Here is a 46722-nt window from a genome sequence, read left to right on the forward strand (position 1 = left end):
TTCAAGCTCCGGATCGGACAGTCCATACCATTGCTGCAGCAGCAGCGCCTTGAACATCACCAGCCGCGGGTAGGGCGGCGCGCCACGCTCCGGTTCCGGAAGGCCGCGCAGCACAAGCTCCACAGCCGCCCAATCGACCAGCTCGCCGATCCGCTTCAACGCTGGATTGCCTTTTCCCCGCCGCGATACCAGCGCATCTGCGAAGCTCGGTTGTCCAACCCGCCGATATGTCACTCCAGCCCCCTCTCCGATCCTCTCTTAGAGAATCGCAGATTCGCCCATTATGCAAAGCTCTCGTTTGCGGGAGAGGGCTGGGGTGAGGGTGCCTCCACGATGGGACTCTACCCGTGAGGCGCTTGCGGGTCGGAGTGGTGAACCTGATCGGGCGCGCTCCACCGCTAACCCGCCCTACGAAATAGCACCCCCCGCTCAAGCCATCCGATGCACGGCGCAGATCTTGTTGCCGTCGCGGTCGCGCAGGTAGGCGATATAAAGCTTCACCTCGCCCATCTCGCGGACACCAGGCGGATCCTCACAGGTCTTGCCCCCATTCGCGACGCCGCTCGCATGGAAGGCATCAACCTCCTCCTTCGACGCCGCATTGAAGCCGATCGTCCCGCCGTTGGCGCAGGTCGCCGACTCGCCGTTGATCGGCTTCGACACCGAGAAGGTGCCCGTCTTCGTCCGCCAGAACACGCGATGGCGATCGACAAACCCTGGCTTCACGCCGAGCGTGCCGAGCAGGTCATCATAGAACGCCTTGGCCTTGTCGAGGTCGTTGGTTCCAATCATCACATGCGAAAACATTCCACCAGTTCCTCTCGTTGTGCGACGTTCATTCCGTCGCGACGCCGCTTCGCAGAAGATGTTACTAGCAGAAGGTTGGGCGGGGATGGAAGTCTTATGGGACCGCGGCTGAGGCACTGGAACTGAGCGGGAAAAGAGTCTGCTTTGCCGCGAATGTCGTCCATGAATTTCGTAGAGCCCAGGTGACGCGATGAGCCGCGAAATCGTCAATGCCATCTGCCGGACTTTCCCTGGCGCCGAGGTGTCCGACCCCTGGGGTGGAGGCCACGACGCCTGGAAGGTCGGCGGCAAGATGTTCGCTTGCATCGGCGCCATCATGCCGGGCGTCTCCGTCAAGACCGACGGCGTCGAGACAGCACAAATGCTCATCGACGCCGGAGTTGGTGTGAAGGCGCCGCCCTATTTCCACCGCTCATGGGTGAATCTACCTTGGAGCACGTCCGAGGATGAGCTTCGGTACAGACTTGCAGCATCCTACAGGCTGGTCCGTTCCAGCCTGACGAAGAAGGCGCAGGCCAAGCTCGATTCATTTGAATGAAGCGCGAAGGGCGGATCAGCGCAGCGCAATCCGCTGTTCACGCACCACAAGGCGACGGATCACGCCTTCGGCCAATCCGCCCTGCGTGCTGCGGCACTTCGCCGCCGTTTCAAGGGGCACATCGCTCCGCTGCGATGTCCGCGCACTTCTATCGAACGACAGCCGCCTCGCCGATCCACCGTCCCTCCCAGAGATAAAACCGATCCGTCGATCCGAGCGCTCGCGCAGCCTCTTGGCGACACAAGAACACGAAACCCAGACGCCTCGTTTCGCCCGGCATCATGGCGCGTTCGAGCAGCGGATAACCATCCCAGCCCTCATCAACACTTCTGTCCTTGCTGCATGGGCAGCCCCAGCCAAGACGAACCGGCCCAGTCCTGCCACCTGCCTCGGCAGGATAAAGATAGAGGTCAGCGATCAAGTCAGGCTTCACGGAGTGCAAGGCTTCGCGGAACGTGGTCTCGCCTGTCACAGGGACACCTCAACGCGTAGGGCGGATTAGCGCAGCGTAATCCGCCGTTCACGTACCGCAAGGCGGCGGATTGCGCCTACGGCTAATCCGCCCTACGCGTTGCGTAACCGCTCTTCTTGTTGGCGCGTTTCGACACTATCGATGACTTCCACGACTAACCTCCGGCTCGTGCCGCTATCGACCCACTCGTTGTTGAGACGCCTGCGCAGGAACGTCCTTCTTTTTGTCCGCTCGTAGCAAATCAACCTCCTTTTGAATGACGCGGCGACACATTGAGCGTAAGCGGCTCAAAAGCGTGCGCTCGTGGGCGTTCAAACGATGCTTACCCCGATGGACTATCTGGGATCGAACATCATAAATGTCGCTGAACGTTTTATAGAGATCCTCACGTTCCTCTTGGCTTGATCCGATTAAGTATGCGCATCTGTTTCGAAGTAGCTCATTTAGCCCAATTTCTTTCGACGCAGCTTTGTCTCCTAGCAATATTTCCAGAACCACCATGGCTTGTATGAAGGGCAGGAGTGGATCGGAGCCTGTTGCGCTATCAAAATACCATTGCGACGCAAGCATGATTGGCTCTGCGCGCTTGCCCGCCGCGATGACGTGAGCCATTTCCTCAAGGATACGTGGACACCAATGAGCGTGTTTCTCTGGCGTGTTGACCAAGTCGCCCATTTCGAGTTTTTCAAGGCCCCAACTTATTCTGTCGTCGAGTTCCAGCTTGCGCTCCGCTCGCCAATTCTCTTCGTTGTTCTTTCGATGGACGAAGTAGCCATACTTCGGAGGATAAAGCGGATAGTTTGAGTTGATTTGAAAAAGCCGCAGCGCAAGGCCGAGACCGCAGACGGAACGTATAAATCGACGAGCCTCCAGGTCAGGGACTGAGCCTCCGTAAGGACCAATAAACCCTTCAATATCCATCTGGATATGGACGGCATTTTCTTCCCAGGTCAGCGGCCCAGTAAGAAGCGAAGACAGTAACCCGCCCCCAAAGAGCTGCGCTTTCTCCTTATCGTCCTGCACCTTCAGCGGAAGCAAATCAGACAACTCCTTCGAGGTCCGCACCAAGCGCGAAGAAGTCGTCTCGAACGTCCATTGGTTCTTGTCATCGGGCAGGCATCCCCACAACGCCTTCGGCAATGGGCACGTTATCCTGTATTGGTTTGGTAGCGCTTCGAATTGGCTGATAAGCCGCGCTGCGACCTCGGCCGAATTTTCATAGCCCGGCAGTTCGGCCAGCTTCTTTCGAGCGGGCTCCTTTTGGTATTCGGCGCTTTGCAGCTCAATCGCGAGCGTGTCCAAGATGAACTCGACCAGCGGATAGTCATCCACGTACGCCAATAGGGCGTCATGGATCGGCCCACGTTGAGGCAGCGCGCGGTCCGCCATAACAATCAACAGGACGCCTTCTGATGCTCGGCTGATGTATTTGCCGTGATCTACATCAATCAGCGGGAGTGCTCCCGCGACAATCTCTGTAATTCGGGCTTTGGCGTTTGGATGTAGGTCGAGGGCCACAGCTCTTTCCCCGCCGTGATTTCGGGAATCGGTACACGCGGGAGTTTATTCAGAGCTGGAGAGACGCGCAGGCAGCGCAGTGAGTTATGCAAAGCGAAATCTTCGGAAGTCAAAAGTACAAGGACGGACTAGCGTACCGCGACCCGCCGCTCCATCGGATCATAGCGGTGGGTCACACTTCGCTAACCCACCACATTCCCTCAATCCGCAAACTGCCCCGCCGCCTCGATAATCGGCTTCCAGCGGTCCACCTCGCTCACCAGCTTCACCTTCAGCGCCTCGGGTGTGGCTTCGTCCTGGGCCACCGGCTCGGTGTTGATCTCGTTGAATTGCTTTACGAGGTCCGGGTCGCGCAGGGCGTCCTGCAGCGTCTTGGATAGCTTGCGCACGACATCGTCGGGGGTGCCCTTCGGCGCGTAGAGGCCGTGCCAGGCGCCGACTTCAAAGCCCTTCAGGCCGGCTTCGTCGGCGGTGGGCAGGTCGGGCATGGAGGCGAGGCGGGATTGGTGGTGATGGCGTAGCTCTTGATGAGCTTGCCGGCGATCGGGCCCGTGGTGTTGGTGGTCTGGTCGCAGGAGAGGTCGATCTGTTTTGCGATCAGGTCGTTCATCACGGGCCCGTTGCCCTTGTAGGGCACGGTGAGCACCTGCTTGTCGATCGCGGTCATGAACAGCATGCCGCAGAGATGCGAGGCGGCGCCCAGGCCCGCATTGCCGAAGGTCATCTTGTCGCCGTTCGCCTTGATGTAGGTGATCAGCTCGGCGAGATTGTTCGGTGGCAGGTCGGGCCGGGCGATGATGGTCATCGGCGCGTTGGTGACGAGGCCGATCGGCGCGAACGCCGTTTTCGTGTCGTAGGGCAGCTTGCGGTATAGCGTTGCCGCCGTTGAGATGCCGATGTGGTGGATCAGCAGCGTATAACCACCAGGCTCGGCGCGGGCGGTCGCGATGGTGCCGCCGGCGCCGGTGGCGTTCTCGACGATGATGGTCTGGCCCAGGAGTTTCGACATCGATTGCGCCGTCATCCGCGCCACCGTGTCGGTCGGCCCGCCCGCCGCGAACGGCACCAGCAGGGTGATAGGCCGGGCCGCGTAGGTCTGCGCGGAGGCCGCGGAGCTTGCGATCGCAAGAACGGCGGCAATCATGGCCAGTCTTTTCAAGTCGTGCCTCCCTGAGCTTGTTCTTCTTTGGTCGCGCATTTCTACACGCTTTGCGCCGAGGCCAACAAGCAGCGCGTAGGATAGGTAGAGCGAAGCGAAACCCATCGCGAAGGGATGGAGTGATGGGTTTCGCTTCGCTCTACCCATCCTACGCCGCCGCCCATCCTACGCGACTATTTGTGCTCCAGGTGCCAGGCGCCCTGCCAATCCGCCGCCGGCGGAATTTGCCGGAAGCTGTCGATGCGCGCCATCAACGCCAGCGACGGTCCGTCGCCGGGCGCCGCGGCCAGCGCCGCCGCGAACGCGCGCGCTGCGTCGTCCCAACGCTGCTCGCGGTATGCGGCCAGCCCTTCCGCGTAGTGCTGCCGCAGCAGCGCCTGCTGCGAGGTGAGCTCGCCCTTCGTGCCCATGATCTCGAACACGGTCTGCGGCTGCGTTTGTCCCAGCACCACCAGGCGGTCGATCTCGCGCAGCTCGATCGTGTCGGCGCAAGCCGCGGCGGCGGCTTCCGAGACGAGGCTGCGGCAACCGTAAACCTTGTTGACGCCCTCCAGGCGGGAGGCGAGGTTCACCGTGTCGCCCATCACGGTGTAGCTCATCATGAACTCCGAGCCGATGCTGCCGACCAGCGCCTCGCCGGTCGCGATGCCGATACGAATGTCGCAATCGGTCGGGATCGTGCGCACACCGAGCAGCTCGGGTAATTCCTTGCGCAAGCCACCGACGCGGCCGATCATGTCGAGCGCGGCAAGCGCGGCGAGGTGGGCCTGCTCGGTCTCCTCGACGAACGGAGCGCCCCAATAGGCCATGATGGCATCGCCGATATATTTGTCGATGATGCCGCGCTGGCTGTGGATCGGCTCGGACATAGTCGAGAGATAGAGGTTCATAATCTTGACGAGGCCGCGCGGCGTCACGCCCTCGCTCAGGCTGGTGAAGCCCTTCATGTCGCAGAACATCACCGTCATGACGCGGCGCTGGCCCTCGGTTGCGGCGATCGCGGGCTGTTCGAGCAGGCCTTCGGCGATCCGCGGGTTGATGTAGCGGCCGAAGGTCTCGCGGATCTTCTGGTTGTGGCGCAGCGTCTCGATCATGCGGTTGAACGCGGCGGAGAGCTGGCCGATCTCGTCCTGCGTCGTGATGGTGATGGTGCCGTCGAGCCGGCCGGCCTCGACCTCGCGCGTGCCTTCCAGCAGCCGCATCACCGGCCGCGTGATGCCGCTGCCGACCAGCATCGCGAACACGAAGCCGAGCACGGCTGCGATCGCGGTGACGATGGCCGAGATGATGATGGTGCGGCTCTGCGCGGTCGTCACGGCCTCCGCGGCGGCTGCGACCTGCGCCAGCATGTCGGAGCGGATGGCTTCGATCCTGGCGTTGAACTCGTCGCGGAGCGCCTCGCCCTGGGCCATGGTCTGTCTGGCGCCGGCCATGTCGCGCGCGTCGATCTGGCGCAGCAGCGTCGCATTCGTATCCGTCAGGCGCTTGTGCAGATCGTTGATGGCGTTGTCGATGCGGTCGTCGATGCGGACGAGCTCGGCGTAGTCTGAGGGCGTGTTGGGATCCTGGATGATGGCGTTGATCAATTGCCGCGCCGCCGCCGCTTCGCTGCTCACGGCGGGGGCGACCTCCTCGTAGCTCTTGCGAGCGGCAGCAAAGGCGCCATCGTCGGGCGGCGTCTGCATCTTCGCCATCGCCATGCGCCGCAGCGCGAGCGTGCGCTCCAGCGAGCGGATATCGATCCGCGCGAGATGTGCGTAGGCGGGAATGTAGCGGTTGGTGAGTTCATCGAGGAGATGGCCGACCCGGCCGGCCAGCACCATCGACAGCAGCGAGGTGACCACGGCAAGGACGATCAGTCCCGCGGCGATGCCGACGATCTTCTGCCTGATGGATTTCCGGAACATGCCTCGCGCCAGGACCCGCCGCTGCCATCGAAGGCGATGGCATTCCTCGTCACGGCAAAACAGCAATAGAGTTCGTGGGCAAAGGACGCAAGCCGGCGTTGCGCGAGGGCGCGAATTTCTTCAATGCTTTCAAAGTGATTTGCACTGTCCAGTCGCGCGCGCAAAAAGAAATTGGTTTTCGCCTGCCGCAAATCACCTTAAAAGCCGCCGCCATCCCGGCCCGCTTCAAGAGGGGCGTATCGCGATCGTCACGGACGTAGGGCTCGGGGAAGCGGTGGACGCGAGAGCAGCGCACGACGAACGCAGCTTCCCGCGGACGGCGAAGTCGTGTGGTTCTGGCGCCCCGACGCTGGCGCTAAGTTTCTTGCGCGAAGAAATTCGCGCGAGAGATGACGGTGGCAAGAAAGCCCGGTCACCGGGAAGAGCACGAAGTAAGCCGTAAAACCATCGCGCAGGGAAAGCCGGTGTGAATCGGTTGAACCTGTGGCCCTACCCCCGTGCTTTTTGCTGCACGGGGCCCACGGGTGCAACCAGCACCCGGCTTTCCCTGCGCCCTCTGACATCGAGGAGGGTGGAACGAGATGCAAAACTCGGGCAGTTCGTGCCGCGAGAATGCGGACGCGTATGGTCTCGGCTGTTTGAAAAATTAGATGTGAACACGTTAGTGCCGCGCACTCAACCTATCCCCTCAGCCTGAGGAGGTCGCGCAGCGACCGTCTCGAAGGCCGAGGCCACCGGCGGGGCCTCATCCTTCGAGACGCGCGTTCCGCGCTCCTCAGGACGAGGGGTAGCAGCGGTGCGAGGCGCGGCAGCGCCGAAGCAATGCACGGCTCGCACCACATCACCCCCTAAAACCGCTGCACCACGTGCTCCCGCAACCACCGCCACACCAGCGCGCTGACGTCGCCGAGTTGCAGCAGCACCGCCACCCAGATGAAGGCCGACACGAAATTCGCGATCTGGAACGGCTGCCACGGCATCCGCAGCATCCCGGCGACGATCGGCACCGAGGCGCGCAAGGGGCCGGAGAAGCGGCCGATAACGATTGCGAGCACGCCCCATTTCTTGATGAAGGCCTCGCCGCGGACCAGCAGATGGGGATGCTGCGAGAACGGCCACAGTCGGCGGATCGAATGCTCGAATTTGCCGCCGATCCAAAAGGACAGCCAGTCGCCGAGTGCGGCGCCGAGCGCGCCGGCGACGAGCACCGGCAGGAAGGCGATGCCGCCGGACTTCATCATCGCCCCGATGCCGACCAGCACGGCCCAAGCCGGCACGACGAACGAGAGGAAGGCGAGCGATTCAGCGAAGGCGAGGGCAAACACGATCGGCGCCGCCCAGGCGCGGTGGTCCCTGACGAACTCGACGACATGCCGGCCGGATTCTTCGAGGGACATAGTACCGCCGCTTCCGATCCGCCTTGGCCGTCACGCTTGGCTGTCACCGCCACTGAAAATCCGCAAAGGGGAGGGCGGGTTCCACGAACAACAATGTAGCCCAGGGAACGCGTTGCAGCATCCGCAGTTTGGAATTCCGGTAAAGAGAACGATGGCCCGGGTTTCGTCGCGATCAAAGAAAGTTGTCTATGCGGCCCTGGCGGGCAATCTCCTGGTGGCCGTGACCAAATTTGCCGCTGCGCTGGTCACCGGCAGCTCGTCGATGCTGAGTGAAGGAGTGCATTCGCTGGTCGACAGCGGCAATGAAGCGCTGCTGCTCTATGGCTATCACCGCTCCAGCCTGCGGCCGGACGCGACCCATCCGCTCGGCTATGGCCGCGAGCTCTATTTCTGGAGCTTCGTGGTCGCGATCCTGCTGTTCGCGTTCGGCGCCGGCATCTCGCTCTATGAGGGCGTGTTGCACGTGATGGCCCCGATCGCGATCGAGAACGCGATGGTGAGCTATGTCGTGCTGGCGCTGTCCTTCGTGTTCGAGGGCGCCTCGTGGTGGGTGGCGCTGAAGGCGTTTCGCGCCTCCAAGGGCGGCATGAGCTATTTGGAGGCAGTGCGGAAAAGCAAGGATCCGCCGTCCTTCATGGTGCTCCTGGAGGATACGGCCGCGCTGCTCGGCATCTCGATCGCCGCCCTCGGCATCTATTTGTCGATCCACCTGCAGCGGCCCGAGATCGATGGTGTCGGCTCGATCCTGATCGGCCTGGTGCTGGCGGCAACCGCCTGGCTGCTCGCCCGCGAGACCAAGGAGCTCCTGATCGGCGAGCCCGCACAAAGCGGGATCAACGCATCGATCGTTGCGCTCGCCGAACAAGAGGCATGCGTGGAGGGCGTCAACGGCGTCACCACCGTTCATCTTTCCCCGGACCAGATCGTGGCAAGCCTCAGCCTGGAATTTTCCGACGAATTGCGCACTCCGGACATCGAGCGCTGCGTCGAGGCGCTCGAGAAGCGCATCCGCGCGGCGCATCCCGAAGTGGTCTCGCTGTTCATCAAGCCACAAACCCGTCACCATTATGAAGCGCTGCGCAGCGCCAGGTTTGGCGGTGGCGGGAATTGAGGCGACCATGCCGGCGTGCGAACGCGAAAGATGCGGGGCACCCCTTGCGACTTTGCACTGGCGCAGTCGGAACTTTCGCTCTAATCTCTCATTAGTTTTGCAGTTTCATCCAGCAAGGGAGTGCGGGGATGGCGACGCAAATCGTGATGGATCACACTGGCGACAGCCGGCACAACTTCAATCCCGCCGACGAGAAGGCCCTGCGCGAGGCGCAACTGCGCTTCGACGCACTGATGAAGAGCGGCTATACCGCGGCGGTGCGGGACGTATCGGGGCAGCCGAACGTGATCCGTTCCTTCGATCCGACCGCCGAAGAGACGCTGTTCTATCCGAGACTTGTCGGCGGCTAGGCCGGTCCATGTCCGGGAGGCTGTCGCGGGCGTGCGCTGAGGCCGCGCGGCTGGCGCGGGCAGCTTGGCGGCGGTTCGTCGAATATTGCGTTCTGGATGACAGCCAGTCGCGCGGGCTGACGCTGTTGAAGGAATGGCTGACGCCTGAGCAGCTTGCGCAGTATGAGGCGAGCGGCCATTTCGACGTGATCGGCTGCCACAGCGGCAGGCGCTACCGGATCCGTCACGGCACCGGCATGAACATCTACGAACTGGACGAGCAGGGCCGGCTGCATGCCGGCTGGTGTTTCGTGCCCAGGGACACGCTGGTGGCCGGCGACGTCATGCTGGCGCAGAAGATCGCGCTCGAGGCCAACGAGCGGTCTGCGCTGGCGGTCGCGCGAAGCTTCCCGGTCCGCTGGAGGCCGACATAGCCAGCTGTCAGTTACCGGCGCGACAATGGCGGCGGTGGCGGCGGCTCGGTGGTGCCGGGGCCGAGCGATCGCTGCACCATCGCGGTGTCGGCCCAGCGGCCGAAGCGATAGGCGACGCCGGGGAGCAGCCCGACGCAGGAAAAGCCGAACCGCTCATGCAGTACCAGCGAGGCGGCGTTGTCGCTGTCGATGTAACCGATCATCTGGCGAAAGCCGGCCGCCGCGCACGCGTCGATCAATTCGCCAAGCAGGAGACCCCCGATGCCGCGGCCGACATGGTCGTGGTGGACATAGATCGAATGCTTTACGGCATACCGATAAGCCGGCCGCTTCCGGAACATGACGACATAAGCATAGCCCACCACCTCGCCGTCACGGCTCGCGACCAGGTGCGGCAGGCGGTGATTGCGGAAATTTTTGCGCCGGTCGCGAAAGTCATCCGGCTCCGGCACCCCGCTGTGCTCGACGCTGTCGTCGACGCCGCGCCGGATGTGGCGGCGGTAGATCGAGAGCATGGCCTCGACATCGGCTTCGCGCGACGGCCTGACGACGATACTCTCCTCGTTCATCGGCCGTCACTCGGAAATCACGTAGGTGAACAGGCGCACGCGCCCTGTGGCGTCGATTTCCTTGTAGACGCCCTGGATCTCGACCTCGAAGCCCGGAAACGCATTGAAGGACGCCTCGAACATCTTCAAGTAATCGATCATCGGCCGGGTTCGTTCCGACAATCGTTCCCCCGGCACGATGGTGGCGATGCCCGGCGGGTAGACTACGAACGGCGTCGCGGCGATGCGGCCCGAGATCTCCTCGATCGGGAGATAGTCGACGTCGTTGCGCACGAGGTAGCGTGATGCCTCGCGCGGCGACATCGCGATATCGGGCAGGTGCTCAGGCAGGAACTGCTTGCGCTGCAGCGCGCTCACGTCGGCCGCGCGGAAGAAGCGGTGCATGTCGGCGCAGAGGTCGCGCAGGCGGACGCCGGCATAGCGGACCGGCCGACGGCGGAAGAATTCGGGGATGACGTCTTCGAGCAGCGCATTGTCGTCATGCAATTTCTTGAAGGCGACCAGCCCCGAGATCAGCGTCCCCGCCTTGCTCGCTTCGACGCCCGGCGTCAGCAGGAAGAGCAGCGAGTTGAGGTCGTTCTTCTCGGCGACGATGCGGTTCTCGCGCAGATACTGCGCCACCACCGGGGAGGGGATCCCGTGCTCGGCATAGGCGCCGGTCGCGTGATCGAACCCCGGCGTGAGCAGCGTCAGCTTGTTCGGGTCGGTCATGGCAAAGCCCGTCGTCATCTCGGGAAAGCCATGCCAGGTATCGCCGGGCTTGAGCTGCCAAAATGCGGGATTGCTCGCGAGCTGGTCGGTCGAGATGGTTTCCCAGGCGACATTGTGCGTACCGCCTTCGCGCGCAACATCGGGGATCATCACGCGGTCCGGCACGAACGGCTCGAAGAACCAGCGGCGCTCGGGGCGGGCTTCGTTCTCCTCGAATTCGCGGCGGGTGGCGCGGATTTTCTTGCGCAGCTCGATGCCGAGCCGGATCGTGTCGTCCCACAACACTTCGCCGGAGCGGCCTTTCATCATCTGCGCGCCGACATCGAGGGAGGCGAACAGCGGATAGAATGGCGAGGTCGAGGCATGCTGCATGAAGCTCTCGTTGAAGCGCCGGTGCTCGACTCGGCGCTTCTGGCCCTTGATGTGGCGGTCGCGGACGTGGATCTGCGACGCCTGCGAAAAGCTCGCGAGCTGCTTGTGGGTCGATTGCGTGGCGATGATGCCAGGCGCCTCCGCGCCGAGATCGGCAAGGCCCATGGCGAAGCGGCCGGCATAGATCGGATGGAACTTCATGAAGCCGGCCCAGGCTTCGTCGAACAGGATGTAGTCGCAGAGATGGCCGATGCGCTTGAGGATCATCTCCGCGCTGTGGATGGTGCCGTCATAGGTGCATTGCTCGACCACGGCGACGCGGAAGGGGCGGGGCTTCTTCCAGGCGTCCATGTCCTTGACCAGCGGGTGATTGCGGATGCGCTCGCGCAACGCGGCTTCGTCGAGCGCGTCCCAGCGCATCGGCCCGATCAGGCCCCAGGCGTTGCGAACGGTCGGCACATAGACCGGAATCCCGCCGCCGAGCAGCAGCGCGCCGTGGTGGGCAGCCTTGTGGTTGTTGCGGTCGAACAGCACGAGGTCGCCGTCGGTGACCAGCGAGCCGAGCGCGACCTTATTGGAGGTCGAGGTGCCGTTGAGCACGAAATAGGTCTTCTCCGCACCGAAGATCCTGGCGGCTTCCTTTTGCGCCCGCAGCGCCGGCCCCTCGTGGGTCAGGAGATCACCGAGATCGAGCACGGAATTGTCGAGGTCGTCGCGGAACACGGCTTCGCCGAGATGTTCGACGAACACACGTCCGATCGGGCTGCGGCTGTAGAACACGCCGCCATTGTGGCCGGGGCAAGTCCAGAGCTGGTTGCCCTCTTCGGCATAGTCGACCAGCGCGCCGAAGAACGGCGTCTTCAGCGTCTCGGCATATTGCTTCAGCCGGCTGATCAGGTTCTTGGCGATGAACGGCGGCGTCTCCTCGGACAGGAACACATAGCCGTCGATGAAGTCGAGCACCTCGACCGGCAGGTCTTCAAACCTCTTGCGGCGGATCAACAGGATGATCGGGAAGTCGAGTCCGCGGCGTCGCATCAGGTTGATCAGCGACGCGGTCTTGCCCTCCATGCCCTTCTTGCCCCAGTCCACCACCATGCAGCCGATCGCCGCGTCCGTCTGCACCGCGATCTCGGCATCCTCGAGCTTTCGGGCGCGCACCACTTCGAAGCCGGAGCGCTGGATCTCATCGATGATCTGGTTGAACCGGATGCCCTCGAGATCCTCCGGATCGAACACGGGCGCCGCGAACAGGAAGGTGAAGCGTCGGAAATAGTCCATCGGTGTCCTCGGAATATACCGAGCGAGCTGTCGGCACATTCCGTGACAGGCAGATGACGATGGCGCCGGCGGGGGAAAATTGACGGCCGGGCGGACCGATGCCGCCTCAATCCGGTGCGCCTTGCCTCGGATATTCGAGCTGCATGGCGACGAAATCTGCGGTGCGCCGTCCGTAGCGTGCCTCGATCCGCTGCAGCGTGTGGTCTAGCGCTTGCGCCGGCGGCATCGACGCGACCGGTTGCAGCAATCGCTCGGCGGGCCAGTGGGCGGCGACCTGATCGGGAAGGATGCGCAGGCCGTTGCGGCTTGGCTGCGCTTCCGCCGTCGCGGCAAAGGTCACCGCCCGCGAGCGATAGGTCCGCGACCAGGCGTCGGCTGCAAGCGCGAGCGAGACTTCGTCGATGCCGGGTGCGAGCGCGATGCCGAGCTGCTCGCGGTTCCAGAAGGCGAGCGTGTTCTGGATCGCCGTGAGCGCGAACGGCCGTGTGAACTGGAATGCGCCGCTGTCGTGGCGCGCATCCCAATGGGGGAGGCCGATCCCGCGGGCGACCGCTTGCGCTTTCTCGCGGCCGGCGATCGCTTCGATCAGCGTGAGCGACATCGGCATCGAAGCCGTTATTCCCGTTGTCGTCGCCACGCCCTGGTTGACCACGATCCTGCGATCCCTGACGTAGTCGATCGTCGGATGCTTGTCGCGCAACTCCTTCAGGTAATACCAGTGCGTCGTCGCCCGCCTGCCGTCGAGCAACCCGGTGCTGGCGACGACCTTGGCGCCAGCGCAGACGCCAATGATGATCGCGCCCCTTCCCGCCTGGTCCTTGATCCATTGCACGACCTTCGCGTCGTCATCGCGGCTCATCGCTGGCACGATGACATAATCGGCGCCGTCAGGATGTTGCGCATCAAATGCCGCAATGGTGGCATGCGGCTCGACCTTCAGCACCGGGAACAGCGTGACCGGCCCGGGCCCCGTCGCGAGCGTCACCACGTCGGCGACATCGGCGCGCTTGAGGATGCCATAGGGCAGCAGATAGTCGGTGGTCTCGGTCTCTTCGTTGATGCCGACGATCGCAATCAGCGGCCGCTGCCGCTTCGGCGGTTTCAATGCCGCGATTGTCGCGTCAGCCTCTTGGCTCGCGATCGTCGGCGCGTTTGCAAATGCAGGTCGCGAGGGCAGCGTCAGAAGCCAGCCGCCGAAGATGATCAGGAAAAGCGCGGCAGCGGCAAGACCGCCCCACGCGAGAAATCGCCAATTCATGGCCTAAGTCGCTCTACGAATTCACCACCTCGCCCCCGCCGCGCAAGCTACCCGCTCACGCCACATTTCGAAATGACGCAAATCCGGCAAAAACCGACGCAGGCGCAACAATGGAGAGGGCGGATCGCTGAAACTTCAGTCGAGAGCCACCTGCGAAATTATTCCCCTCGTCAGGCATACACAGCGAAAAAATTGTTCGTGCTCTCCAGCGGAATAGAACGCGCCCTCGCATGTCCTATTCATGCAAGCCATTTTGCCTACAGGAGCTATCATGAAGAACCCATCGATTGGTTTCGCACTCGCCGCCGCCATTTCGCTGGCGACGGTCTCCACAGCGTTCGCCGCGCCGCCGACCAAGACCGGCACCACCGCGAAGGGACCTGTGCTGACGGACGCAAAGGGCATGACCCTCTATACCTTTGACAAGGACTCCGATGGCAAGTCGGCCTGCAACGGTCCGTGCGCGACAAACTGGCCGGTCCTGAAGGCTGAGGCGAGCGACAAGTCGGGCGAGGGCTACACCATCATCAGCCGTGACGATGGCTCCAAGCAGTGGGCCTACAAGGGCAAGCCGCTTTATACCTTCGCCAAGGACCAGAAGCCCGGCGACATCACCGGCGACGGTTTTCTGAACGGCGCCTGGCACCTCGCGCAACCCTGAGGTTGATCTCGGAACAATTTGAGAAGCGGGTTAGCGCAGCCATCGTGGCAGGCTATCGCGCCCTTATCTCGTATGCCCCCACGCCTCGTCCCAATCCGCACCGGCCGCGTCGACGACGCGGCCGTCGGCCTCGAAGAATTTGTTCGGCACCTGGAAGATCGCAAGGATCAACCCGCCTTCGGGGCACCAGGCGACGTGGCGGCTGCCGGCTTCGCGCCACATGAACTCGCCCGTCTTTGCGGCAATGCCCTGCGCCGGGCCTTCCGTATCGACCAGCGAACCTTCGAGCACATAGGTCTGCTCGATATTGACGTGCTCATGGTCGGGCAGTACCGCGCCCGGCGCAAAGCGCATCAGGGCTGTCATCAAGCCCGTCTTGCGGTCGAACAGCAGCGTCTTGGCCTCGCAACCGGGGAAGCGGGTCTTCTGCCACTCCATCTCCTGCGGGCGCACGAGATGGGAATGCGTGTCGGCAGTCTGATGCGCCTCCGGCGTTGCAACGTCCATGGCGTTCCTCCGGTTTCGTTGAACCGAAGGGATGATAGCCGGATCGCGCGGCCGCGTCAGCGGTTACCGCAATCCTTCATACAGCGTGAATCCGCGCGCGATCGCGAGCTTTCGCAGTGCACGCGGCACGAATCTATCCGGCGGATGCAGATAGCGCCACGAGGTCAGTTTAAAATCAGAGAGCGTGGTCGCGACGGTCTCGAACGGTGCGAGCAGGCCGGTGAGGCTCACCGGCACATGGGCGCGGTTGTTGAAAGGGAGCAGCAGCAGTTCAAGATGGGCCGGCGTACCCGTCTGGCTCGATGCCGTGACGCCGGCGATGGCGGGCAACATCTCCTCGGCGACAAAGGTGACGATGTCCTCGATCTGACGGCGGCTCTCGCCGGTGAACAGCGCCGTGAAGCTCTTGTCCTTGAGGTCGCAGCCGAGCAGGGCGCAGACGCGCGTACCGGCGACGCGAAAGGGAAAGCCCGCCTCATGCTCGTACGACAGCACGAAAATGTCGCCGAGCCGCTCGCGAACGGCCTCAGGATCGAGGTCGCTGCGATCGGGAGCGCGCGCGTTGCCGCGCGTCTTGTCCCAGTAAGCGAAGAATTCGCGGCTTCCCGGATGCTTCATTCAAGAACCTTGCCCTGCGCTTGCCATGCCGGGACACACATCTGTCCCGGTTTCGCACAAGCTCATTCATTCTCAGTAGTGCAGGGGAACTTTTGCAGCGTCCATGCCGCGGCCATGTTTTCGCGAGCTTTCCGGCAGTTTTGCGGTGTTAACGTTAAGTTAACTATGAGCTTGGCGCCCCCAGCATGCCCCCTTATTGTTCGTTCATTCCCGTTCTTGCCGGCTGTTCTCCAGGGGCCGGCGGGTCCGTACACAGGTGGCGTCAAACAATCAGGTCATCGCGCGGGGAGGGGTGGGGATGTCCTTCCGTTCCTCTTGGGCGCGACAAGACTGACAGGAGCAGAGGGCGGGCTTTCTCAGGGCCCGCCCTTATTCCTTTTCTTGGCTGCTTGTGCACTTGCACAATGCGGCCAAAGCCGCCTATCTGGGCTGATCACCCATCCGCGCCGCGCTAAGGTCGCCCGTCCCTTGGAATCGCAGTTCGAACCTCCGCAAGATGCGCCGCCGGATCCTCCGCACGAGCCGATCCTCACCTTGCCGCCGGCGCTGACCGCCTATATCGCGCTGATCGCGGTCATCCATTTGCGCGTGCTGCTGCCGCCGGAGTGGGAGAACTGGACCATCGACGTCTTCGGTTTCATTCCGAAGCGCTACGATTCCACGCTGCTCAACATTACCTTTCCCGGCGGCGAAGGCGCCAAGGTCTGGACCTTCGTCACCTATTCGCTGCTGCACGCCAATCTCACCCACATCATCTTCAATGTGCTTTGGCTATTGCCGTTCGGCAGTGCGCTGGCGCGGCGGTTCGGCGCGCTGCGCTTCTATCTGTTCATGGCGGTCACGGCGGCCGCCGGTGCGCTCGCGCATCTCCTGACCCACGAGCATGCGATCGCGCCGATGATCGGCGCGTCCGCGTCTGTCTCCGGCACCATGGCCGCCGCGATCCGCTTTGCCTTCGTCAAGGGCAGCTTCCTCTCCTTCAGTCGCGGCGATGCTGAGGCGGCGGCAAAGGTGCCGGCGCTGTCGCTGTCGCGCGCGCTGCGCGATGGTCGCGTGCTCGCCTTTCTTGCGATCTGGTTCGGCGTCAATCTCATCTTCGGGATCGGCTCGATCGCGATCGGGGCCGACGGCGCCACTGTCGCCTGGCAGGCGCATATCGGCGGGTTTCTGGCCGGGCTCGTGCTGTTCTCGTTGTTCGATCCCGCGCCGCGGGAACGCCGGCATGCTGCAGATGCGTTGTCGCCTGACGGGCCGGACCGCGTCTGATCGCCGCTTGCGGCGCAGGGCGATTTCATCCATCATTGGTTGCAAGCTGTGACGCAAGCGCTGCCTCTTGCGCTGCACGATGGCCGCGCCTGTTGCCCGCCGCGCCGGAAATAAAAACTGCGCGGAACTGTTGATTGAAGCTCGCGAACGATGTCGCGCCCCTTTGGTCGGGGCGCGGCAGTGATTCAGGAGGCGGCAATGACGGTACGTTCCATTCTCGATTCCAAGGGCCACCACATCACGAGCGTCCCGCCGGACGCCACGCTGACCGATGCGATCAAGACGCTCGGCGAGCGCAAGATCGGCGCCGTGCTGGTCATGGACGAAGGCCGCATCGAGGGCATCTTGTCGGAGCGCGACATCGTTCGCGTGCTCGGCGAGTGCGGCGCCGGTGTGCTCGATGAGCCCGTCAGCGCGGTGATGACGCGCAAGGTGGTCAGTTGCCGCCCGTCCGACACCGTCGCCGGCATCATGGAAATGATGACGCTCGGAAAATTCCGCCATCTGCCCGTGTTCGAAGGCGATCGCGTGGTCGGCCTGATCTCGATCGGCGACATCGTCAAGCGCCGGGTCCAGGAATACGAAGCCGAGCAGGAAGCGCTGCGCGACTACATCAAGACGGCCTGAAATCTATTCCTTGGTCTCGTCGGGAACTGCGCCAGCAGTAGGAGCCGTCGTCGCCGGCGGCACCAGGATGTCGATCGCCTCCTGGATCGACTCGATCGCGCGCTCTGCGGCGCGCACGCCATGCGCAATCAGTTCATCCGCGCGATGGAAATCGAACCAGCCGATCTTGCCGACGCGCGGCGAGATCAAGAGGTCCGGCGGATCGCCGGCGAGCCGCGCGCGGGTGATGCGGTCCTGCATGATGTTGAAGGCGTCCACCATCACGGTCGAGATACCCGGCCGCGTGCTGCTGCCGAAGAATTCGCGCTTCATGGTACGCTCGGCCGAGAAGAACTTGCCAAAGCGCCGCTTCGGCGGGACGGGATCCGGCACGACTTCGGGCACAACGGTAACGTCGGTCGGCTGGCCGTGCGAATAGATCGTCGTGGAGTGCGTGAACACATCGCTGGAAAGATTGGCCGCGATTACGATCTCCGCACCGAACGCGCGCGCCGCCGACACCGGCACCGGATTGACCAGGGCGCCGTCGACCAGCCAGCGGTCGCCGACCAGCACGGGTGCGAAGATGCCCGGCAGCGCATAGGAGGCGCGCATCGCATCGACGACGCGGCCGTGGGTCAGCCAGATCTCATGGCCGGTGCGGACCTCGGTCGCGACGCTCGCATACTTCACCGGCAGATCCTCGATTTGGGTCCGGCCGATCGAGGCTTCGAGCTCGGCGGCAAGCTTGGCGCCGCCGATCAGGCCTGAGCCGTTCAGCCGGATATCGAGATAGCCGAGGATGTTGCGCGGCTGCAGGCTGCGCGCCCAAGCCTCCAGCGTGTCCAGATGGCCGGCCGCGTAGGCGCCGCCGACCACGGCGCCGATGGACGTGCCGACTACGACATTCGGGATGATGCCGTGGGCGATCAGCGTCTTGACGATTCCGATATGGGCAAAACCGCGTGCGGCGCCGCCGCCCAGTGCCAGCCCGATCACGGGGCGGCGTTGGGCGCCAAGACCTAGCTTGTCGGAGCCATCGGCGCTCTTCTGGCCGCGGCCCATCCAGCTGTCTAACACTCTGATTTCTCCTGCCGGCGCGAGATTAGGCTCCGCGACGCGGCGCCGCCAGAGTCGTGCATGGTTTATGTCCCAGCAGCATAGGGCCTAGGGAGGGATTGTGACTTGAGCGCGACATCCAAGGCGAGGGTCTGGGGTTCCATGACCGCAATCCCGTAAGACTGTGGAGGCTTGAATTTGCCGTGTTTTCGTTGAAAAGCATCGTTCCATGACTCGTTGGGGCGATGGCGTTGGACGATGCGGGTGGGGCTTGCCGCTTCTCCCGGGGGTTTTGCTTGCCATAGCCCTGGTTTTGGCGGTTCCGACTGCCGTTTCGGCGCAGTGGTTCGGTGAGCGACCGCCCCCAGTACCGCCGGCTTCGGTTCCCGACGCCGGACCGGCGATCAACCTGGCGCCGCCTTCCGGATCGGGCTCTGCGCCGAGCCTGCCGGCGCCATTGACCCAACCGACGATCATGCAGCCTTCGATCGCGACGAGCCCGCCAGCGGCGTCGCCACCAGGGAGCCCCGCTGCGGGCCAGGCGGTCCTGTCGCTGACCGCCCGCTATGGCAAAGATTTGCCGGTCATCAATGGCGGCCTGGTATGGCGGGTTTTTGCCGACAAGCCGGACGACGCCGGCACCTTCAAGCTGGTCCGCGAAGATCGCGGCGCCACGCCCAATATCGTGCTGCCGCCGGGCAATTACGTGGTCCACGTGGCACTCGGCCTGGTTAGCGCAGTGCGGGTCGTGAGCCTGAAGTCGGAGCCCGACCGCGAGTCCTTCATCCTGCCGGCCGGTGGCCTGCGCATCGAAGGCCGGGTCGGCACCAGCAAGATTCCGCCGAACCAGATCTCATTCGCGATCTACAAGGGCAGCCAGTTCGACGGATCGGACGGCAACGCCCTGGTCCCCAACGTCGCCGCCGGCGACGTCGCGCTGTTACCGGAGGGGACTTTTCACATCATCTCCAACTATGGTGACGCCAATTCGGTGGTGCGTTCCGACATCCGCGTCCAGGCCGGCAAGCTCACTGACGTTACCGTCAGTCATCGCGCGGCGGTCATCACGTTGAAGCTCGTCAGCGAAAAAGGCGGCGAGGCGCTGGCGAACACCGCATGGTCGGTGATCACGCCGGGCGGCGACGTCATCAAGGAGTCGATCGGTGCATTCCCGCGCGTCGTGCTCTCCGAAGGCGAATATCGCGCCATTGCCAAGAACGAGGGCAAGGTGTTTGAGCGGCCCTTCAACGTCGTCAACGGCGTCGACGGGGAGGTCGAGGTCGTCGCGCGCTAGATGCGAATAAAATTTTCAGCAATTGTCATAGTCTCTAACGCACACTAACCAAGAGCTGACTTAAAACTGTCATAATCGCGCCGACATCGCGTCGACTGCGCAATCTTTACATTGCTTTAAGCGAGCCCGATTTGGATGCACCGGGGACTGGAGCATGAAATCGGACGCGGAAGCCGGCTTTCCCTTGCGACAGACGCGAAGCGTTTGCGCTGCGATCATGCTCGAATGTGAAGTGAGGTCGTGATCCGATCTTCGTTCGGACCATGATCTGGTAGTTCGGGGCGCGTCATGAGTGCGGCGAAGAAGTCGTCGGGAAGATTCAACACAGAAATGTTCGGCGACGTCCCGGTGCTCAAGCGCAAGTGGCAAGCCGCACTGCGTCCGGGCAATAGACTGCCCCGCTATGAGGACGTGATGCTCGGCAGCCTTGGCCGGCTCGCCGATCACATCGTCCTGCTCAAGGAAAGGGGCGGTACGCTCAGCGTCTCGCAACCCGGCCGGTACATCCAGCAATGGCTGAATGACGAGCGCTGGGACATGACGCTGGACGAGCTGTCGCCGGATTGCGCGACCGCCCTCGGCGAAGCCGCGGCCAACGCGGTTCTCAATCACCGGCCCTATCTTGCCACGGCGCACTGCGTGCGCGACGGTCTTGTCCGTACCTATGACGTGCTGGCGCTGCCGACCTCCTCGCGCTGGGGCGGCACGCTGATCGGCGCCTATGTCAACGAGCGCGGCGCCCAATACAATCTGCTCGACACGATCTTCGCGGCGACCGACGAAGGCGTGCTGTCGCTGGCCGCCATTCGCGACCCGCGTGGCGAGCCGTTCGATTTCCAGATCGTTCATCTCAACCAGGGCGCGGCGAGGCTCCTGAAACGCCCCGAGCGCGAGCTGTTGTGGCAGAGGCTCAGCGCAGGCGGAAACCTGCTCTGCGCCGACGACGTGACCGAGCGTCTGCGCGAGACCGTCTGCGGGGCTAGCGGGACCCAGTTCGAGATCGAGAGCGAAGACCGCTGCCTGCGGCTCGCCGTCACCGCGTTTGGCGACATGCTGTCGCTGACTTTGTCCGATGTCACGGCGCTGAAGCGGCGCGAGGTCTCTTTCCGCCTGCTGTTCGAGAACAACCCGATGCCGATGTGGGTGTTCGACGCCGCAACCATGGAATTTCTCGGCGTCAACGACGCGGCGGTCCAGCATTATGGCTATTCGCGCGAGAAATTCCTGACGATGAAGTTGCGCGAGATCTGGCCGGAGGACGAATGGGCTTCCCATAGCAAGGCGCTGCAGGAGATCGGCGACGTCTATCATTCCAGCCGTGACTGGCGGCACATCAAGGCGGATGGCAGCGAAATCCATGTGCTGACTTTCGGCCGCCGCGTCGCCTTCGACGGCCGCGACGGTTACCTCGTGGCCCTGGTCGATATCACCGAGCGGCGCAAGGCCGAGGCCCGCATTGCCTACATGGCCCATCATGATGGTCTGACCAATCTGGCGAACCGGGACTTCTTTCAGGATCGCCTGCGCGATGCGCTGCAGCGGAGCAAGCCGGGGAGCAAGCGCGTCGCCGTACTGTGCGTCGACCTCGATCTGTTCAAGAACGTCAACGACTCCTTCGGCCACGCGATGGGCGATCGGCTGTTGAAGCAGGTTGCCGAGCGGCTCACGGCCGATATCAGCGGCGACAATCTGGCCGCGCGGCTCGGCGGCGATGAATTCGCAATCGTGCTCTCCGATGTCACGCCGAACGAGACGAGCGACTTCGCCGAACGCCTGATCGAGACACTGAGCGCGCGCTACGACATCGACGGCATCGAGGTGGTGGTCGGCGCGAGCGTCGGCATCGCGCTATCGCCGGGCGACGGCACCAGCTCGGAAGAATTGATGCGCAACGCCGACATGGCGCTCTATCGCGCCAAGTCGGACGGCGGCGGGGTGCATCGTTTCTTCGAGCATGAGATGGACCGCCAAGCGCAGAAGCGCCGCGATCTCGAACGCGACCTGCGCCATGCCTTCGCCAATGGCGAATTCGAGCTGCACTATCAGCCGCTGGTCGACATCGCCTCCGACCGGATCAGCGGGTTCGAATCGCTGCTACGCTGGCGCCATCCGGAGAAGGGCATGATCTCGCCGGCCGAGTTCGTGCCGGTCGCCGAGGACATCGGCCTGATCGTGCAGCTTGGCGAATGGGTGCTGCGCGAGGCTTGCTCGGAAGCGACGAAATGGCCCGACGAGATCAAGGTCGCCGTCAACCTGTCGCCGGTGCAGTTCCGCAGCCGCAATCTGGTGCAGGCGGTCATCTCGGCGCTGGCGCATTCCGGTCTGTCGCCGCGGCGGCTCGAGCTTGAGATTACGGAGTCCGTCTTCCTTGCCGAGACCGAAGCCAATCTCGCGATCCTGCATCAGCTCCGCGAGCTCGGCGTCAGTATCTCCATGGACGACTTCGGCACCGGCTATTCCAGCCTGAGTTACCTACGCAGCTTTCCATTCGACAAGATCAAGATCGACCGCTCCTTCGTGAAGGATCTGGCGCGCCGCACCGATTGCGTGGCGATCGTGCGCGCGATCTCGGGCCTCGGCCGCAGCCTGAACATCACCACCACCGCCGAGGGTGTGGAGACGGTCGATCAGCTCGACTGGCTGCGCGCCGAGGGCTGCAACGAGGTGCAGGGATTCTTGTTCAGCGCAGCACGGCCGGCGGACGAAATCGCAACGCTGTTGGCAGGCTTTGCGACGCGCGCATCGAGGGCGGCCTGACGTCATTTGCCGCGCGGCCGTCTCCGCCCCAAATTTGTCGACTCACGGCGATATGGGACACGGACGATGACCATCGCTCCAGACCGTCGCGTGATCCGGTTCGCCTTGCTGCCGCTTCTGCTTGCGGGCACCGTTTGCGGGCCATTCGAGGTCTCCGCTCAGTCGGATACTGCGACGGCGGCGCAAGACATGTTTGCCGGCGTCACCGTGCGGATGCCGGATGCATTCTATGATCCGCCGGCGCAAGTGCCGGATACGCCAGGCGCGCTGCTGCGCAGCGAGCCCCTCCGGAACATCAGGCTCCCGGCTGGTATGCGCGGCTGGCGTATCCTTTATACGACCACCGTGAACGACATCACGCGCGCAACCGCGGTCGCGACCGTGGTTGCGCCGATCGATCCGCCAGCGGGGCCGCGTCCCCTGATCACCTGGGAGCACGGTACAACCGGCCTGCAGCAGAGATGCATGCCGTCGCTGATATCGGCGCCGACCTTGGGCATTCCCGCGCTCGATCAGATCGTGCGGGCAGGCTGGGTCATCGTCGCGACCGACTACTCATTCGCCGAGAAGGGCGGCCCGCATCCGTATCTCATCGGCGAAGGCGAGGCGCGCGCCGCGCTCGACTCGGTACGCGCCGCACGGCAGATGTCCGAGCTGACGCTGGAGGCGCGCACCGTGGTGTGGGGGCATTCGCAAGGCGGACATTCGGCATTGTGGACCGGCATCGTCGCTCCACGTTACGCGCCGGAGATCGAGATCGCAGGCGTCGCCGCGATCGCGCCGGCCACAAACCTGCGGAACATCCTTGCCATGAACCAGGGGATCGACAAACGGCTCGGGCCGTATGTCGCGCTGGCCTACAGCCGCTTCTATCCCGACATTACCTTCGAGCAGGCGGTTCGCCCCGAGGCGCTCCCGGCCGCGCGCGGGATCGCAGGCCTGTGCGGCTTCCTCCCGGCGGAGGAGCCGCTGCGGGCAGCGGCGCTCACTGCGACGTTTGAAGGTCCCGCATTGGCCACACGCAGCAGTGCAGCGCTTTCCGCAAGACTCGCGCAGAATAGTCCCGACCATCCTATCCCGGCGCCTGTGGTGATCGCGCAGGGCGCCGAGGATGATGTGGTGCCGCCGGCGGTGACCGCCAGCTATGTCGAAGAGCGCTGCGCTGCCGGCCAGCGGCTCGAATATTGGACCTTCGCGAGGCTCGATCACGGCATGGTGCAGCCGGGATCAAAGCTCGAAGAGCCGCTGATTGCGTGGACCGCGGCACGATTCGCAAACGAGCCGCCGCCAAAGGGCTGTACACGCAAGTCGCTCTGATGCGAACTGCGTCCACGATCGATGCTGCGCTCCCTCTCCCGCAAGCGGGAGAGGTGGGAAGACCACGTCAGAACCGCGTCACGATATCCGACAGCGCCGGACGCGGGCGGTCTTCGCTCGGCTTGGTCGGTTTGCCGATATGGATCAGCCCTGCGAGCTTCTCGTCGGGCTTCAGGCCAAGCCCATCGAGCACATCGCGGTCGAAGGCGAACCAGCCGGTGAGCCAGCATGCGCCGTAGCCGAGCGCGGTCGCCGCGGTGACGATGTTCATGGCGCTGGCGCCGGCCGAGAGCTCCTGCTCCCACGGCGGCACCTTCGGATGCGGCTTGGTGAAGCTGACGATGCCGATCACCAGCGGCGCATCGGTGAGCTGCCGCTTCTGGGTCTGGACATCGGCCGCCGGCGCGCCCGGGTTCTTCTTCGCAAACACGCTCGCGATCACGTCGCCGGCGCGGTTGCGCGCCTCGCCCTCGAACACGATGAAGCGCCAGGGCGCGAGCTTGCCGTGGTCCGGCACCCGTGCGCCGATCGTCAAAATGGTCTCGAGCTCGGCCGGCGAGGGGCCGGGCCCGGTCATCTCGCGCGGCTTGACCGAGCGGCGGGTTTTCAACAATTCAATGGCGTCGGGCACTGCAGCTTTCCTCAAGGTCACGGGCATTCTGCCCAAAAGATAGGGTCGAACGCCCGCGACCGGAAGCGAGTTTAGATGGATTACAGCGTCAGGACAGCGACTTTGCCCGCTTGATGTCCGGGGCCGTTGCCTCGTCTGCCAGTGCGGCGAGCGCATCCGCCGTCGGCATCACGGTCTGACGTTCGCTGCCGAGCCGGCGGACCGAGACCGAATGGGTCTCGGCTTCCTTCTTGCCGACCACGAGCAGCGCCGGGATCTTTGCCAGCGAGTGCTCGCGGACCTTATAGTTGATCTTCTCGTTGCGCAGGTCGATCTCGACGCGCAAGCCCGCGCTCCGCGCCGCAGCGACCACCTGCTTGGCATATTCGTCAGCCTCGGAGGTGATGGTGGTGACGACCACCTGCATCGGCGCCAGCCACAGCGGGAAGTTGCCGGCATAGTGCTCGATCAGGATGCCGATGAAGCGTTCCATGGAGCCGCAGATCGCGCGGTGAACCATCACCGGCGCCTTCTTCGAGCCGTCATGGTCGATGTAGAACGCGCCGAACCGCTCGGGCAGGTTGAAGTCGACCTGCGTCGTGCCGCACTGCCAGTCGCGGCCGATGGCGTCGCGCAGCACATATTCGAACTTCGGCCCGTAGAACGCGCCTTCGCCTGGATTGATCGCGGTCTTGATCTTATGGTCGTGACCCTGCGCCTCGATCTGCGACAGCACGGTCGCCATCACGCGCTCGGCATGGTCCCACATCGCATCGGTGCCGACCCGCTTCTCCGGCCTCGTCGAGAGCTTGACGGTGAGTTCGCCCTCGAAGCCGAAATCGGCGTAGGTCGACAGGATCAGGTCGTTGATCTTCAGGCACTCGTCGGCGAGCTGCTCCTCGGTGCAGAACACATGCGCATCGTCCTGCGTGAAGCCGCGCACGCGCATCAGGCCGTGCATCGCGCCTGACGGCTCGTAGCGATGCACGATGCCGAATTCGGCAAGCCGCAAGGGCAGGTCGCGATAGCTCTTCAGGCCATGCTTGAAGATCTGCACATGGCCGGGGCAATTCATCGGCTTCAGCGCGAACCAGCGCTTGTCCTCGGCCTCATCGCCGGCGGACTGCGCCGCGAACATGTTCTCCCGGTACCAATCCCAATGGCCCGAGGTTTCCCACAGCGCTTTGTCGAGGATCTGCGGCGCGTTGACCTCCTGGTAGTCGCCGGCGAGGCGGCGACGCATATAGGCGATCAGCTGCTGGAAGATGGTCCAGCCCTTCGGGTGCCAGAACACGACGCCCGGGCCTTCCTCCTGAAAGTGGAACAGATCGAGCTCGCGGCCGAGCTTGCGATGGTCGCGCTTTTCGGCTTCCTCGATCTGCTTCAGATAGGCGTCGAGATCGTCCTGCTTCGCGAATGCCGTACCGTAGATGCGGGTCAGCATTGGATTATTGGAATCGCCGCGCCAATAGGCGCCCGCCACCTTCATCAATTTGAAGGCGTTACCGATCCTGCCGGTCGAGGTCATGTGCGGACCGCGGCAGAGATCGAACCAGTCGCCCTGGAAGTAGATCTTGATCGGCTCGTCGCCGGGGATGGCGTCGACCAGTTCGACCTTGAACGCCTCGCCCTTGTCGCGGAACACCTCCTTGGCCTTCTCGCGCGACCACACTTCCTTGCTGAAAGGTTTGTCGCGCGCGATGATCTCGCGCATCTTCTTTTCGATGGCGGCAAAATCTTCCGGGGTGAACGGCTCGTTGCGGAAGAAGTCGTAATAAAAACCGTTCTCGATGACGGGGCCGATCGTCACCTGCGTGCCCGGCCACAGCGACTGCACGGCTTCCGCCAGCACATGGGCGCAATCATGACGGATCAGTTCCAGCGCGCGCGTATCGTCACGCGAGATCAGTTCGATCTTCGCATCCTCCGTGATGGGATCGTTGAGGTCATACAGAACGCCATCGAGCGCCATCGCCACCGTGCGTTTGGCCAGGGAGGGCGAGATGTCCTGGGCGACCTCGAGCCCGGTGATGTTCCTGGCGAACTCGCGTTTCGCCCCGTCAGGGAAGGTGAGGGTAACTTTTTCCACGGGCTGGGCGGGCTTGAGATTGGCGATGCTGTACTGGAATCCGGATTCGGACTTGTGATCGTCGGACATGTCATTCTCCTGTGGCTCACTCCTGCGAACGAACGCAGGTAAGCGGAAAGCAGCGATATAGCAGGCGATTCGGCCGACGCAATCCGGCAATATCAAGAAATCAGCGAGGAATTGACTTGGTTGTCCTCGCTGCAGGACATTCAACCGCTGCGTATCAACAGGTCTCCGATCGTGATCTCCGCCGCCGAGGTTCGTTTGCAAATGCGCCCTTTTCTTCTTCGTCCGGCTGGTTTACATGCATCTGCATGAAAATGATGCCCGCGACAGAGCGCTTGGCGCCCACCTCTCTCATGCTTGGAAATATCGTCACCGGCTGCTCCGTGCTGGCGCCGGCGGGGATGCTTCCGGAACTATCCAGTGCACTGGATGTCTCGATCCACGCCGCGGGGCTTTTGATCACGTTCGGTGCGATGGTCTTGTGCGTCGGTTCGCCGCTGACGGCATGGCTGACCAGCCGCATCGATCGCCGCACCTTGCTCGGCGTGACGCTCGCGGTGCTCACGGTCACCAATCTCGCCTCCGCCCTGGCACCTGATTACGCGAGCCTTCTTGTCATTCGCCTCATCATGCTGGCGATCGGCGCGCTCTATACGCCGCAGGCGGCCGGCACTGGCGCGCTGATCGTGCCGGTCGAGCGGCGCGGCTCGACCATCGCTTATATCTTCCTCGGCTGGTCGCTCGCGGCTGCGGTCGGGCTGCCGCTGATCACCTTCATCGCAAGCCATTACGGCTTCCGCGCCGCCTATGGCGGCATCGCGCTGGCCGGCTGCGTGAGCTGCGCGCTGCTGGTGTGGCGATTGCCGCGCGGGTTGCTCGGCGCGCCCGTCGATCTGAAGACCTGGACCGAGCTCGGCCGCAACCGGATGGTGCTCGTGCTGCTCGCGATCACGACGCTGCAGATGTCGGGCCAGTTCGTGGTGTTCACCTTCATGGGACCGCTGCTTGCAAGATTGACCGGCGCCGGCCCCAACGCCATCGGGCTCGTCTTCGGCCTTTATGGCGTCTGCGGCTTCATCGGCGTCATGATCGCGACCCGCATCGTCGATTCCTGGGGGCCGTATCGCACGTCGGTGCTGTTCACCACACTGATGCTGATCGGCGTGACCGGTTGGGCGCTGAGCGCGGGCGTCTATGCACTGATGGCCGGCTCAGTTGCGATCTGGGGGCTCGGCTTTGCTTCCACCAATTCAATGCAGCAGGTGCGACTGGTCGCAGCGGCTCCGGCGCTTGCATCGGCGTCGGTGTCGCTGAATACCTCCGTGCTCTATATCGGGCAGGCGATTGGCTCCGCGATCGGCGGCGCGCTGTTTGCGCACGGCTGGTTCCACGGTACGGGCTATGTCTGCGCGGCTTTCGTGGCGCTGGCGCTGGCCACCATCGTGCTGACTGGGCCCCGCCGCGCGGCGGCGGAGCAATGAGCTAGCGGCTAGCCGATGGAGCGTTTGCGATCCGCGCCAGCGATGTGGTTCCTGCCATCTTCACCAGCACTTCCTTCACCGGATACTGCGTCCAGGCTTGCGTCACGTAATCGCGGTGGGTGACGCCGTCGGGCGTCTGCACGAACACGACGCTGCCGGGCTGCAGCGGTCCGTCCATGCTCTCGCGGACCCGGATGCCCTTGTTCCTGAGCATCGTCATCAGTTCCTCGTCATGTCGCTTGGTGTAGCGAGTGTAGGAGCTCACGAAAAAGCCGGTGCGGTTGTTCTCGATCCAGGAGGCGAACTTGTCGAGCTCACCGTAGACCGCATCCAGCAGCATCACGCCGCGCACGCGGCTGGTGGCGCCGCCGACATCGAGGCTCCAGGCGGTCGGCAGGAAGCCGCCGCTATAGCCGACGATCACGACCGGCATGTTGGCGAAGGCCGCCGCCGATTTGGGATCGCCATAGAGGCGGGCGAGGTGGGAGGTGGATTCGTCGAGGAAGCGCTTGAAGCCGCCCACCTGCCAGAATTTGCCGGCGCTGGAATCGGCGGCATCGACCGCCATCTGCGGCGCCAGCAGCACGGCGTTCACGCCGGAGTCCGAGATCTGCTGCGGCACCAATTGCCGGTCGCGCACGTCGCGCTCGAGCGTTGCGCCATTGCCGTGGAAGAACACCACGATCACGCCCGGCTTGCGGACGTCGAAATTCTCAGGGACGTGCACCAGCACGCGGCTGTCATTGTAGGTCTCGTCCTGCCAATAGACGCGGCCCGAATAGCTGCGATGGCCTTTGCGGCCGGCGTTCGCGACGTTGAGGAACGGGGCATCCGAGCGCGGATTGTTGCCGAAATAGGGGAAGGCGGAGGATTTCATGCTAACCAGCGTCGTCAGCCCTTCGCGTTCGCCAGGCCGCGGCAGATTGAGCGTGGGCATCAGCGAGGCCACGCGGACCGGCGCGGCACGCTGCGGCTGCGGCTCCGCGCCGGGGACGGCGGCCTGCCGCTGCACGAAGCTTTCCTGTTCGGTCGGGAAGCGCTCCTTGAACGATGGTGCCGGGAAGCGATCTACAAATGCGTCGCCCGAAACGGCTTGCGTGTTCGCGGCGAGCGCGGTGGCGCTAGGCGCTCTGCCGCATTGAGCCAGCATGGCAGCGAGCGGTAGAAGCAGCGAGCAGGTCGCGATCCAGCGCCGCGGCGAGCGCAGCCGCGGGGCTGGGTATATGACCCGGTCCGCGCGATCATGCTTCTGGAACGTTGGGTTCGCCGCCCCGATCATCCACCCACTACCCCGAACTCCCGGCAAACGCCGAATCTGAGCGCACCGGTGTTTAGGTGACGTTAAGCTTCCGGAAAACTTCCCCATCCGGAAGTAGCAAGAAGACCATCCAATCGTGTCGCGATTGTGGGCCGGCCCTGGTGTTTACACAAACGCCGGCTCCTTGAAGGCACCAATGTGGTATTTTAATACCCGAATCTCGGCTTTAGTTAGATGCTTGTTAACGTTGCTTGAATTGGCCGTTTTCCGCCTGCACGATGAGAATCGTTGAAGCGCGCGGCGCTGAAGGTACGGTCCGATATGGCGGCATCACACACGGGCAGCGCGGCATGGTCCGGTTCGCTCCCCGGAAGCGGCTCGACCGTTTCGGTCCTCGTGGCCACGGCCATTGTGGTGGCCGACATGGTGGGCGTCGGCGTCTTCACCAGCCTCGGTTTCCAGGTCAAGGACATTCCCTCGGGTTTCTCGATCCTGCTGCTGTGGACCGTCGGTGGCGTCGTCGCACTGTGCGGCGTATTTTCCTATGGCGAACTCGGCGCAATGTTTCCGCGCTCGAGCGGCGAGTACAATTTCCTGAGCCGCGCCTATCACCCGGCGTTCGGGTTCGTCGCCGGCTGGGTGTCGGCGACCGTCGGCTTCGCCGCGCCGGTCGCGCTCGCTGCGATGGCGTTCGGCGAATACGGCAAGTCGGTCTTGCCGAACGCGCCGCCGCTGGTGCTCGCGCTAGGCGTGGTGTGGCTGGTATCGATCATCCAGCTCACCGGCGTCAGACATTCCTCGACCTTCCAGCTGGTCTCGACCATCCTGAAGGTGGTGCTGATCGTGGCGTTCCTGGTCTCCGGATACTTGATCACGACCCCGCAGCCGATCTCGTTCGCGCCGAGTTCGGCCGATCTTTCCCATATCGGCAGCGCGCCGTTCGCGATCAGTCTAGTGTTCGTGATGTATTCGTTCTCCGGCTGGAACGCGGCGACCTACATCATAGGCGAGATGCGCCTGCCGGAGCGCAACCTGCCGCGTGCGATGCTGTCGGGAACGCTGATCGTGCTCGTGCTCTACGTCGCGCTGAACGCGGTGTTCCTGCACACCGCGCCAATCGACAAGCTTGCCGGCCAACTCGACGTTGCCCGCATCTCCGGCAGCTATATCTTCGGCGAGGTCGGCGGCCGCATTGTCGGCGCGATGATCTGTGTCGGGCTGATCTCCTCGATCAGCGCGATGATGTGGATCGGTCCGCGCGTGATGATGACCATGGGCGAAGACATCCCGGCACTGCGGATCTTCGCCCGCCACTCGACCAGCGGCGCGCCAGCCTACGCCATCCTGTTCCAGCTTGCGGTGGCGACGTTGATGCTGTTCACGCGCAGCTTCGAGGCGGTGCTCGACTTCATCCAGTTCGCACTTCTGTTCTGCTCGTTCTTCACGGTGCTTGGGGTGATCAAGCTGCGCATCACGCGTCCCGACCTGCCGCGGCCTTATCGCGCCTGGGGATACCCGGTCACCCCAGTGGTTTTCCTGCTCGTGACCGGTTTCATGATGTACTATCTACTGACCGGCCGGCCGCTGCAGTCGGCGCTTGGTACCTTGATCATGCTTTCCGGCCTCTTGATCTACGCCGTTTTCCGCAAAGGGGCGGCGGACCCGGTGACGTCAGGAGCATCGGGTCGCGAATGAGGATGTTCCCGTCATTGAAGATTGTCGCGCTCGCTTTCGCCATCATGCTTGCGGCGCTGCCGGCGCGTGCCGCCACGACTGTGACCGCCGACGACACCGCGCGCTTCCTGGCGGGCATGATGCCGTCGGCGGATTCTCCACTGATCCCGCTGACCAGGGATCCTGCCTGGCAACAGCACGCCCGATTCTTCGACCAGGCCTTTGCGCAGCTCGAGCAGCGCCAGTTGTCGAAGATCCGCGCCTGGGCGGAGACCAATCTCGCAGCGCCGCGGCCGACCATGTTCTACATGTTCTCCGGGCCCGACTTCATCTACGCCGACGCCTTCTATTCCAGTGCGACGACCTATGTCTTGAGCGCGCTCGAGCCGGCGGGCTCCGTGCCTGACCTGACGCGATTGCCGCGCGGCGACGTCGCTGCTGCGCTTTACAATGTCGAACGCTCGCTGTCCTCGATCCTCAGCTTCTCCTTCTTCATCACCAAGAAGATGAAGGTCGATCTGCATGAGGGCGAGATCAGCGGCACCTTGCCCATCCTCTATGTGTTCCTGGCGCGCTCGGGCAAGACCATCCGCAGCGTCACGCCGGTCGCGCTCGACGAGAATGGTGTCGTCGGCACGGAAGGCGGTGGCAAAGGCGCGGTGCGCGGCGCGCGCATCACCTTCGCCGGCAATGACGGCGTCGAGCGCACGCTCTATTATTTCTCGACCGATCTCTCCAATTCCGGCGTCAAGGCGAGCGGCTTTTTGAAATTCTGCGAGACGCTCGCGCCCGGCAACAGCCTGCTCAAGAGCGCGTCCTATCTCATGCACGCCGGCAATTTCACCGTCGTGCGCGACTTCATCCTCAAGAACAGCGCCACCATCATCCAGGACGATTCCGGAATTCCGCTCGTCTACTTCAACCAGAGGCGCTGGCGCTTCTTCCCGTTCGGCCGTTATGCCGGCCCGATCGCCGAGTTCCCGGGCCGCTATCAGGACGCCTACGCCGAACTGTTCCGCCGCGCGCAGCCGATCGATTTCGGCATCGGCTATCGGTGGCGCACGCATGAAACCAACCTGCTGCTCGCCGTGCAATTGCCAGGCGATGGCTTCGGAACCGCCGACGCGGTTGCGCAGGATGCGCCAGCGCCCAAACCGCCGCCTCGTCCGAGGCCGCCGCGGCCGCCGGAGACGTTGTTCGGTCCGCCGCCCGGGGGCTTCTTCTGGTTCGGGCGCTAGATTCCACTCGCGCTTCAACATCCGGTGAGTATTGCGATCGTAACTCACTAGCTGGATCGATCGCGATTCCTGCAATCGATCCGTAACCGCGCGTCGTCAGTGATCTGTCACCCAAGTCAGAGGGATTGATATGACCGCTACCGATGCCGACGAACGGTTCAGCAAATGGCTGGGCCTCTTTAATGCCAATGCAGCGGCCGCAGACATTGATGCGCTGCTGATCCTGTTCCATCCGGACGCGTTCTGGCGTGACCTGCTGGCATTCACCTGGAACGTGCGTACTGCCGAAGGTCGTGACGAAATCCGACAGATGTTGGATGCGTGCCTTGCGCGTACGGCGCCCGCGGCATGGCGGCAAACGAGACCAGCGCGTCTCGAAGACGGCATCGTCGAAGGGATAGTCGAGTTCGAGACGCAGGTCGCTCGCTGCAAAGCAGTGATTCGCTTGAGAGAAGGCAAAGCCTGGACATTGCTTACCTCGATGGTGGAGCTCAAGGGCCTCGAAGCATCGCCAAGCCCCGACGATGTCAGCCATAGCGGAGGCGCACATCCCGAAAAGCGAGGCAGCGACATGTTCGCCTCGACGAACCAACCCTATTGCGTCATCGTTGGGGCCGGACACTGCGGCCTTGGCTTGGGCGCGCAGCTCCGGAAGCTCGGCGTCCCGACGCTGATCATCGATCGCCGCGAACGACCCTCCGATACCTGGCGAGACCGCCACGATTCGCTGACGCTGCACTCGCCCTCATACTTTGATCAGATGCCAGGGTTCTCCTATCCCGATGACTGGCCGCTGCATCCCTCGAAGGAGCGTTTCGCCGACTGGCTGGATGCCTATCAGTCGGTGATGCAAGCCGACGTGATGACGGGCGCGGAGTGCGTAGGGGCCGAATACGATGATGCGCGAGGGAAATGGCGGCTGCAGGTCAGACGTCGCGATCGCGGGATCATCGAGCTTAGCCCTGCGCAGCTTGTGCTCGCGACCGGACTATTCGGGGCTCCGAAGGTCCCGGACATACCCGGAAAGGAGCGGTTCAAGGGACTGCAACAACATGCAAGCCTGTATCGTCGCAATCCTCATCACAGGAACCGCCGGTGCGTGGTGGTGGGATCAGGCACCACGGCGCACGATATTTCCGCGGATCTTTTGGCATCCGGCGCAAACGTCACGATGATTCAGCGCAGCCCGACCATCGTAATGAGATTGGAGACCTTGCTCGAAGGATTTGCCAAGTTCTATGGCACCGAGCCGAAGGCGCAGGGTATCACAATTGACTTGGCGGACTTGTTGTTCGCCTCCATCCCTTTGCGCGTTCTAGTGGGCATGCACCAGAAGCTGGTGAAGCACGTGAAGGAGAAAGACGCGGCCTTCTACCGGCGATTGGAGAGTGTCGGCTTTCGACTGACCTTCGGTGAGGACGAGAGCGGCGTGTTTCCCCAGGTCCTGCGCGATCCCGGTGGCTACTACATCGACGTCGGTGCGTCCGAGCTGATCGCCGACGGCAGCATCAATCTGAGAAGTGGCGTCGGCATCACGGCGCTTCGCGAAGAAAGTGTAGTTCTCAGCGACGGGAGCGAACTTCCCGCTGATATGATCTTCTACGCAACCGGCTACGAACGCTCCTCGTTCGAAACCATCCTGCCCCCAGGGACGGTGAATAGGGTCGGCCCGCTCTGGGGCTTTGGCTCAGGTACCCGTTGCGATCCCGGCCCTTGGGAGGGGGAGCTGCGGAATATGTGGAAGCCCACGCAGCAGGAAGGGTTGTGGTTTCACAGTGCCGGAGTTGGAATGGCACGATTTTACTCACGCATCCTGGCCCTGCAGATCAAAGCCCGACAGGCCAGGATGGCGACGCCCGTGTACAACGGCGAAGCTGTCAACGCGCTCGAGGCTGCGTGAGCCGCTCCAATTCACGCAAGCCGCATCACCAGTGCACGCTCTGGCTCGGCACGATGAAGGCGCTGTTATCAGGCGTCTTCGGCTTGTGGGTGAAATAGAGGAACGCGGAAACGATCAAGATGAGCAGTGCGATGATGGCCACCAGATCCACCTGGCGGGGATCGTGACCATGGCGGCTGATTTTCCAGCGCATTGTTGGTGTCCTCCCTGCGGACGCAGGAAGTCAATGCCGCACTGCCGCCACAGTTCCCGCACGCCAGCGATGCATGCGTCGCCTGAAAGCGCTGCAGCGAAGAGGCTTGAGCATGATTCGGAAAAGTGGGAACCGGTTTTCCTCGCGACAAACGCAAGCGTTTGCGCGGAGATCATGCTCAAAGAAAGAGCACCATCCCTCTACGGCCCGTTGACGCCGCGCCAGCGGCCATAACGCCAGGGCAGGTACCAGCGCGCACCGGGCGGCGCCTGCTCCGGGATGTTGTCGATGCCCGACGTGCCCCAGGGGTGGCAGCGTAATAGACGCGCCAGTGTCATCCAGCCGCCGGCCCACAAGCCGAAGCGCTCGATTGCCTCGTCGCCGTACACCGAGCAGGTCGGCAGATGCCGGCAGTTGTAGCCGACCAGCGGCGACAGCGTGTGCCGGTAGATCCAGATCAGTGCGCGACCGAGATTGCGCGGCAGCCGCCGGGCTGCGCTGGCACAATCCGTGCATCGCGATTGACGTGATGTTCGATGATACAGTGTCATGCCGCGAACTTACGTAGTCTTGCGGGGGTTCCAAAGCAAGGAACTCTGTTTTTGCAGATATTTACGCCACAGTTCGCAACTATTGCCCCGCACGGGCGGCGCTGCAGCGAAGGTCCTATGGACGATACAGGTCAGTACGGTTACCGTTTTGATAACGCTTCGATGACACCATCATGTCACGTTGCGATGGGGCCGTTGCCACTGCTCATCCATGGGGCCTGGGGGAAGGAACCAAATTGAAGCTCGTGACGTCGCTTCGTCTTCGCGGTCTGGCACTCATCGGCGCCGCCGCCCTTTGCATCACAGTGCCCGGCTCGGTTACGACGCTGGGTAATTCGGCCCGTGCCGGCGCCAGTCTCGAACAACGCAAGATGCCGATGCGGTTCAGTTGGGTGGCTTGCGAGCCCAACTGCCGAGGATGGGTCTCCGCCGTCGGCATTATCACCGCCGACAGCCCGCGTGAGTTCGATGAGTTCGCTCGCGGCCGCCAGCTCGGCGGCGCCACCATTGTGCTCGACTCCAGCGGCGGCTCGGTCAACGACGCCATCACGCTCGGCCGCCGCTTCCGCGGCCTGGGAGCGTTGACCACGGTCGGCACGACCGTCATCAACCAGACGTCGCAGGGCCAGCGCGCCAGCATCAGGCCGGAAGCCTATTGCGAGTCGATGTGCGTGTTCCTGCTGCTGTCCGGCAAGACCCGCTACGTGCCGGAAACCGCGCATGTGCGTGTTCACCAGATCTGGATGGGCGACCGCACCGACGATGCGCGTGCCGCCAGCTACACCGCGCAGGACCTGATGATCGTGGAGCGCGATATCGGCCGTCTCGCGAAGTATACCTTCGATATGGGCGGCGCGGGCGATCTCTTGTCTCTGGCGCTGAGCGTTCCCCCTTGGGAGGAACTGCACGAATTGTCGCGCGACGAGTTGCGGCTGTCCAATCTCATCACCACCGAGCAGGTCGCAGACGTGCTGCCGCCGCAGGACAAGGCGGGCACCGTGCCAGTCGCGGACGCGAAGTCGAAGCCGACACAGGACCGTTTCGTCACGAGCGCGGCTGAAAGCGAGACGCAGGCCCAGCCGGCGAAGTCGACATCGACTTCGACATCGACCAAGACCGCGGAAGCCCTGGTTCCCACCGGCGGCAGCGCCACGCCGCCTCCAGTCCAGCCGGCGAAGTAAACCCGCTCCGTTGCCTTGTCATCATCCGCGAAGGCGGATGATCCAGTACGCCGAGACTGTTGTGTTTGACGGACAATTCACCGTGTACTGGATGCCCGCCTTCGCGGGCATGACGACGGTACGTGCGGCGAGATAGCGCCTACGCCGGCTGCCTGGCCTTGGCCTCGATCTGGCCGATCGCATCGACCACCGCATCGAAGGTCAGCATGGTGGAGGCGTGGCGGGCCTTGTAGTCGCGGACCGGCTCGAGCAGGCCGATCTCGGCCCATTTGCCGTCTTCCGGCGGCTTGCCGTTTTCCTTGAGCATCTTGCGCACGGTCTCGCGCAATTCGCGCAGTTCATCGGCGGTTGAGCCTACGACATGCCTTGCCATGATCGAGGAGGAGGCCTGCCCCAGCGCGCAGGCTTTGACGTCATGGGCGAAGTCGGTGACGACGGGGCCGTCCATCTTGAGGTCGACCTTCACGGTCGAGCCGCAGAGTTTCGAGTGCGCGGTGGCGCTGGCATCGGGGTCGGGAAGGCGTCCGAGACGCGGAATATTCCCGGCCAGTTCGATGATCCGCTTGTTGTAGATATCATTCAGCATGCGAATATAAGGTCGTAGGCACAGGGGCAGGGGCGCCCTTGGCGGCAGGGTTCTATGGTCCTATATATGGCCGGTATCGGCCGAAATACAGTCCGGCCATGCCACCGGCGCGGGCCAGTTCAGAAGCCAATGCTATGCTGCCGGTGTTAGGATGAAGGGACTCCAGGCGTCCGGCGGCACGAAGCCGCCCCGTCTGCCCGGTGACACACCCGGTCCGAGAAGGGGACCGGTCGAACGGAGAGACGTCGAATGGACGCTGCAATCAAATCAATTCGCCCTGCCAAGAACAACGAGCCCAAGGTGGTCGAAACCCGGCCAGCCGAGCTTGATCCGTCCGAATTTCTTGCCGCTCCCGTCCGTGCCGACCAGCCGCGCCCGTCGCGTGCTGAAGCGGAAGGGGCGGTGCTGACGCTGCTCAGCTATATCGGCGAGAATCCGGGCCGAGAGGGCTTGTTGGACACGCCGCGCCGCGTCGTCGAGGCCTTTGACGAGCTTTACCAGGGCTATCACCAGTGCCCGGCCGAGGTGCTCGACCGCACGTTTGGTGAAACGGCTGGCTACGACGATTTCGTGCTGGTCCGCGACATCGAGTTCACCTCGCAGTGCGAGCACCACATGATGCCGTTCTACGGCAAGGCACACATTGCATATACGCCGGTCGAGCGGGTGGTGGGCCTGTCCAAGCTCGCCCGACTTACCGACATCTTTGCGCGCCGGCTGCAGACGCAGGAACATCTGACCGCCCAGATCGCGGCTGCGATCGACGAGATCCTCAAGCCCCGCGGCGTTGCCGTCCTGATCGAGGCAGAGCATACCTGCATGTCGGTGCGCGGGGTCGCCAAACATGGTGCGTCGACCTTCACCAGCCGCTTCACCGGCATGTTCCGCGACAATCCGGCGGAGCAGCAGCGCTTCCTGTCCCTGGTGCGAGGACCTAACCGGTAACCTCGCACAACATTGCGAGGTTATCCCTTGTCCACGTCAGCACATGATCACGACCGCGAGGAGGGGTTGGCATTCCAGCCCAAGTTCGACGCGTCCGGCCTCGTGACCTGTGTCGCAACCGACGCCACGAATGGCGACGTGCTGATGGTCGCGCATATGAACGACGAGGCGCTGCGCAAGACGATCGCGACAGGCGAAGCCTGGTATTTCAGCCGCTCGCGCAACGCGCTCTGGCGCAAGGGGGAGAGTTCCGGACATACCCAGCGCGTGATCGAGATGCGTATGGATTGTGACCAGGACGCTGTATGGATTCGCGTCGAGCAGGTCGGTGCAGCCTGCCACACCGGGCGCCGTTCCTGTTTCTATCGCGCTATCAAGAGCGAAGATGGCAACATACGTTTGTCATTCATCGACGCCGAACGCTTGGTCGATCCATACAAAGTCTATCGCAAATAGACTCAATATTCTCGTCGTTGCGCGTGTGCACGATGCAACGCACGAGCTTCGTTGCCACGGCGCGCGTGATGTGTAAAAATTCCCACTCGTCGTCGAAGTGGGGTCGCAGCGGTGGCGCGTCGTCTTTCTCTGATTCAATCGTGTTTTGTCTTTTTCGCGCTGTCGTTCCTTCCCGCGCACGCGCAGACGCCGGAACGCGCGCCCGACACGATGGCGGCGCGCGTGCTCGCTTGTGCCTCCTGCCACGGCGCGCAAGGCGAGGGTACGAGCGACGTCTATTTTCCCCGCCTTGCCGGCAAGCCCGCAGGCTATCTCTATAATCAGCTCGTGGCCTTCAGGGATGGCCGGCGCAGATATCCGCCGATGAACTATCTCTTGGAGTTTTTGCCCGACGACTACCTGAAGAAGATGGCCGACTATTTCGCATCATTGCGGCCGCCATTCCCGGAGCCTGCGATCCCGACCGTCAGCGACGCGATTCTCGCGCGCGGCGAATCGATCGTGAAGAATGGTGACACGCAGCGCGGCATCCCGCCCTGCGTGAGCTGTCATGGCCCAAACCTCGGTGGCATGGAGCCCGCGATTCCCGGCCTGCTCGGATTGCGCGCGAGCTATATCAGCGGCCAACTCGGCGGCTGGCGCTACGGAACGCGCACTGCCATCGCGCCGGATTGCATGCAGATCGTCGCGAGCCTTCTCACCGAAGACGATGTGAAAGCGGTCGCCGCCTATCTCTCGTCGCGCCCGGCGCCGACGGACCCGTCATTCGCGCCGCAAGGCAGCTTGCCGATGCCGCTCGCATGCGGCAGCGAACCGCGTTGAAGGGAGATCGCCGATGCAACGACTCTCGTCAAAGCTGATCCTTCTGACGCTGTGCCTTGCCGGCACGACGGTCGCAATTGCGCAGCAGAACCCAACTACCAATGCCGAACTGCTCAAGAAGGGCGAATATCTCGCCCGCGCCGGCGACTGCATTGCCTGCCACACCGCGCGCGAAGGCAAGACCTTCGCCGGCGGGCTGCCGATGAAGACGCCGTTCGGCACGCTCTATACGTCCAACATCACGCCAGATCCGCAGACCGGCATCGGCACCTGGACCGCGGACCAGTTCTACCACATGATGCACAACGGCCGCTTCCCCGACGGCGGCCTCGTCTATCCTGCGATGCCGTTTGGCTCATATACGAAAGTGACGCGGGAGGACTCCGACGCGATCTACGCCTATTTGCGTTCGGTCCCGGCGGTGAAGCAGGTCAACAAGCCACATGAATTGACCTTTCCCTTCAACAATCGCTCGCTGATCATTGGATGGCGCACGCTGTTCTTCAACGAAGGCGAGTTCAAGCCAGACCCGACCAAATCGGCGGAATGGAACAGGGGCGCCTATCTGGTCGAAGGCCTCGGCCATTGCGGCATGTGCCACACCGCGATCAATGCGCTCGGCGGCAGCTCGGAATCGCAGGCGTTTGAGGGCGGCCTGATCCCGATGCAGAACTGGTACGCGCCGTCGCTGACCTCGAACAAGGAGGCGGGCCTCGGCGAGTGGAGCATCCAGGAAATCGTCGACTATCTGCGCACTGGCGTCTCCGCGCGCGGCGCGGTCTACGGGCCGATGGCGGAAGTCGTCTACAACAGCCTGCAATATCTCAACGACGAGGATATCCGCGCGATGGCGGTTTACTTGAAGGGCCTCGCGCAAGGCGCTTCGCCGGACAGGCCGTCGCCGCCATTGCCCTCGTCCGAGAGCAGCCTTCTGCTTTCGCTCGGCAAGCAGATCTATGACCGCGACTGCGCAAGCTGCCATGGCGCGACCGGGCTCGGCATGCCGCCGCATTATCCGCCGCTCGCCGGCAACCAGTCGATCCAGATGTCGTCGGCGGTGAACGCCATCCGCATGGTGCTCAATGGCGGCTATCCGCCGGGCACCGCGGGCAATCCGATGCCCTACGGCATGCCGCCATTCGCGCAGCGTCTGTCCGATGATGAGGTCGCCGCCGTCGTCACTTACATCAGGACATCCTGGGGTAATCGCGGTGCGCCGGTATCTGCGCGCCAGGCCAACGAATTGCGCACGGCCACGCTGAAGTAGAAATGATGAGATCAGGTCGAACTGCATCCGCGACGAATGCTGCTCTCCCTCTCCCGCTTGCGGGGGAGGGCGGGGTGGGGGTGTCGCCGCGATTCACGCTGTCCGAACGCGTGGAGAGAGCCCTCACCCGGCGCTCCGCGCCGACCTCTCCCGCAAGCGGGAGAGGTGAAGCCACTCGCGGTATCGCGCTATAGGGGACCTCCATGACGGATTCATCCTCGCGAGAGCAGGCTCAGCCGTCCGATGACGAGGCGGTGGATGCCATCGTGCGTGCAGGTCCGAGCGGCGCGATCGCGGTTGCTGGCATCGCGACCGCGATCGTCATCGCTCTATGGTTCGCCTTCTATCTCTTCGTCTTCCTGCCGCGGAGCGCCTGATCGTGACCAGCGAGACCGATCATAGTCACGGCCCGCATGGCCTCGGCGAGGCGGTTGCCGCGCGCATCGAGCGGCGCTGGGCGGCGCTATCGATCGTGATCGTCGGCGTACTCGTCTGCATGGCCGCCTTCATCGGTATCCACCAGGCGACGATGCCGCAGGGCCGTGTCGAGACTGCCGATCCCACCACGTTGCATCTTTCCGGCGAATTCGTCGAAAGCAATCTCGGCAGCGCGCTGGAAGCCGACGGCTCGGTGACGGTGCGCGCGATCGGCCAGCAATATTCGTTCACCCCGCAATGCCTCGTGGTGCCCGCGGACACGCCGATCACGATCCGCGCCACCAGCGCCGACGTCGTGCACGGCTTGCTGATCGAGGGCACCAACATCAACACCATGCTGGTGCCGGGCTATGTCTCGGATCTGCCGATCCGTTTCAAGTCGCCGGGCGAGCACGTGATGCCCTGCCAGGAATTCTGCGGCATCGGTCATCAGGGCATGTGGGGCAAGGTCCAGGTGGTCGACCAGACCGCGTTCCGCAACATGGCGGCGAGCAAGCGGAGGCTCACCTGTGTTGATTAACAAGCGGCTGATTCTTTCGCATTTCTGGCTCGCCTTCATCGTATTCGGCGCGGCGCTGGTGCTCGGCGCCTGGCAGATGTTCGTGCGCAGCCCGCTGAACGCCTGGCACTTCAATCCGGAATTCTATTATCGCTCGGTCACCGCGCACGGCACGGTGATGGGCTATGTCTTCCCGACCCTGGTCGCGATGGGCTTTGGCTACGCCATCAGCGAAGCGGCGCTGGAGCAGCCGCTGATCGGGCGGCGCTGGGCCTGGGCCGGCTTAATTCTGGTCGCGGTCGGCAGCGTAGTCGCGATGATCCCGGTCTCGCTCGGGCTAGCCTCGGTGCTCTACACCTTCTATCCGCCGATGATCGGCAATCCCTTCTATTACATCGGCGTGGTCCTGGTTGTAGTCGGCTCATGGATCTGGGTCGCGCTGATGTCGATCAATCTCGCGGCCTGGAAGCGCGACAACCAGGACAAGCCGGTGCCGCTGGCGATGTTCGCCAACGTCGCGGGCTCCTATCTCTGGGGCTGGACCGCGGTCGGCGCCGCGCTCGAGCTCATTTTCCAGATCATTCCGACCGCGCTTGGGCTCACCGCCACCATCGACGCAGGCTTGGCGCGCGTATTCTTCTCCTGGACGCTGCACGCCATCGTCTATTTCTGGCTGATCCCGACCTACATCGCCTATTACGTCATCTTCCCGCGCGCGATCGGCGGCCGGCTCTACAGCGACGCGATGGGGCGGATCGCCTTCATCCTGTTCGTCGTCGTCGCAATGCCAATCGGCGTGCATCATCTGTTCGCCGATCCGCAGGTCGGCGCCGGATTGAAGTTCATGCATTCGGTGTTCACCGGCCTCGTCGCGCTGCCGACGCTGCTCACGGTGTTCACGATCGTTGCGTCCGCGGAGATCGCGAGCCGGCTGCGCGGCGGCAAGGGCGTGTTTGGCTGGATCGGCGCGCTGCCGTGGAAGAACCCGATCATGCTCGCGACCGCGCTGTCGTTCGTGATGCTTGGCTTCGGCGGTGCCGGCGGGCTCATCAACATGAGCTACCAGCTCGATTCCACCATCCACAACACGCAATGGGTCACTGGCCACTTCCACCTGATCTTCGGCGGGGCCATCGTCATCATGTATTTCGCGATCGCCTATGATCTGTGGCCGCATTTGACCGGGCGCGCGCTGGACAGCCTTGGGATGATGCGCGCACAGCTCTGGCTGTGGTTCATCGGCATGATCGTGACCACTTTCCCGTGGCACTATGTCGGCATCCTCGGCATGCCCCGCCGCATGGCGTTCTACGATTACGCCAATCCCGCGATCTCGCCGCAGGCCTTCTCGGTGACGATGTCGGCGGCAGGCGGATTGATCCTGCTGACGTCTGGCATCCTGTTCCTGATCGTGCTGATCCGCGGCCAGTTCGCGGCAAGAGGCGAGGCAGGCGCTTATCGCTTCGCCATCCCCTTGCACATGCCGGTGCGCATTCCTGTCGCGCTCAACAGTTTTGGATTGTGGCTGGCGCTGATGATCGGGCTGACGGTCATCAATTACGGCTATCCGATCGCGCAATTGATGGTGCTGAAGGGCACCAGCGTGCCCGCCGTCTATGTCGGAGCGGCCAGATGAGCGAGGAGAAGCTCTATTCGCTGCGCAATCCCTGGTTCAGCATCAGCGTCGGTATCACCGTCGCGATCGCCGTGTTGTCCGCGGTCGCAGGATTGATCTGGTTTCCGCTGCTGCAGCCCAATCTGAAGCTTTCCGGCATCTGGGATGCGATCTGCAGTGCCGCCGGCGTGCCCGGCCTGTCGACGCAGGCCGGCGCGGTCCCGCCCGCGTTCAAGACCTCTAATGTCGTGATGACTCCGGAAATGCTGACGCGGCAGGACCAGGTTTCGATCGGCCGCGGTGCGACGCTGGCGCAGCGCTGCGCGATCTGCCACGGGCCGCAGGGCGTGAGCGACGCGAACTCGCCGAACCTCGCCGGGCAGTACGCCGCGGTGACGTACAAGGAATTGAATGACTTCAAGACCGGTGCGCGGGTCAACGTCGTCATGACCCCGTTCGCGGCCAACATGACCGACCAGGAGATGCGTGACGTCGCCCTCTATTACGCCTATCTGCCGCGCGTGCCGTCCAGCCTGGTCAATCCGAACCTGACGCCGCCTGCGATCGTGGTGACGGGCGCGCCGATGCGCAACATTCCGCCCTGCGGCTCCTGCCATGGCGAGATCGACGTCAAGGCTGGCAGCCCGTGGCTCGGCGGCCAGTCCGCCGTCTATATCAAGGCGCAGTTGCAGGCCTTCGCATCGGGCGCCCGCCGCAACGACATCAGCGAGCAGATGCGCAATGTCGCCCGCCAGATGACCGCGGAAGAGATCGATCAGGTCGCGCGCTACTACGAGGCGCAGCCGTAGGGCGTCGCGACGCCGCTGCAGCGTGCTACAGCAGTTCGCCGATCATGAGCGCAGCCTTGCTCGCGCCGTCAGCCTCGACCGGCTGCGGCCTTTGTGGGCTGGAAAGAGCCAGCACCATCGCGTCGGCAATCACCGCGGGAGTGGACGCCGCAAAGTCCAGTTGAACGCCGGCGCCATAGCGGCGAAGGCGGTGGGCGACGTGAAAGTTCTGCTCAAAATGGTTTCGCAGCGGAAAATAGATGAAGGGCGTGCCGGCGGCGGCAAGCTCCATGCAAGTGGTCAACCCGCCCTGCACCAGCGCGAGATCGCACGCAGCGAGATGCCGGTCGAGATCGGCGACGAACGCCCGCAGGTCGACGCCGGCGGGGGCACCTAGCGAAGCCGGATCGATCCGCGGGCCGGCGACGACGACCATGCGCAACTCCGGCAGTTTTGCCTTCACGATGGGATAGGCTTGGAGAATGCGCCGTATCAGATGTGCACCGATGCCGGAGCCGCCGACGCTGACGATACAAACGTGCTCGTCGTCGCGGTAGCCCTGCCGTTCGCGCAGCTGTTTGCGGCCGCCAAATGTCTTGGGATGCTCGCCGATGATGTAACCGGAAAAATCGAAATGTCGTGGTACCCAGTCGCGCATCAGCGGCAGATTGGCGCCGAACGACAACGGCACGATGTCATCAGCCGTGCCGACAAAGATCGCGCGGTCGCGCACGCCGGGATGACGCTCGATGTGCTCGATCATCTCCGCATTGTAGTCGGCCGTCAGCATCGCCTCGTGCTCCCCGCCTGGCGGCATCGGGACATAGCCGACGAAGTCGGTCAGCCAGGCCAGTTTGGCCTTCTTCAGTTCGGGATGCTCATGCCAGTAGTGATCGATGTCCCACGCCTCGTCGGCGATCACGAGATCGTAGGCGCCTTGTTCGACCGCGTCCTGGAAGATCATGAAGTTCTTGATCAGCACTTCGTCCATGCGGCGCAGCGCCTGGAAACAGTGGAGTTCATGCTCGCCGCTTTCGAGCTCGATATGTCGCGTTTCGCTGGCAAGCCGCGGGCTTGACGGGTGTACCCGCTCGTTGCCTGCTTCGAGCAAGCGCGTGACCGGGTCCTGCGCCAGCCAGTCCACCTGAATGCCGGGATTGAGCTTGCGCAGTTCGTGCGTGATCGCGATATCGCGGCGGCCGTGACCGAGCCCGATCGGCGAGGAGAGGTAAAGCACGCGCTTCTCTCGCGCGGCTCGCGGCAAGGTTGGCCGCGACGGCGCGGCGACGCCGAGCCGACGCTCGAGGAAATCGTTTATCAAGGTATTCGCCTTGGCCGGATATCGGCCGAGCGGGTTGTGGCCGCCGCGTTTGACACTTGCAAATTCGGAGCCGGGCGTCTCGGCCTGCGCTGCTTTCGCACGCTCGCAGGGCTGGATCTGGTCGTCGTCGCCATGGATGAACAGCACCGGGCAGCGGGTCTTGCGGTACATGTCCACGCTGATGTCGAATTCGGGCGGAATGCTGCGCGCCTCCACCGTTCGGATCAAGGTCGGCCCGGTCGTCTGCGCGGCCCAGCCGATCCCGTCCTCGATCTGCTTGGTCGAATGCGGCTCGCTGCAGATCTTGCGGACAAAGAACTCGGCGAAATCAGGATAGTCGTCGAGCCAGTAATTGCGGTTGAACTTGTCCCAACCTTCGTACCGGTCATGACTGGCCGCGAAATGTGAAGGCGCAAGCCGTGCATGGTGCGCAGGTCCGATGGTCGAGACCGTGCCGGCCACGATCGCCGCCCTCACGCGTTCGGAATGGTGCGCGGCGAGAATGGATGCGACCAGGCCGCCGAAGGAGAGTCCGACCAGGATCGCTTGCCTGACGTCAAGCGCATCCATCACCGCGAGCGCATCGGCCACATAATTGTCGAGCGTGTAGGCGGCGACCTCCTCCGGCTGGTCGGACTTTCCGTTGCCCCTTCCGTCGTAGGCTATGCAACAAAAACGCTCGCTGAAATAGGGCAGTTGCGCCTTATAGATACGCGAATGGACAATGCTCCATGGCGGGACGAACAGCATGGTCTCGGCGCCATCGCCGTAGACCTCATAGGCCAATTTCACGCCGTCGCGTGTGACGAAGCCGTGGCTGTCGGGCAATTTTGCGCGCATGGCATTACCCTTCGTCTGGTCGAATACCTTCCGCAATCCGAATGAGATCGCCGACGCGTCGCAGTGACGCGCGGATCGGGCTTCCGTTCTTTTCCAGTCCCAGCAGGAATAGGCTTTCGCCGCCGATAAAGCTGGAGGCGGCGATCGCGCCGATCTCTTCGGCCGAAAAAGGGCCGAGCGGTCCGATCCTCCGCTCCGCCTTCCGTGCAAGGTCTGTAACCAGGTCGACCCAGCCCATGATGCCAGCCCGGATCACCTTGGCGACCTCAGCATCGTGCCAACTCACGGCGATCAATTCCTGCAGCACCCGCACATAGCCAGAGGCGATGTCTTCGTCCAGGTAATCGCAGGCGCGGTCCCATTGCTCCGACAGCTTCAGCGATGTGTCGCCGAACAGCGAATTCTGCCGTTCGAGCAGTTGCGCGTTCAGATGTTCGAACAGCTTGAGCACCAGGTTCTGCTTGGAGCCGAAATGATAGTGGATCTGGCTCAGCGGCATGCCGGCTTCGGCTGCGACCTCACGGGTCGAGAGTCCGGCATAACCGCTGCTGCGCAGCACTTTCTTCGCTGCTTCGAGCAGGCCGGTGCTCGTCTCGATCTTTCTTGCTGCTGCGCGCCCCATTTTCGTCCCCTCACGTCATGGTCAACAGGCCAATGCCCGGCAAAAGGCCGGGCATCACGGCATCATAGAACTAGGGTCTGTTGGGATTCAGGATTTTCATCCGGGCTCGGTTGTGATTCAAGCTATGGATGGACCGATTCGTTTTGACTGATGCCCAATGGGCGAAGATGGAGCCGCTTTGTCTTGGCAAGCCAAGCGATCCCGGCCGCAGTGGCAAGGACAACCGACGGTTTGTCGAGGCCGTGCTGTGGATCGCGCGAACCGGCAGTCCCTGGCGGGATCTGCCGCCCTCGTTCGGCCACTGGAACAGTGTCTTCACGCGCTTCCGCGACTGGGTGAAGGCGGATATCTGGAAGCGGCTGTTCGACGCCGTCTCCGATGATCCCGACTTGGA

General features: G+C 63.3%; 44 protein-coding genes and 1 pseudogene. 25 read left to right on the plus strand and 20 right to left on the minus strand.

Features of this window, described 5'->3' with window-relative positions:
- Both J6497_RS41730 and J6497_RS33840 read right to left on the minus strand, forming a co-directional pair.
- Positions 1-234: transposase (locus tag J6497_RS41730; protein WP_312010413.1), on the minus strand; the 234-nt coding region annotated here is incomplete at its 3' end.
- 195 nt (positions 235-429) lie between these two features.
- A complete protein-coding gene (locus tag J6497_RS33840; RefSeq protein WP_225708549.1) occupies positions 430-807 on the minus strand; it encodes a VOC family protein in 378 nt (125 codons plus the stop codon).
- A 190-nt stretch (positions 808-997) separates the two neighbouring features.
- Between J6497_RS33840 and J6497_RS33845 the strand changes: the two genes are divergently transcribed.
- Entirely contained in the window at positions 998-1345 is a 348-nt protein-coding gene (locus J6497_RS33845) for an MmcQ/YjbR family DNA-binding protein (protein WP_225708550.1), read from the plus strand.
- Positions 1346-1991: 646 nt separating this feature from the next.
- Here the strand turns inward: J6497_RS33845 and J6497_RS41735 are convergent.
- The 3 genes and pseudogenes from J6497_RS41735 to J6497_RS33860 all read right to left on the minus strand — a co-directional run bounded on the left by J6497_RS41735 (position 1992) and on the right by J6497_RS33860 (position 6401).
- A complete protein-coding gene (locus J6497_RS41735; protein ID WP_225708551.1) occupies positions 1992-3335 on the minus strand; it encodes a HEPN domain-containing protein in 1344 nt (447 codons plus the stop codon).
- A gap of 200 nt (positions 3336-3535) precedes the next feature.
- Positions 3536-4479: pseudogene (locus J6497_RS33855) on the minus strand (tripartite tricarboxylate transporter substrate-binding protein).
- A 188-nt stretch (positions 4480-4667) separates the two neighbouring features.
- Positions 4668-6401: an adenylate/guanylate cyclase domain-containing protein gene (locus J6497_RS33860; RefSeq protein WP_225708552.1), complete on the minus strand. Its 1734-nt coding sequence runs from the start codon at positions 6399-6401 to the stop codon at positions 4668-4670.
- Positions 6402-6475: 74 nt separating this feature from the next.
- Here J6497_RS33860 and J6497_RS33865 point away from each other — a divergent pair, with 74 nt between their 5' ends.
- Positions 6476-6661, plus strand: a complete 186-nt coding sequence (locus tag J6497_RS33865; protein WP_225708553.1) for a hypothetical protein — start codon at positions 6476-6478, stop codon at positions 6659-6661.
- Between the two features lie 588 nt (positions 6662-7249).
- On the opposite strand, the gene J6497_RS33870 is transcribed toward J6497_RS33865, so the two are convergent.
- A complete protein-coding gene (locus tag J6497_RS33870; protein ID WP_225708554.1) occupies positions 7250-7798 on the minus strand; it encodes a DedA family protein in 549 nt (182 codons plus the stop codon).
- Between the two features lie 151 nt (positions 7799-7949).
- On the opposite strand from J6497_RS33870, the gene J6497_RS33875 reads away from it, so the two are divergent.
- The 3 genes from J6497_RS33875 (at position 7950) to J6497_RS33885 (ending at position 9672) form a co-directional block, all read left to right on the plus strand.
- A complete protein-coding gene (locus J6497_RS33875; RefSeq protein WP_225708555.1) occupies positions 7950-8909 on the plus strand; it encodes a cation diffusion facilitator family transporter in 960 nt (319 codons plus the stop codon).
- A gap of 128 nt (positions 8910-9037) precedes the next feature.
- Complete coding sequence (locus J6497_RS33880; RefSeq protein ID WP_225708556.1) at positions 9038-9259, plus strand: hypothetical protein; 222 nt, start codon at positions 9038-9040, stop codon at positions 9257-9259.
- An 8-nt stretch (positions 9260-9267) separates the two neighbouring features.
- Entirely contained in the window at positions 9268-9672 is a 405-nt protein-coding gene (locus J6497_RS33885) for a hypothetical protein (RefSeq protein WP_225708557.1), read from the plus strand.
- An 11-nt stretch (positions 9673-9683) separates the two neighbouring features.
- On the opposite strand, the gene J6497_RS33890 is transcribed toward J6497_RS33885, so the two are convergent.
- The 3 genes from J6497_RS33890 to J6497_RS33900 form a co-directional block, all read right to left on the minus strand.
- Entirely contained in the window at positions 9684-10241 is a 558-nt protein-coding gene (locus J6497_RS33890) for a GNAT family N-acetyltransferase (protein ID WP_225708558.1), read from the minus strand.
- 6 nt (positions 10242-10247) lie between these two features.
- Positions 10248-12605, minus strand: a complete 2358-nt coding sequence (locus tag J6497_RS33895) for an Orn/Lys/Arg family decarboxylase (protein WP_225708559.1) — start codon at positions 12603-12605, stop codon at positions 10248-10250.
- A 106-nt stretch (positions 12606-12711) separates the two neighbouring features.
- Positions 12712-13863, minus strand: coding sequence for a DJ-1/PfpI family protein (locus J6497_RS33900; RefSeq protein WP_225708560.1), 1152 nt, complete (start codon positions 13861-13863; stop codon positions 12712-12714).
- A gap of 271 nt (positions 13864-14134) precedes the next feature.
- On the opposite strand from J6497_RS33900, the gene J6497_RS33905 reads away from it, so the two are divergent.
- Positions 14135-14524 carry a COG4315 family predicted lipoprotein gene (locus tag J6497_RS33905; protein WP_225708561.1) on the plus strand — a complete coding sequence of 130 codons (390 nt, stop codon included), beginning with the start codon at positions 14135-14137 and terminating at the stop codon, positions 14522-14524.
- Between the two features lie 63 nt (positions 14525-14587).
- Here J6497_RS33905 and J6497_RS33910 read toward each other — a convergent pair whose 3' ends face one another.
- On the minus strand, positions 14588-15031 hold the full coding sequence (locus J6497_RS33910; RefSeq protein WP_225708562.1) for a cupin domain-containing protein: 444 nt from the start codon (positions 15029-15031) through the stop codon (positions 14588-14590).
- Positions 15032-15094: 63 nt separating this feature from the next.
- Positions 15095-15649, minus strand: coding sequence for a PAS domain-containing protein (locus J6497_RS33915; RefSeq protein WP_225708563.1), 555 nt, complete (start codon positions 15647-15649; stop codon positions 15095-15097).
- Positions 15650-16117: 468 nt separating this feature from the next.
- On the opposite strand from J6497_RS33915, the gene J6497_RS33920 reads away from it, so the two are divergent.
- Both J6497_RS33920 and J6497_RS33925 read left to right on the plus strand, forming a co-directional pair.
- Positions 16118-16915, plus strand: coding sequence for a rhomboid family intramembrane serine protease (locus J6497_RS33920; RefSeq protein ID WP_225708564.1), 798 nt, complete (start codon positions 16118-16120; stop codon positions 16913-16915).
- A gap of 198 nt (positions 16916-17113) precedes the next feature.
- Positions 17114-17542, plus strand: a complete 429-nt coding sequence (locus J6497_RS33925) for a CBS domain-containing protein (RefSeq protein ID WP_225708565.1) — start codon at positions 17114-17116, stop codon at positions 17540-17542.
- A 3-nt stretch (positions 17543-17545) separates the two neighbouring features.
- Here the strand turns inward: J6497_RS33925 and J6497_RS33930 are convergent, their stop codons facing one another.
- Positions 17546-18601, minus strand: a complete 1056-nt coding sequence (locus J6497_RS33930; protein ID WP_225708566.1) for a patatin-like phospholipase family protein — start codon at positions 18599-18601, stop codon at positions 17546-17548.
- Positions 18602-18809: 208 nt separating this feature from the next.
- Between J6497_RS33930 and J6497_RS33935 the strand changes: the two genes are divergently transcribed.
- The 3 genes from J6497_RS33935 (at position 18810) to J6497_RS33945 (ending at position 23948) form a co-directional block, all read left to right on the plus strand.
- On the plus strand, positions 18810-19874 hold the full coding sequence (locus J6497_RS33935; protein ID WP_225708567.1) for an RgsD C-terminal domain-containing protein: 1065 nt from the start codon (positions 18810-18812) through the stop codon (positions 19872-19874).
- Positions 19875-20162: 288 nt separating this feature from the next.
- On the plus strand, positions 20163-22631 hold the full coding sequence (locus J6497_RS33940; RefSeq protein ID WP_225708568.1) for a putative bifunctional diguanylate cyclase/phosphodiesterase: 2469 nt from the start codon (positions 20163-20165) through the stop codon (positions 22629-22631).
- Between the two features lie 66 nt (positions 22632-22697).
- Complete coding sequence (locus tag J6497_RS33945; RefSeq protein ID WP_225708569.1) at positions 22698-23948, plus strand: lipase family protein; 1251 nt, start codon at positions 22698-22700, stop codon at positions 23946-23948.
- A gap of 67 nt (positions 23949-24015) precedes the next feature.
- Here J6497_RS33945 and J6497_RS33950 read toward each other — a convergent pair whose 3' ends face one another.
- Positions 24016-24579: a nitroreductase family protein gene (locus J6497_RS33950; RefSeq protein WP_225708570.1), complete on the minus strand. Its 564-nt coding sequence runs from the start codon at positions 24577-24579 to the stop codon at positions 24016-24018.
- Positions 24580-24667: 88 nt separating this feature from the next.
- Positions 24668-26716, minus strand: a complete 2049-nt coding sequence (gene thrS, locus J6497_RS33955) for a threonine--tRNA ligase (protein ID WP_225708571.1) — start codon at positions 26714-26716, stop codon at positions 24668-24670.
- A gap of 245 nt (positions 26717-26961) precedes the next feature.
- Here thrS and J6497_RS33960 point away from each other — a divergent pair, with 245 nt between their 5' ends.
- Positions 26962-28134, plus strand: coding sequence for an MFS transporter (locus J6497_RS33960; protein ID WP_225708572.1), 1173 nt, complete (start codon positions 26962-26964; stop codon positions 28132-28134).
- A gap of 1 nt (position 28135) precedes the next feature.
- On the opposite strand, the gene J6497_RS33965 is transcribed toward J6497_RS33960, so the two are convergent.
- Positions 28136-29413 carry an alpha/beta hydrolase gene (locus tag J6497_RS33965; RefSeq protein WP_225708573.1) on the minus strand — a complete coding sequence of 426 codons (1278 nt, stop codon included), beginning with the start codon at positions 29411-29413 and terminating at the stop codon, positions 28136-28138.
- A gap of 300 nt (positions 29414-29713) precedes the next feature.
- Here J6497_RS33965 and J6497_RS33970 point away from each other — a divergent pair, with 300 nt between their 5' ends.
- The 3 genes from J6497_RS33970 (at position 29714) to J6497_RS33980 (ending at position 34204) form a co-directional block, all read left to right on the plus strand.
- Positions 29714-31087 (plus strand): APC family permease, encoded by a 1374-nt coding sequence (locus J6497_RS33970; protein WP_225708590.1) that lies wholly within the window; start codon positions 29714-29716, stop codon positions 31085-31087.
- 2 nt (positions 31088-31089) lie between these two features.
- The gene (locus tag J6497_RS33975; protein WP_225708574.1) at positions 31090-32304 is read left to right on the plus strand and encodes a hypothetical protein; all 1215 of its coding nucleotides are present in this window, start codon (positions 31090-31092) and stop codon (positions 32302-32304) included.
- 130 nt (positions 32305-32434) lie between these two features.
- The gene (locus J6497_RS33980) at positions 32435-34204 is read left to right on the plus strand and encodes a flavin-containing monooxygenase (RefSeq protein ID WP_225708575.1); all 1770 of its coding nucleotides are present in this window, start codon (positions 32435-32437) and stop codon (positions 34202-34204) included.
- Between the two features lie 25 nt (positions 34205-34229).
- Here the strand turns inward: J6497_RS33980 and J6497_RS33985 are convergent, their stop codons facing one another.
- Both J6497_RS33985 and yidD read right to left on the minus strand, forming a co-directional pair.
- Positions 34230-34397, minus strand: coding sequence for a hypothetical protein (locus J6497_RS33985; protein WP_225708576.1), 168 nt, complete (start codon positions 34395-34397; stop codon positions 34230-34232).
- Between the two features lie 200 nt (positions 34398-34597).
- Entirely contained in the window at positions 34598-34948 is a 351-nt protein-coding gene (yidD, locus tag J6497_RS33990; protein WP_225708577.1) for a membrane protein insertion efficiency factor YidD, read from the minus strand.
- A 236-nt stretch (positions 34949-35184) separates the two neighbouring features.
- Between yidD and J6497_RS33995 the strand changes: the two genes are divergently transcribed.
- Positions 35185-36129, plus strand: coding sequence for a COG3904 family protein (locus J6497_RS33995; protein ID WP_225708578.1), 945 nt, complete (start codon positions 35185-35187; stop codon positions 36127-36129).
- Between the two features lie 139 nt (positions 36130-36268).
- On the opposite strand, the gene J6497_RS34000 is transcribed toward J6497_RS33995, so the two are convergent.
- Entirely contained in the window at positions 36269-36715 is a 447-nt protein-coding gene (locus J6497_RS34000; RefSeq protein ID WP_225708579.1) for an iron-sulfur cluster assembly scaffold protein, read from the minus strand.
- 249 nt (positions 36716-36964) lie between these two features.
- Between J6497_RS34000 and folE the strand changes: the two genes are divergently transcribed.
- The 8 genes from folE to J6497_RS34040 all read left to right on the plus strand — a co-directional run bounded on the left by folE (position 36965) and on the right by J6497_RS34040 (position 43566).
- Positions 36965-37660, plus strand: a complete 696-nt coding sequence (gene folE, locus J6497_RS34005; RefSeq protein ID WP_225708580.1) for a GTP cyclohydrolase I FolE — start codon at positions 36965-36967, stop codon at positions 37658-37660.
- Between the two features lie 27 nt (positions 37661-37687).
- Positions 37688-38116, plus strand: a complete 429-nt coding sequence (hisI, locus tag J6497_RS34010) for a phosphoribosyl-AMP cyclohydrolase (protein ID WP_225708581.1) — start codon at positions 37688-37690, stop codon at positions 38114-38116.
- A 210-nt stretch (positions 38117-38326) separates the two neighbouring features.
- Positions 38327-38938, plus strand: coding sequence for a c-type cytochrome (locus tag J6497_RS34015; protein WP_312010414.1), 612 nt, complete (start codon positions 38327-38329; stop codon positions 38936-38938).
- A 13-nt stretch (positions 38939-38951) separates the two neighbouring features.
- Positions 38952-40205 (plus strand): cytochrome c, encoded by a 1254-nt coding sequence (locus J6497_RS34020; RefSeq protein ID WP_225708582.1) that lies wholly within the window; start codon positions 38952-38954, stop codon positions 40203-40205.
- Between the two features lie 203 nt (positions 40206-40408).
- Positions 40409-40582 carry a hypothetical protein gene (locus tag J6497_RS34025; RefSeq protein ID WP_225708583.1) on the plus strand — a complete coding sequence of 58 codons (174 nt, stop codon included), beginning with the start codon at positions 40409-40411 and terminating at the stop codon, positions 40580-40582.
- 2 nt (positions 40583-40584) lie between these two features.
- Complete coding sequence (locus J6497_RS34030) at positions 40585-41163, plus strand: cupredoxin domain-containing protein (RefSeq protein WP_225708584.1); 579 nt, start codon at positions 40585-40587, stop codon at positions 41161-41163.
- Positions 41153-42778 carry a b(o/a)3-type cytochrome-c oxidase subunit 1 gene (locus tag J6497_RS34035; RefSeq protein ID WP_225708585.1) on the plus strand — a complete coding sequence of 542 codons (1626 nt, stop codon included), beginning with the start codon at positions 41153-41155 and terminating at the stop codon, positions 42776-42778. The genes J6497_RS34030 and J6497_RS34035 overlap by 11 nt, the downstream gene beginning before the upstream one ends.
- On the plus strand, positions 42775-43566 hold the full coding sequence (locus tag J6497_RS34040) for a c-type cytochrome (RefSeq protein WP_225708586.1): 792 nt from the start codon (positions 42775-42777) through the stop codon (positions 43564-43566). The genes J6497_RS34035 and J6497_RS34040 overlap by 4 nt, the downstream gene beginning before the upstream one ends.
- Positions 43567-43591: 25 nt before the next feature.
- Here the strand turns inward: J6497_RS34040 and J6497_RS34045 are convergent, their stop codons facing one another.
- Both J6497_RS34045 and J6497_RS34050 read right to left on the minus strand, forming a co-directional pair.
- Positions 43592-45706 (minus strand): alpha/beta hydrolase, encoded by a 2115-nt coding sequence (locus J6497_RS34045; protein ID WP_225708587.1) that lies wholly within the window; start codon positions 45704-45706, stop codon positions 43592-43594.
- 4 nt (positions 45707-45710) lie between these two features.
- Positions 45711-46328, minus strand: a complete 618-nt coding sequence (locus J6497_RS34050) for a TetR/AcrR family transcriptional regulator (RefSeq protein ID WP_225708588.1) — start codon at positions 46326-46328, stop codon at positions 45711-45713.
- Between the two features lie 128 nt (positions 46329-46456).
- On the opposite strand from J6497_RS34050, the gene J6497_RS34055 reads away from it, so the two are divergent.
- Positions 46457-46722: transposase (locus J6497_RS34055; RefSeq protein WP_225708589.1), on the plus strand; the 266-nt coding region annotated here is incomplete at its 3' end.

The sequence above is a fragment of the Bradyrhizobium cenepequi genome, from assembly GCF_020329485.1.
Lineage (GTDB): Bacteria > Pseudomonadota > Alphaproteobacteria > Rhizobiales > Xanthobacteraceae > Bradyrhizobium > Bradyrhizobium cenepequi.

Coding starts and splice junctions, on each gene's coding strand:
- J6497_RS33980 (WP_225708575.1), top strand. CDS start 32,435: ATGACCGCTACCGATGCCGACGAACGGTTCAGCAAATGGCTGGGCCTC.
- folE (WP_225708580.1), top strand. CDS start 36,965: ATGGACGCTGCAATCAAATCAATTCGCCCTGCCAAGAACAACGAGCCC.
- J6497_RS33900 (WP_225708560.1), bottom strand. CDS start 13,863: ATGAATTGGCGATTTCTCGCGTGGGGCGGTCTTGCCGCTGCCGCGCTT.
- J6497_RS33905 (WP_225708561.1), top strand. CDS start 14,135: ATGAAGAACCCATCGATTGGTTTCGCACTCGCCGCCGCCATTTCGCTG.
- J6497_RS33885 (WP_225708557.1), top strand. CDS start 9,268: ATGTCCGGGAGGCTGTCGCGGGCGTGCGCTGAGGCCGCGCGGCTGGCG.
- J6497_RS34045 (WP_225708587.1), bottom strand. CDS start 45,706: ATGCGCGCAAAATTGCCCGACAGCCACGGCTTCGTCACACGCGACGGC.
- J6497_RS33875 (WP_225708555.1), top strand. CDS start 7,950: ATGGCCCGGGTTTCGTCGCGATCAAAGAAAGTTGTCTATGCGGCCCTG.
- J6497_RS33940 (WP_225708568.1), top strand. CDS start 20,163: ATGAGTGCGGCGAAGAAGTCGTCGGGAAGATTCAACACAGAAATGTTC.
- J6497_RS33925 (WP_225708565.1), top strand. CDS start 17,114: ATGACGGTACGTTCCATTCTCGATTCCAAGGGCCACCACATCACGAGC.
- J6497_RS34000 (WP_225708579.1), bottom strand. CDS start 36,715: ATGCTGAATGATATCTACAACAAGCGGATCATCGAACTGGCCGGGAAT.
- J6497_RS33960 (WP_225708572.1), top strand. CDS start 26,962: ATGAAAATGATGCCCGCGACAGAGCGCTTGGCGCCCACCTCTCTCATG.
- J6497_RS33975 (WP_225708574.1), top strand. CDS start 31,090: ATGTTCCCGTCATTGAAGATTGTCGCGCTCGCTTTCGCCATCATGCTT.
- J6497_RS33895 (WP_225708559.1), bottom strand. CDS start 12,605: ATGGACTATTTCCGACGCTTCACCTTCCTGTTCGCGGCGCCCGTGTTC.
- J6497_RS33845 (WP_225708550.1), top strand. CDS start 998: ATGAGCCGCGAAATCGTCAATGCCATCTGCCGGACTTTCCCTGGCGCC.
- J6497_RS34020 (WP_225708582.1), top strand. CDS start 38,952: ATGCAACGACTCTCGTCAAAGCTGATCCTTCTGACGCTGTGCCTTGCC.
- J6497_RS33840 (WP_225708549.1), bottom strand. CDS start 807: ATGTTTTCGCATGTGATGATTGGAACCAACGACCTCGACAAGGCCAAG.
- J6497_RS33970 (WP_225708590.1), top strand. CDS start 29,714: ATGGCGGCATCACACACGGGCAGCGCGGCATGGTCCGGTTCGCTCCCC.
- J6497_RS33985 (WP_225708576.1), bottom strand. CDS start 34,397: ATGCGCTGGAAAATCAGCCGCCATGGTCACGATCCCCGCCAGGTGGAT.
- J6497_RS33965 (WP_225708573.1), bottom strand. CDS start 29,413: ATGATCGGGGCGGCGAACCCAACGTTCCAGAAGCATGATCGCGCGGAC.
- J6497_RS33880 (WP_225708556.1), top strand. CDS start 9,038: ATGGCGACGCAAATCGTGATGGATCACACTGGCGACAGCCGGCACAAC.
- J6497_RS34040 (WP_225708586.1), top strand. CDS start 42,775: ATGAGCGAGGAGAAGCTCTATTCGCTGCGCAATCCCTGGTTCAGCATC.
- J6497_RS33870 (WP_225708554.1), bottom strand. CDS start 7,798: ATGTCCCTCGAAGAATCCGGCCGGCATGTCGTCGAGTTCGTCAGGGAC.
- J6497_RS33910 (WP_225708562.1), bottom strand. CDS start 15,031: ATGGACGTTGCAACGCCGGAGGCGCATCAGACTGCCGACACGCATTCC.
- J6497_RS33860 (WP_225708552.1), bottom strand. CDS start 6,401: ATGTTCCGGAAATCCATCAGGCAGAAGATCGTCGGCATCGCCGCGGGA.
- J6497_RS34015 (WP_312010414.1), top strand. CDS start 38,327: ATGGCGGCGCGCGTGCTCGCTTGTGCCTCCTGCCACGGCGCGCAAGGC.
- J6497_RS34025 (WP_225708583.1), top strand. CDS start 40,409: ATGACGGATTCATCCTCGCGAGAGCAGGCTCAGCCGTCCGATGACGAG.
- J6497_RS33945 (WP_225708569.1), top strand. CDS start 22,698: ATGACCATCGCTCCAGACCGTCGCGTGATCCGGTTCGCCTTGCTGCCG.
- yidD (WP_225708577.1), bottom strand. CDS start 34,948: ATGACACTGTATCATCGAACATCACGTCAATCGCGATGCACGGATTGT.
- J6497_RS33915 (WP_225708563.1), bottom strand. CDS start 15,649: ATGAAGCATCCGGGAAGCCGCGAATTCTTCGCTTACTGGGACAAGACG.
- J6497_RS33890 (WP_225708558.1), bottom strand. CDS start 10,241: ATGAACGAGGAGAGTATCGTCGTCAGGCCGTCGCGCGAAGCCGATGTC.
- J6497_RS33935 (WP_225708567.1), top strand. CDS start 18,810: ATGACTCGTTGGGGCGATGGCGTTGGACGATGCGGGTGGGGCTTGCCG.
- J6497_RS34050 (WP_225708588.1), bottom strand. CDS start 46,328: ATGGGGCGCGCAGCAGCAAGAAAGATCGAGACGAGCACCGGCCTGCTC.
- thrS (WP_225708571.1), bottom strand. CDS start 26,716: ATGTCCGACGATCACAAGTCCGAATCCGGATTCCAGTACAGCATCGCC.